Annotated in this window: 51 protein-coding genes, 1 tRNA gene and 1 riboswitch (2 of these 53 cut by a window edge); of the genes, 37 read left to right on the forward strand and 15 right to left on the reverse strand. The window is 43.3% G+C overall.

What is annotated here, in order from left to right; all coding sequences use genetic code 11:
* The 3 genes from AC1DFM_RS10755 to AC1DFM_RS10765 form a co-directional block, all read left to right on the forward strand.
* Positions 1-48: the end of a hypothetical protein gene (locus tag AC1DFM_RS10755; RefSeq protein ID WP_477076726.1), read on the forward strand. 342 nt of this gene lie to the left of the window's left edge; the window shows 48 of its 390 coding nt (coding positions 343-390); its start codon lies beyond the left edge, outside the window; its stop codon occupies positions 46-48.
* Between the two features lie 115 nt (positions 49-163).
* Positions 164-1,366, forward strand: a complete 1,203-nt coding sequence (locus AC1DFM_RS10760; protein ID WP_477076727.1) for a putative phage abortive infection protein — start codon at positions 164-166, stop codon at positions 1,364-1,366.
* 165 nt (positions 1,367-1,531) lie between these two features.
* Positions 1,532-2,218, forward strand: coding sequence for a hypothetical protein (locus tag AC1DFM_RS10765; protein ID WP_477076728.1), 687 nt, complete (start codon positions 1,532-1,534; stop codon positions 2,216-2,218).
* A 50-nt stretch (positions 2,219-2,268) separates the two neighbouring features.
* Here AC1DFM_RS10765 and AC1DFM_RS10770 read toward each other — a convergent pair whose 3' ends face one another.
* The 3 genes from AC1DFM_RS10770 to AC1DFM_RS10780 are packed head-to-tail and all read right to left on the reverse strand — an operon-like array spanning position 2,269 to position 4,475.
* Positions 2,269-2,793 (reverse strand): SHOCT domain-containing protein, encoded by a 525-nt coding sequence (locus AC1DFM_RS10770; protein WP_477076729.1) that lies wholly within the window; start codon positions 2,791-2,793, stop codon positions 2,269-2,271.
* A 33-nt stretch (positions 2,794-2,826) separates the two neighbouring features.
* Positions 2,827-4,233, reverse strand: coding sequence for a deoxyguanosinetriphosphate triphosphohydrolase family protein (locus AC1DFM_RS10775; RefSeq protein WP_477076730.1), 1,407 nt, complete (start codon positions 4,231-4,233; stop codon positions 2,827-2,829).
* A 53-nt stretch (positions 4,234-4,286) separates the two neighbouring features.
* On the reverse strand, positions 4,287-4,475 hold the full coding sequence (locus AC1DFM_RS10780; RefSeq protein WP_477076731.1) for a hypothetical protein: 189 nt from the start codon (positions 4,473-4,475) through the stop codon (positions 4,287-4,289).
* Between the two features lie 229 nt (positions 4,476-4,704).
* On the opposite strand from AC1DFM_RS10780, the gene AC1DFM_RS10785 reads away from it, so the two are divergent.
* The 17 genes from AC1DFM_RS10785 (at position 4,705) to AC1DFM_RS10865 (ending at position 18,244) form a co-directional block, all read left to right on the forward strand.
* The gene (locus AC1DFM_RS10785; RefSeq protein WP_477076732.1) at positions 4,705-5,289 is read left to right on the forward strand and encodes a hypothetical protein; all 585 of its coding nucleotides are present in this window, start codon (positions 4,705-4,707) and stop codon (positions 5,287-5,289) included.
* Positions 5,290-5,545: 256 nt separating this feature from the next.
* A complete protein-coding gene (locus tag AC1DFM_RS10790) occupies positions 5,546-5,911 on the forward strand; it encodes a hypothetical protein (protein WP_477076733.1) in 366 nt (121 codons plus the stop codon).
* 656 nt (positions 5,912-6,567) lie between these two features.
* Complete coding sequence (locus AC1DFM_RS10795; protein WP_477076734.1) at positions 6,568-7,113, forward strand: hypothetical protein; 546 nt, start codon at positions 6,568-6,570, stop codon at positions 7,111-7,113.
* A gap of 64 nt (positions 7,114-7,177) precedes the next feature.
* Positions 7,178-7,456 (forward strand): hypothetical protein, encoded by a 279-nt coding sequence (locus AC1DFM_RS10800; protein ID WP_477076735.1) that lies wholly within the window; start codon positions 7,178-7,180, stop codon positions 7,454-7,456.
* A gap of 114 nt (positions 7,457-7,570) precedes the next feature.
* Positions 7,571-8,044: a hypothetical protein gene (locus AC1DFM_RS10805; RefSeq protein ID WP_477076736.1), complete on the forward strand. Its 474-nt coding sequence runs from the start codon at positions 7,571-7,573 to the stop codon at positions 8,042-8,044.
* Positions 8,045-8,541: 497 nt separating this feature from the next.
* The gene (locus tag AC1DFM_RS10810) at positions 8,542-9,426 is read left to right on the forward strand and encodes a hypothetical protein (RefSeq protein WP_477076737.1); all 885 of its coding nucleotides are present in this window, start codon (positions 8,542-8,544) and stop codon (positions 9,424-9,426) included.
* A gap of 100 nt (positions 9,427-9,526) precedes the next feature.
* Positions 9,527-10,336: a DUF7873 family protein gene (locus AC1DFM_RS10815; RefSeq protein WP_477076738.1), complete on the forward strand. Its 810-nt coding sequence runs from the start codon at positions 9,527-9,529 to the stop codon at positions 10,334-10,336.
* Between the two features lie 503 nt (positions 10,337-10,839).
* Positions 10,840-11,505, forward strand: coding sequence for a hypothetical protein (locus tag AC1DFM_RS10820; RefSeq protein WP_477076739.1), 666 nt, complete (start codon positions 10,840-10,842; stop codon positions 11,503-11,505).
* Positions 11,502-11,792, forward strand: a complete 291-nt coding sequence (locus tag AC1DFM_RS10825) for a helix-turn-helix domain-containing protein (protein ID WP_477076740.1) — start codon at positions 11,502-11,504, stop codon at positions 11,790-11,792. Before AC1DFM_RS10820 ends, AC1DFM_RS10825 begins: the two co-directional genes overlap by 4 nt.
* A gap of 34 nt (positions 11,793-11,826) precedes the next feature.
* Positions 11,827-12,252 carry a hypothetical protein gene (locus AC1DFM_RS10830; protein ID WP_477076741.1) on the forward strand — a complete coding sequence of 142 codons (426 nt, stop codon included), beginning with the start codon at positions 11,827-11,829 and terminating at the stop codon, positions 12,250-12,252.
* A 408-nt stretch (positions 12,253-12,660) separates the two neighbouring features.
* A complete protein-coding gene (locus AC1DFM_RS10835) occupies positions 12,661-13,119 on the forward strand; it encodes a hypothetical protein (RefSeq protein ID WP_477076742.1) in 459 nt (152 codons plus the stop codon).
* Between the two features lie 124 nt (positions 13,120-13,243).
* Positions 13,244-13,975: a YkgJ family cysteine cluster protein gene (locus tag AC1DFM_RS10840; RefSeq protein ID WP_477076743.1), complete on the forward strand. Its 732-nt coding sequence runs from the start codon at positions 13,244-13,246 to the stop codon at positions 13,973-13,975.
* A 145-nt stretch (positions 13,976-14,120) separates the two neighbouring features.
* Positions 14,121-14,417 (forward strand): helix-turn-helix domain-containing protein, encoded by a 297-nt coding sequence (locus AC1DFM_RS10845; RefSeq protein ID WP_477076744.1) that lies wholly within the window; start codon positions 14,121-14,123, stop codon positions 14,415-14,417.
* Positions 14,418-14,449: 32 nt separating this feature from the next.
* Positions 14,450-14,869 (forward strand): hypothetical protein, encoded by a 420-nt coding sequence (locus AC1DFM_RS10850; RefSeq protein WP_477076745.1) that lies wholly within the window; start codon positions 14,450-14,452, stop codon positions 14,867-14,869.
* 149 nt (positions 14,870-15,018) lie between these two features.
* Positions 15,019-17,031, forward strand: a complete 2,013-nt coding sequence (locus AC1DFM_RS10855; RefSeq protein WP_477076746.1) for a DNA polymerase family B protein — start codon at positions 15,019-15,021, stop codon at positions 17,029-17,031.
* Positions 17,032-17,294: 263 nt separating this feature from the next.
* Entirely contained in the window at positions 17,295-17,927 is a 633-nt protein-coding gene (locus AC1DFM_RS10860; protein ID WP_477076747.1) for a hypothetical protein, read from the forward strand.
* An 80-nt stretch (positions 17,928-18,007) separates the two neighbouring features.
* A complete protein-coding gene (locus AC1DFM_RS10865; protein ID WP_477076748.1) occupies positions 18,008-18,244 on the forward strand; it encodes a hypothetical protein in 237 nt (78 codons plus the stop codon).
* A 252-nt stretch (positions 18,245-18,496) separates the two neighbouring features.
* Here the strand turns inward: AC1DFM_RS10865 and AC1DFM_RS10870 are convergent, their stop codons facing one another.
* From AC1DFM_RS10870 to AC1DFM_RS10880, 3 genes are all read right to left on the reverse strand, one after another.
* Positions 18,497-18,724 (reverse strand): DUF6965 family protein, encoded by a 228-nt coding sequence (locus tag AC1DFM_RS10870; RefSeq protein ID WP_477076749.1) that lies wholly within the window; start codon positions 18,722-18,724, stop codon positions 18,497-18,499.
* A gap of 95 nt (positions 18,725-18,819) precedes the next feature.
* Positions 18,820-20,067: a tyrosine-type recombinase/integrase gene (locus AC1DFM_RS10875; RefSeq protein WP_477076750.1), complete on the reverse strand. Its 1,248-nt coding sequence runs from the start codon at positions 20,065-20,067 to the stop codon at positions 18,820-18,822.
* 142 nt (positions 20,068-20,209) lie between these two features.
* A tRNA-Pro gene (locus tag AC1DFM_RS10880) sits at positions 20,210-20,283 on the reverse strand.
* Positions 20,284-20,649: 366 nt separating this feature from the next.
* Here AC1DFM_RS10880 and AC1DFM_RS10885 point away from each other — a divergent pair.
* The 4 genes from AC1DFM_RS10885 (at position 20,650) to AC1DFM_RS10900 (ending at position 27,819) form a co-directional block, all read left to right on the forward strand.
* Entirely contained in the window at positions 20,650-21,261 is a 612-nt protein-coding gene (locus AC1DFM_RS10885; RefSeq protein WP_477076751.1) for an RNA polymerase sigma factor, read from the forward strand.
* Between the two features lie 67 nt (positions 21,262-21,328).
* Entirely contained in the window at positions 21,329-22,372 is a 1,044-nt protein-coding gene (locus AC1DFM_RS10890) for a FecR family protein (protein ID WP_477076752.1), read from the forward strand.
* A 58-nt stretch (positions 22,373-22,430) separates the two neighbouring features.
* A complete protein-coding gene (locus AC1DFM_RS10895; RefSeq protein WP_477076753.1) occupies positions 22,431-25,982 on the forward strand; it encodes a SusC/RagA family TonB-linked outer membrane protein in 3,552 nt (1,183 codons plus the stop codon).
* Positions 25,983-26,010: 28 nt separating this feature from the next.
* The gene (locus AC1DFM_RS10900) at positions 26,011-27,819 is read left to right on the forward strand and encodes a RagB/SusD family nutrient uptake outer membrane protein (protein WP_477076754.1); all 1,809 of its coding nucleotides are present in this window, start codon (positions 26,011-26,013) and stop codon (positions 27,817-27,819) included.
* A gap of 141 nt (positions 27,820-27,960) precedes the next feature.
* Here the strand turns inward: AC1DFM_RS10900 and AC1DFM_RS10905 are convergent, their stop codons facing one another.
* The 4 genes from AC1DFM_RS10905 to AC1DFM_RS10920 all read right to left on the reverse strand — a co-directional run bounded on the left by AC1DFM_RS10905 (position 27,961) and on the right by AC1DFM_RS10920 (position 37,612).
* Entirely contained in the window at positions 27,961-28,674 is a 714-nt protein-coding gene (locus AC1DFM_RS10905; protein ID WP_477076755.1) for a phytanoyl-CoA dioxygenase family protein, read from the reverse strand.
* A gap of 1 nt (position 28,675) precedes the next feature.
* Positions 28,676-29,929, reverse strand: a complete 1,254-nt coding sequence (locus tag AC1DFM_RS10910; RefSeq protein WP_477076756.1) for a hypothetical protein — start codon at positions 29,927-29,929, stop codon at positions 28,676-28,678.
* A 190-nt stretch (positions 29,930-30,119) separates the two neighbouring features.
* Positions 30,120-32,498, reverse strand: a complete 2,379-nt coding sequence (locus AC1DFM_RS10915; protein WP_477076757.1) for an ABC transporter permease — start codon at positions 32,496-32,498, stop codon at positions 30,120-30,122.
* 221 nt (positions 32,499-32,719) lie between these two features.
* Positions 32,720-37,612, reverse strand: a complete 4,893-nt coding sequence (locus AC1DFM_RS10920; protein ID WP_477076758.1) for a PKD domain-containing protein — start codon at positions 37,610-37,612, stop codon at positions 32,720-32,722.
* Between the two features lie 131 nt (positions 37,613-37,743).
* On the opposite strand from AC1DFM_RS10920, the gene AC1DFM_RS10925 reads away from it, so the two are divergent.
* On the forward strand, positions 37,744-38,814 hold the full coding sequence (locus AC1DFM_RS10925) for an NADH:flavin oxidoreductase/NADH oxidase (protein WP_477076759.1): 1,071 nt from the start codon (positions 37,744-37,746) through the stop codon (positions 38,812-38,814).
* Positions 38,815-38,834: 20 nt separating this feature from the next.
* On the opposite strand, the gene mgrA is transcribed toward AC1DFM_RS10925, so the two are convergent.
* On the reverse strand, positions 38,835-39,827 hold the full coding sequence (mgrA, locus tag AC1DFM_RS10930) for an L-glyceraldehyde 3-phosphate reductase (protein WP_477076760.1): 993 nt from the start codon (positions 39,825-39,827) through the stop codon (positions 38,835-38,837).
* A gap of 151 nt (positions 39,828-39,978) precedes the next feature.
* On the reverse strand, positions 39,979-40,890 hold the full coding sequence (locus AC1DFM_RS10935; protein WP_477076761.1) for an acyl-CoA desaturase: 912 nt from the start codon (positions 40,888-40,890) through the stop codon (positions 39,979-39,981).
* Positions 40,891-41,058: 168 nt separating this feature from the next.
* Between AC1DFM_RS10935 and AC1DFM_RS10940 the strand changes: the two genes are divergently transcribed.
* The 9 genes from AC1DFM_RS10940 (at position 41,059) to AC1DFM_RS10980 (ending at position 50,148) form a co-directional block, all read left to right on the forward strand.
* Positions 41,059-41,628: an HdeD family acid-resistance protein gene (locus AC1DFM_RS10940; RefSeq protein ID WP_477076762.1), complete on the forward strand. Its 570-nt coding sequence runs from the start codon at positions 41,059-41,061 to the stop codon at positions 41,626-41,628.
* 99 nt (positions 41,629-41,727) lie between these two features.
* On the forward strand, positions 41,728-44,337 hold the full coding sequence (locus AC1DFM_RS10945) for a M1 family metallopeptidase (protein ID WP_477076763.1): 2,610 nt from the start codon (positions 41,728-41,730) through the stop codon (positions 44,335-44,337).
* A gap of 160 nt (positions 44,338-44,497) precedes the next feature.
* On the forward strand, positions 44,498-45,967 hold the full coding sequence (locus tag AC1DFM_RS10950) for a cobyric acid synthase (RefSeq protein WP_477076764.1): 1,470 nt from the start codon (positions 44,498-44,500) through the stop codon (positions 45,965-45,967).
* Positions 45,968-45,979: 12 nt separating this feature from the next.
* The gene (locus tag AC1DFM_RS10955; RefSeq protein ID WP_477076765.1) at positions 45,980-47,002 is read left to right on the forward strand and encodes a pyridoxal phosphate-dependent aminotransferase; all 1,023 of its coding nucleotides are present in this window, start codon (positions 45,980-45,982) and stop codon (positions 47,000-47,002) included.
* Positions 46,987-48,036, forward strand: coding sequence for an adenosylcobinamide-phosphate synthase CbiB (gene cbiB, locus AC1DFM_RS10960; protein ID WP_477076766.1), 1,050 nt, complete (start codon positions 46,987-46,989; stop codon positions 48,034-48,036). The genes AC1DFM_RS10955 and cbiB overlap by 16 nt, the downstream gene beginning before the upstream one ends.
* Positions 48,037-48,070: 34 nt before the next feature.
* On the forward strand, positions 48,071-48,901 hold the full coding sequence (locus tag AC1DFM_RS10965; RefSeq protein ID WP_477076767.1) for a Rossmann-fold NAD(P)-binding domain-containing protein: 831 nt from the start codon (positions 48,071-48,073) through the stop codon (positions 48,899-48,901).
* Between the two features lie 395 nt (positions 48,902-49,296).
* Positions 49,297-49,602, forward strand: coding sequence for a hypothetical protein (locus tag AC1DFM_RS10970; RefSeq protein ID WP_477076768.1), 306 nt, complete (start codon positions 49,297-49,299; stop codon positions 49,600-49,602).
* Positions 49,603-49,604: 2 nt separating this feature from the next.
* The gene (locus AC1DFM_RS10975; protein ID WP_477076769.1) at positions 49,605-49,889 is read left to right on the forward strand and encodes a DUF6881 domain-containing protein; all 285 of its coding nucleotides are present in this window, start codon (positions 49,605-49,607) and stop codon (positions 49,887-49,889) included.
* A gap of 43 nt (positions 49,890-49,932) precedes the next feature.
* Positions 49,933-50,148, forward strand: a complete 216-nt coding sequence (locus AC1DFM_RS10980) for a hypothetical protein (protein ID WP_477076770.1) — start codon at positions 49,933-49,935, stop codon at positions 50,146-50,148.
* A gap of 18 nt (positions 50,149-50,166) precedes the next feature.
* Here AC1DFM_RS10980 and AC1DFM_RS10985 read toward each other — a convergent pair whose 3' ends face one another.
* Together AC1DFM_RS10985 and AC1DFM_RS10990 are read right to left on the reverse strand one after the other, a co-directional pair.
* Complete coding sequence (locus tag AC1DFM_RS10985; protein ID WP_477076771.1) at positions 50,167-50,859, reverse strand: uracil-DNA glycosylase family protein; 693 nt, start codon at positions 50,857-50,859, stop codon at positions 50,167-50,169.
* Positions 50,860-50,867: 8 nt separating this feature from the next.
* Positions 50,868-52,904 carry an ATP-binding response regulator gene (locus AC1DFM_RS10990; protein ID WP_477076772.1) on the reverse strand — a complete coding sequence of 679 codons (2,037 nt, stop codon included), beginning with the start codon at positions 52,902-52,904 and terminating at the stop codon, positions 50,868-50,870.
* A 368-nt stretch (positions 52,905-53,272) separates the two neighbouring features.
* On the opposite strand from AC1DFM_RS10990, the gene AC1DFM_RS10995 reads away from it, so the two are divergent.
* Together AC1DFM_RS10995 and AC1DFM_RS11000 are read left to right on the forward strand one after the other, a co-directional pair.
* Positions 53,273-54,520 carry a YdcF family protein gene (locus tag AC1DFM_RS10995; protein ID WP_477076773.1) on the forward strand — a complete coding sequence of 416 codons (1,248 nt, stop codon included), beginning with the start codon at positions 53,273-53,275 and terminating at the stop codon, positions 54,518-54,520.
* A gap of 126 nt (positions 54,521-54,646) precedes the next feature.
* Positions 54,647-54,763, forward strand: a riboswitch (SAM riboswitch).
* Positions 54,764-54,913: 150 nt separating this feature from the next.
* Complete coding sequence (locus tag AC1DFM_RS11000; RefSeq protein ID WP_477076774.1) at positions 54,914-56,086, forward strand: trans-sulfuration enzyme family protein; 1,173 nt, start codon at positions 54,914-54,916, stop codon at positions 56,084-56,086.
* Here AC1DFM_RS11000 and AC1DFM_RS11005 read toward each other — a convergent pair.
* Entirely contained in the window at positions 56,043-57,227 is a 1,185-nt protein-coding gene (locus tag AC1DFM_RS11005) for a dicarboxylate/amino acid:cation symporter (protein ID WP_477076775.1), read from the reverse strand. The two genes, AC1DFM_RS11000 and AC1DFM_RS11005, sit on opposite strands and share 44 nt — an antisense overlap.
* 125 nt (positions 57,228-57,352) lie before the next feature.
* Between AC1DFM_RS11005 and AC1DFM_RS11010 the strand changes: the two genes are divergently transcribed.
* A protein-coding gene (locus tag AC1DFM_RS11010) for a NirD/YgiW/YdeI family stress tolerance protein (RefSeq protein ID WP_477076776.1) crosses the window boundary here: on the forward strand, positions 57,353-57,671 show its 5' portion. It continues 5 nt past the right edge of the window; the window shows 319 of its 324 coding nt (coding positions 1-319); its start codon is at positions 57,353-57,355; the stop codon falls past the right edge of the window.

Raw genomic sequence — 57,671 nt, forward strand, 5'->3', positions numbered from 1 at the left:
GGTGAGGTCGAAGGTCCTTTAACTGGAAGGTATTCGGCGCCTTATTAAACTTATAGTCAGTCTGTCGAATAAACTCCTTGTTGATAAAAAATTAAACCTTTTGAGCTAATATCCTAAATTGTAATATTTAAAGTTTCTATATCCCTATTTAATTTGAATGAGTATGACACGCCTGAATTCAGAATCAACCAATGGAATAAAAAATAAGATACTAAAACTGAAGATAATCCAATCTTTATTAAAATACTGGAAGTATTTAAAATACGGTGTAATTGCGTTATCCATATTCCTTTTAGCCTGGTCACTATCCTGCATTCCTCGTTATTTCATAAATTCAAGTAAACCCATTAAGGACGATTATGCTTTAACTGGCACCATTGGGGATACTTATGGCGGCCTACTTGGGCCACCAATTGCCTTTATCGCAGCAATACTAACCTTTGCTGCATTCTGGGTTCAATATAAGGCTAATCAACAACAACGGGCTGACATTGATTCACAATCTCATAATTGGCTGTACGAAAGATGTGAAAGTAGATTTTTTGAGTTATTGAAGTTACACAAGGAAAACGTAGCTGATATGCAAGTTGGAGATTTTATTGGGAGGAAATGTTTCGGTGTATTGTTTGAAGAGTTTCGATTAATTTTTGAAATCATATTAGACCTGCAGGTGGAAATTAGCAGAACAGAACCTGAATATGACGGTATTGATACACTTAACGTTGCCTACCATTGCTTTTTTCATGGTGTGAATAATCATGGAGCAAAAGCGTTTATGGATGATTTTAAAGGTATTTATAGAACTTTTTATGAACGCCCAGATGGTATCTTTGAAACCTTAGAACCGTCCAAAACTGGCCGCACCTGGGTGGTAGAAAAAAATAGAATTCAAACAATGATCAATGAGTGGCACGATAAATATCATCATTCACCATTTGGCGGTCATGCTGACATGCTTGGACATTATTATCGTCACATGTACCAAACTGTTAATTATGTTATTAATAATGATGAAATATTGAAACCACATGAAAAATTTGAATTTATTCGTACTTTTCGAGCACAGCTCACAAATAGCGAACAGTTAATGCTTTACTATAATGGCGCTACATGGTACCCAGATGAATGGAGGAAGATTTTCACCACTTACCGTTTTATAAAAAACATTCCCCTTGAACTTTGCGAATTAGGACTAAACCCATTTGTAATTTATGAAGAGGAGATGATTAAATTGTATGTATATGAAAATAATAAACGAATGTTTGAAGGCCAGGGAGATATTAATGGAATGGTAAATCAATGGAAAGACGAGAATCCAAACTGGAAGGATAAAACTAAAGAATACTTTGATTTAAAATGGATTTAAAAAATGGCATTGTTTCATATTTTTTAGATTTCAGGAGGCTTTCTAAAATCCATATCAAATTTAAAATTGAATAAACTGAATAGTTTCACTAATCAGATATGTCTCGTTACCTTCTCATCTCACATTTGAAAGTGCCCTTTAATTCTTTCTTTATTATTATAGATTATGCCGGATCATTTTGACATTAATATAAATATTACTTACAATCATATAGTTGTAATTCAATCTTTACCTTCCGGAGAAATACCTACTGGTAAAAGGCTTTATGATGACATTATAAGTAGGCGTTGCGAACAAAGGAAAATACAATCTCGGTATTTCGACGTTGATAATAAGGGGAAATTCTTTTCCTTAATAAGCAATATTGCAGATGGAGTTCTCAATAAAAATGTCCTTCCAATATTGCATTTCGAAATGCACGGAGATGACAAAGGATTTATGCTTGCAAATGGAGAAATAGCAGATTGGGAAGAGTTAACTCCTTTCTTGAGACAAATGAACGTTCACCTTAAGAATGGATTATTGGTTACATTAGGGGTGTGTGAGGGTATTTATTTATACCAAGTAATTAATCCACTACAACCTGCACCTTTCTGGGGTGTAATAGGGCCTAAAACTAAGATTTCAAATATTCACATTGAAGCTGATTTCACTGAATTCTATAATACCCTGCTAAGTTCATATGACTTTGGACAGGCGCTTAAAGATCTGAATTTATTTCATGGCCATTATAAGTATGCCATCATCACATGTGAGATGATTTGGCAAATGTTAATTGAAATGGCTAAAGAATTGCGACGACCTTTACCCAATGAAGAGGAGACAAGAAAGAAATTTCTACTGTTACCATAGAAAAATGAAAATAAATATAACTTAAGTAGCTAATTTATTGGGGGGAACATCTAATTTCCTATTACCTTCTTAACAGCAGCGTTATATTGTTCTTCAGTAAGTACCCCACTATCTTTCAGCTCCTTGAGCTTTTTAATCTGATCTGCCAGGTCTGGTGTAGTTGAGGGATTAGCAGATGTAAGAATAACTTTGGGAGCATCACTAGTTACTTCCTGCTGATTCAAAGCAGATACGATATCTATCCAGTATGGGGATAAGTTTCCACCTTTTGCAATCACATAGAATTTTTTACCCGTTCTTTTGGTACCGGATAGCTGAAAATCTTTTACAGTCATTTTCAAATTTGCCCAAGTTGCACCCAAATGAACTGGACCAGCAAGAGACCAGGGAGAAAGGGTAATGAACTCAAAACCTTTAGCGCCATTAGATCCATATCCTATTCTAACCTCTTTTCCTCTCCAGAACTTTTCGCCGGTACTTAGGTATAGGGTATCATTTTCTATTTTTCCGAATTCATTGGACTGTGCAACGGCGAAAGAAGGTAGCAATAGTACCGCAAATATTAAACTTTTCATATAAGGGGTTGAGGTTTGTTTATTGTTACCTTTTTATAATGGCTTAAATATTGTTTCTGCGTTTTCCGATTTTAGACGTGCATAGAATTCTATAGCATAACTATCTGTCATGCCGGCAACAAAATCGCAAATAATTCTTCTTTTGTCTGCGCTTGACTTTTCATATGAATCACGGTAGTCGTCTGGAAGTAGTTCGAAACCATTACCTTTTGATAAAACTCCGAAAATTTCATTTACAATTTCTTTACCTCGATATTCGGCAATTTTTAACCTAGAGGAAAGAACCTGGGATGTGTATGTGAATTTTTTTAAAACCTCTACTAGCACTAAAGTCCAATCATTTAGAAAGACTTTAGATTGAGCCGGGTATTCAACATTAGGTTCGAACTCAACTTTCTGGATAAAAGTGTTCACCAAACTAGATGTTAGATGATTTCTCAAATATCCATTGGACGAAAAGTTCATTGATAGTTCATGACTTTTCTGTAAAAATTGAACAGACTCATCACGAGTTAAATTCTGTTTGTCCGGAATTTCAAAAAATAAAAATTTACTGAATAATTCCTGCAAAATATATATTACTTCCTTTTCTGTAAAAGTGACTTTTATACCACTACTTAAGGTGAGCTTAATTTCTTTGGCAATAGCTTTACTAATCCTTTCTGTGGGAAAGACTACATTAAACAAAGTATAAAAGCCAGCCTTTAAGCCATCTTCCAAATCATAGGTTGAATAAGCAATATCATCAGCAACATCCATAATCTGGCATTCTATAGTTTTAAATTTCTTTCCTCTTGGATGCCCTCCACATTTCTCCTTAATAGATTTTACTAAATCCGCGTCAAATGAATAGTAACCTTTGTTTTTTGCATATTTACCCTCAGGGTCCTTCCTTCCAGAGACTTTATCATATTTAAGAATACTGGCAAGTGTCCTCGCGCAGAGGTTTAGCCCTTTTCGAGTATCATTCTTGTCTTTTAAATAATTAATGTTCCCGCTAAAGCCCTTCTTTTCAATTTTTGTTAATAACCTTAGAGTTTGAGCATTTCCTTCATAACCGCCTCTACGTTTCATCAATTCGTTAAGAGCATCCTCTCCTTGATGACCAAATGGAGGATGGCCAAGGTCATGGGCAAGTCCCGCAAACTCGACAACACTTAGATCGATTTTATCTTTTCTGAAAAAGGGGAGCTTATTGAGATTATTCGCAATTGACATTGCAATTTTTGATACCTCAATAGAATGTGTAAGCCTATTTCGAAAGAAATCGGATTCAATTCCAGGATACAATTGCGTTTTACCTTGCAATCTGCGAAAACATGTAGAATGGACTAGCCTATCAATATCTCTTGTAAAAGGTTGCCTTGCGTCTTTCGGAAAATCGTGGACATCTTCAACTGATAGGCGTCCTCTATCACGTACGGTATAGAGTTTTACCATTAAGGGGTTGTTGTGGAATTTGCTATGGAGTTACTTTACAGCTTTCAAGAAGATTATTTTGCTGCGACTTTCTTCTTAGGAGCACTTGTTCCCCACATCTGGCCACCACTCTTACCGAGTTTCTTGGCTAAATGGGCCCTTACTACGCTACGATCGATCACACGATCAGAGGCACTTTTAGCAAAGTGCTCTAATACCGTTGTATCGAAGTCTCTTTTATGTGATTGTTGTTTTACGGTCATGGGTTGAAGTTTAACAACCCAAATATAAACCCTTTTGTAAACATTAGCCAAAAATATTTGCAAAAATATTTGTTAAATAAGTTTGTAAGAAGTTGAAAATCAATTTGATATGTCAGAAATAGCTTAAACTACTCCGGCGAAAATCCCCCCCTAAAATCTGGGGAGTGGGTGTACCCCATGCCCAAGCAATTTATCACAATCAATTTCTTACACATTAATCCTAATTATTATGGAAAAGAAAATTATTGAAGGCTTAAGCAGGAGTGATTTTGGCGCAATGAGAAACGTGACCAAGAAAGCCGATAATGTCACTTTTTCGTATGCACTCATCCAGTATCTGGATGGCATGTGCATGATCCAATCTGAGCAATACTACAACTGGTTTATGGAAGGCAAGGTGATGCCGAAAACCATTAAGGTTCTTCAGGATGAGATCATGACTTATGAAAAGGACGAAAATGGTGCTCCGAAGATTGGTCCTGATGGCAAGAAGATCACTAAAGGAACCGGAAAAGTCGGCTATTCAATCATCGGAGCCATTGGACTGGAGATGGCGCAGAACGAATCCAGCATGAGAATCCTGTCTGAAACCATGGAATTCAAGGAGAAAACAGCTACGGTGCTGGCGCAAACTGAATTCCAGATGGCGATAAAAGCATTGACTGCGTATTCTCCAAGCGCTGCTCAAAAAGCGCTTATTGCAATGAGGATAGCTGATGACGAGGATGAAGAAAATGATGAGCCAACAGCCGGAGGAGATCAAAATAGTGGTGCAGTCGCAGGAGCCGGTGTAGAAGCCGGTGCTGCATCATGAAGCAAAGAGGGGAGCGTAATGCTCTCCTCTTCTTTATATATCCTGTAGGGCGGGTAACAGCGGTTACATTAAGGGTGGGATTTCAATGCAAAGCCGAATCCTGTGAAGCTGATGATCAGATAACCGAATATTTCAAACTTTCTTATATCTGATCCACATTTGAGGAGTTACAATAGCAGCAATATCAGCTCTAAAGCTTAAAAGAAATATCAGTTCATACACTATTTACATATAGCATTAACCTAACAATATACTTATGGAAACAAATTCATCTCAGGTTGAACAAGGGATTCATAACCTGGTGTCAAATTTACAACCGCTTAGTGATTTCAAGGAGGATATCGTGTCACTTACTGAGATTGCTGGCCATTGCAACAGAACACTTGACGATGCTCAGTATTCGCTCGCCGAACATATACTGTTGCAGCTATTAACGGAGTTATCTACTGCTGATATGGCAAATACTATTGAGAAGATTCAGCATACAGGTAATTTACTTGACGGCCTTTATAACAGACATAAGGGTGCAGCCTTGCAGTATATATCCTCGCAATTCAGAGATGCTATGGATGAGTATACTTTCAATTATCAAACTCAGAATGGCGATATGCCTTTTTCATGATGTAAAATAGCTAGAGTGGTAACTAGAGAATGGTACTTGCATGAAAGATGCAATTATCCAAGGAAAATTCCCTTTGGTTATTTCTATTCCCGAAGGTTTATTGTTATGCTATCACTCCTAAAAGAACATAGGGTTTTCATAGGGAAATGTACGGAGATTGGGTGTCTACTCATGGTCTCCTTCAATGAAAGAAATGGGGGTTTTATAAACCCTGTTTAGGCTGATAGAATGAAAAATTGTGAAAGACAGAATTGTGATTTGCCAATGCCGGTACTTACTTGATAAAAAGAGTAAGGCCGGCTAACAGGGTTTCTTTATAAAAATTGAGATAAGAACTAGTAATTCATAGTAGAAATATTTCTAAGAAGCAGTAGTTCTTTATTTGCAGGTATTTGATTTACAGTACAATTAACATAGTTTGACCAGCGAAAAAAATGCCTCTTTAACCCATGAGAACCATAGATTTTTATACTGAGTGCCTCGATACTAAAATTCTTCAAACTTTGAAAACATCAGTGCATGTGGATATTATTGATATCGCTGTTGTTGATAGTAGGCAATGTAATATCTCGTAAAAGGGATGAAAACATTTCAAATAGAAACAGAAAAAATAAAATTCACCGAAAAAATAAATTCTCACCTAAAAACAGAGTAATATGAATTCTATCAGAGCTTATGTCACAGACAGCATAGATGCTGAAAACCTGAATATTGAACTCCAGGGGGTAACTAAAGTACTTATCAGGAAAGATAATGTTAACGTGTGGTGTATGAATGCCTCCGTTAGTGCCAAAAGGTTTTTCATGGAGAACACTGATCTAGGTAATCTTAATATGCCGGTATACTCAATACCGTTTTCAGCAATTGCGGATTTGCATTTGGACTTGATGCAAATACCAATACAAATTGCCGCGCCATCAGAACCGCAAGGTGTAAATGTAATTACCAAGCTGCCAGGAAAAACAGCTACCTATACCGTAAAAAAGCTAATTGAAGATTATATACAAAACGGTTCAATCAATGTAAGGGCGGGCAACTTAATCATTGAAATCGCAAAGGATCAGAAGATAACTGATTTCCGGTCTTTTATTGAACAGAATAGTACTGTTACCCTTAAAGCATATAAGGGATGTGGCGCTGCAGTAATTGCTTCGATTAAGGATCTTGCGGATCACTTTGGTATTGATAACAGCCATATTTAATTTCCATTCAGTAACCTTGGATACCACCGTAGCAGCACTTCTAATATTATCTAATTATAGAAAAATGGTTACGAATTTCTTCGAGCTGGTTAGAACGCTAAAATATGAGCCAGGGGATTTACCAGAACATACTGACTATTGTAGGTTGAGTATATCTCCATCACAATTGCCGGACCATGCTGTAAATCTAAGCGTTCAATTAACATCAACACATACTGAAAAAAACGGATTTGCCCATATTATCCTGTCAAAGGAAGATTTGATAAAGCTAATAGGAGCCCTTGCCAACATTCTGGTAAAAGCTTCTCCTGATCAAAGCTTCGATGGCATTGCGCAGGGTTAATGGGTAGATGAGATCACCAAGGAATTTTTGCTTGAATCATAAACATAGACCTGGTTACTGCTTTTTAAGGGTAGTAAACCAGGTTTTTTCATTTAAACAATAAAACAAGTTCTAATGTTGGAGTTTCCAAAGGTAAAAGGCAAAGCTATAGTTATAAATATCAGAGCAACAGAGGCTCTTCAGGAATCAATAAGAATTGGTCCGGGAATCTGTTTAGGTTCAGTTCATGATACAAGTGTTGAAATATTGGATGCGAAAATGATTCTATCAGGGTTTGAATTTTTCATGACCGGTGTGAAACGCGGAATTGAACTAGATAGCAGCGTATTTAAATATGCCATTAGGATTATTCAAGAATTGCAGCCAACAAAGCTTTTATTCTTTCATCCGTTAGAAGTGAGTTTAGGAGATCAGATTCTAGTAAATAAAGAGATTCCGGGATTTATTCATTCCAAATATAATTTGGTTTACACAAAGGAAGGATCTCTGAATCTGGATGAATTCGCAAATGAGTTTATTGCACCTTACTTTTCAATTCATAGAAATGAAGCTGGAATAAGAGAGATAAAGCAAGTTAAATCCAAGTAAACAATTATAAAAATACCGTAGTAAAGCTGTCCACCAAGGACAGCTTTATAATTATAAACTTATCAGAACATGCAGAAGTTTGCATCGATTACGTACTATAATTTCGATTTAAAGGGCCAGATTGAAAAAACCAGAATTCGTTATATTCTAGTCTTTCGGGATGTTAATTGCACTGACCTTTTGGATATTTTTAATCCAGAAGGCTATTCTGTCTCTAAAAATTCAGAATGCTGGCAGATTATCCAGAATAGGATTGCTTTAAAAGTGTGAAAGAATAAGTATTTCTGAGCATTAAGAAGTAGTGATTCTGCGGTTTTTGTGGCGAAAAATGTGGAAAACAGGTTTGGAATGATATCCACTCATTATGTAGGAAATTGAAAAATCACTACTATTTTTGAGCCATACCATTTAAAGAAAAAAATCAGTCACTATTATAACCTGAAATTCTTTTCGAAATACGGGAAACCGTAATAAAGGCAATAAAAATTTAAGCATCTATGACACCCAGGTTGGCGGCAGCAATGGCGCTGGTGATAGTATTTTGTGTCCATTTGAAAGCAATGAACTACATGGTTACTTCAAAATTCCCAGCAGTCAATGCACTCGGTTTCGCAACCATGCTACTGATGCTTTACTACAAAAAATTGTATGTAAGCGTCAAAAATGGATTGAGAAATAATTCAGATTTCTGTAAACTCAAAAATGAATTTATGAAACTATTCTCCCTAATATCAAAATTTATAAGTAAGGTCAAAAATGAGTCTTTTACTTCCAGCGCAATTATTGATCTTCTGCATAAAGAGGTTTTAGACTACTATGAAAGTATCAACAAAGCTATGTGGGATAAGCATGCTGAAGATATAGCTATGTCCCGAAAGAATAATACTATTTGTTGCAGCAAGCCGTCCGGAGGATTGGCCAGAGCTATTAACCAGTTTGGCAATATTTCTCACTATAGACATACTTATTCCAACAACCTTTTTGTTCCATGGGATATACTGATTGATTTCTGTATGAAAAATGGCCTTATATGCATACCTATTAAGCTACTGGGATTCAAGCTACGGGCAAACTGCAAATCGGATATTGAATCATTCCGTCCGGAAGATGAAGATATCTGGTATAGTAATTTTCCAGATAATATTTTGGAGTTTGGTACTGATGAGTGTATCAAAACTAATCTATCCGCTTTAGTTGAGAAGGAACATGGTAAAGTGCCGGGCTTAACAGTGGGTAAATTAACTAAGATGCCTTACTATGTCTTGTTGAAAACCGTAACCGAAGTAAGTGACATAAGCATGACTACAATGCGGGGCACAGGAGAAGGAGTGATACTCCACCCTACGCCACATGGTTTTATTGTAGTCACCCATTGGGAATAAACTTACAGCCTCTTATTAGTAAGCTTCATATAATGGAATATAGGTCTCTACCTTAATTCCTCATTTTAAAAATCAACTCTTTCACAATAAAATTTAAGTTATGAAGTTATTTGTCCACCTTGCTAAAGCTGAGCATGCTGCCTCTTCATTTCGAAAAATGATAAAGGACTGTACGCAGTTTTTTAAAGGAAATCAGGGCGCCTTTCAGGGTTTACGTAGAACCTACGAGGCTGCAGAAGGTAAGATTGATGAACCATCCAAACGTGAATTTAAAAAGATCGTTACGACGGTTGATGAAAAATTATCGTGGATCTACCAAAATTCCAATGACTACATTGATAATTTATTCACTATTGAAGCTACAAATGCAAGCGGAAATCCAAAGGCTGCGCTAATGGTAGAAAATCTTCATTTTGGGAATTTGTCGTCATTGGAACTTCTTCGACTCAAATCACTTCTGGAAACCGGTGAACTTGAAGAATTTTATGGTTCAATCCCAGTAAGAGGAGAAGCTGAAATCTGGAAACCTACAGAAGAGGAAATGTATGCTGGCAGAAGTGTTTTTGAAAATAATATTATCCGGTCAAAAAACCATTCTACAGAGAAAGAAGACTATATACTGCTGGATCCCAACATAGGAAAAGATCCTAATTACAATCCAGCGCCAGTACGGGCAGTTCATACAACCAATATAGTTCTTGGTGATAGTAGCTATCAGAAGTTTTCCGGAGAATATTCCCACCGGCAGCGTGCAGAAATTCTCAGACGTAGATCTGTATTGCTAACAGAAGTCATTGCTGCACTAAAACAATGTAATGATGTGGAAGCAGTATCCTCTGAAGTAACATCGAACAAACTCTTTAATTATCTACATTATGGTAGCTTCAACAACCAGCATGAGGTAATATAACTATTTGACTATAGCATGAAGTATCGTTAGCTGCAGCTTTACCTCTTTTTTTCAAAGAGATTTAAGCATGACGCATCGAAGTCAAAGCTTTAGTCTTATACTCAACATGGGATATGGTCGGCAATCTTTTAATTCCAATAGTGTGCAGGTTCGAGTCCTGTCTGCGCCTCAAGGCAAGTAATTAAAAAGGTACCATTCAACAAAAGAGATCAACGGACATGATCTTTGGTACGTTTTAATAAAACAGTAGTGTTAAGGTACTTAAAAAGCTTCAGAAACTGTGCCTGATCCGCCACAGGTGTACTACCACTATTTTTTTATGGCGCGGTAGCTCAATCGGTAGAGCATATTGAAACTATAACTTAAGCATGAAGATTGTCGAAAACTGTATTTCCCAAATTAATCTGCGGGTACCGTAGATATAAATTCTGAAGGCCCCGATAGCAGGGTATAGCTTGGGGCCTTCTTTTTTCTGTCATACAAAGTTCCAAACTAATTATACTATGCACAACGATGTACCAGTAGGCAGAGATGTTTCTTATCTGGACCAGATTCTATTATCTCCAGAAGGATTCATCAAACCCGTCAAGGCACAAATTCTACATTCACTCGATTTAAATGACAGACAATTATGGGCAGTAAAAAATGCGGTTTACCAGTTCATAACCGAAGAAATGATCACCTTTTTAAAAGCGGTCATCGGAAAAAGAGCTGCAATAGAAATATGTGCCGGCAACGGCGCAATAGGAAGATCCCTTTCTATCCCCGCTACTGATGATTACCAGCAACAGCGGCCAGATATAAAAGCTTATTATGAGTTTATAATACGGCAAGCTCCTACAAGCCCTCCTTCAGATGTCACCAAAATGGAAGCGTGTGAAGCAGTACGTTACTATAAACCTCAGGTTGTTGTAGGTGGCTATGTAACGCAGTTATATAAGGAAGGTGATGAAGGGAAGATACCCAGTAGTGTTTATGGTGTTGATGAAGAATGGATATTGGATAACACCGAATGTTATGTGATTTTCGGAAATATTAATTCTCACAATCAAAAAAGGATTTTTGAAAGAAACCACGTTGAGCTTCATTTTCCATGGTTGGTAACACGATCTTTAGATCAGTCAGATAACAGGGTTTGGATTTGGGACGATAAAATAATAAGGCAATGAAACTAGGATATAAAATACGAGAAATACGCCTGGCTGCCGGTCTTACTCAGTATGATCTTGCACAACTTATGGGTGTGAGTCCCGGTACAGTTTCAAATATAGAACTGGAAAGAAGCAGATTTGCCTATCCAACAATTCTTAAGTTCTGTGCTGCAATGAAGCTTCCGTTTGTTCAGCTGGTAGCTGCCGCTACTGAATACAAAGACTTGCCCGGTTCCTATAGATCAAAATATTCAGGCAAGTTTTATAAAGTCAAGGTTGTAATTGAAAGCAAGTCTAAAAAATAATTATTGTAGTTCTAGTCCTATAATTTATACAAATATGGAATGCGAATATTGCGATAAGACGCCTGAGCAAAGGCAGGAGCTTGAAAATGAGCGCCGTTCAAAATATGGGTGGATTGTTGAATATGTTCCAGGAGATCCCGCGGCTCCTAATAACATCAACTGTCATACACATTTTCTTCCACAACAAATTGGTCACCCTGATCTGCAGATATGCCTACCAATGTATCCTCAGACTTGTGCAGGATGGTTTCATTTGGTGGTTGGGTATATTGAAAAAGGACAAGTTTTCCTACCAGGAATTAAGTATCCCGGTATATTGGAAACTGGCTTTGATCTGATGTTTATTGAAGCAAAAGAAAGCGGAAGAGATGTCCTGCGGCTAATATTTCCTGATGTAGAGAACTCCTATAATGATCCCGTATATGCGGCACAATTTACATTAACTGAAAATCATATTTAAAGTCTCTGCGCGAGTGGCGAAATGGTAAACGCGCTCGGTATCTATAATCCGAGTCAAAGCAAGAACAATACGGATATTTCAATGTCCGATGGTTTTTGAAGTAATTGGTCTGGAGGTTCAAATCCTTCCCCGCGCACGTGTTAAAAGGAGAGAGAGAGTTCCTGTAGCTCAAGTCAGAAGAGCGCTGTACAATAAGTACAGGTCACATGAAAGAAGTCATGGAGCCTATCAGAGCTGATCACCTGAAGGTTTTGACCAGTGCGAATCTGGCAGGAACATTTTTTACCCTATTTAGTAACATAAAACCTACTTCATATGATTTTTAAGGGCGTAGTTAGGAAAGTGTATCCGTATGAACTAGGCAGAAAGGCGCTGTCTAGTGGAGATTTTGTACTATTCGAAGGTGAAATGGCAATTGTTACAGAAACACTTAATACGATTAAACTCAAAGCCAGTGGAAATGAGGTACTCATTGATGAGAGTAATGTAGATTCATTACAGGAACTGGCAGTTGAGTTAAGTCAGGAAAGTATAATTAATGATCCTGTGCTATATTCACTGAAGTACGATCAATGGAAAGTTATCTTGTCAAGGGACATTTGTGATAAACCGGTACAAATACAATTTGTCCTTATTCTTGTAATTAATAATGAGGACCGTATTCATGTAGCACAGGTATTATCTAAGAAATATCATTATACCTATACTGAGGCCGAAACACAGCAATTAGTAGCCACTTTGTACAATGAAATGCTCTCTTCATTACCGGCTGATATTGCCGCCGGCAGGCCCACAGCTATGCAATGGTGGAACAACAATAAGAATATCTTCCCTAAAATCTCCCCTTTGACCTCCCGGAATAAGTAATCAACTCGAAAATTTATGAAAAAAGTTCCAGCTATTCCTCCCTCGGATTACCGTGGGAGCATAGCAGCATGGATTACAGCTCTCGTTCAAAGAGAGCTATGGGATGGAATAAAACCAATCTGGTATGGTCAAGTTAAAATTTCGTCGGATACATGGTGGGAAATACTGGAGGAATGCGAAAATGAATAATTCTTTTAGGACAAAAATTTTGCATATGAATAGGCTAATAGCAATCAGTTACCCATTGCAGCTTTTTTTAAAAGACAATCCCGATTACTTGAAAAACAAGGAGGTAATGAATGAACTTGAACAAGCTATTGGAAATAACGCTGATGTTTTTAAAAAAGCTTATCCCCTTGGAATTCAAGCAATGAAAGAGATAATGCAAAGTATAGATATTTTTCTTTCGATGGAGCTATCAAACGATGATACGGGTATCAGTTGCAAAAAAGGTTGTAGTTATTGCTGCCATCAGAACGTGGACATCTATCCTTTAGAGGCAAAACTTATTGTTGATCACTGCCGAAACAATAAAATAGATATTGATATCGGCTATCTTAAAGAACAAGCTAAAATTCCCGGTATCGAACTTGTTTTTTCAAAAGATTATGCAACATGTGTTTTCCTGAAGGATAATGTATGTAGCATTTACGAAAGTCGGCCAATTGCATGTAGAAAATATTACGTTGGCACTCCGGCTGAATTATGCGATACTAAAAAGTATCCTCCTCCTCAGAATAAAGTTGGTGTTGTTTTCTTTCCTGAAGTTGAAATACTCGTCTCTGCAGTTGAAACAGCAAGATTGGAGGAATCAGCACCAATGGCCCATCAGTTACTTAATGTTTTATTAGAATAGTGACTACTCAGACTGCCCTGAAGAGTATAACAAAAGGTGAGAACCAATATCTCTGATGAGATGAGGTTATAACTGGTTTACAGGGACGTTCCAGTGAATGGCCATTAAAAAACGTCCCCTTTGTTAAATATGTAAAATATTAAATATGAAATACGGACAGATAATTAAAATAATCAGGCAAAACAGATTAATAACCCTCAGACAAATGGAAGAAAGGACTGGCATTTCACATCATGACCTGTCAGACATTGAGTATGGTAAAAGACAGCCTGAAAAGGAGGAAAGTAGGAAACTTGCTGGGGCTTTGGATGTACCCATTCCTATCATTCTTTATTTGTCTATGGAGCTAAGCGATGTACAACCAGATAAGGTAGAGGCCTATAAAGACTTAGACAAAAAGGTTCGGGACTTTATTTGGAACAGTATACTGATTAAAGAGTAATCCGTTAATATTCATTTAAATCCAATGCCAGCATGAGTAAGGTAGCAAAGTTAGTTTCTGTTTCTTTAATGGTCCGAGTCATTGCCGATGAAGTCGAAACTGACGTAGAAATATGGAGAAAAGCAAAGCCAAAATTGAAAGCAGTCATTGATGAAAGCGGTATGGACAATCTGGAATTCATTGAGGATGACATTGAATGTCCTTATGAAGAAGGGGAGGAGTCTGCCCGTATTAATTTTGATAACAGAAACCGTCGAGCTATTGGCTATCAGATAACCAGCAATGATAATCGACACGAAATTCCACCAGGGCTTTATTCGTTTATCATACTTTCAGAATCCGCTGCTGATTTATGGCTTAAAAGAAATAGCACCACAGAACCAACCCGATGGAAAAAGATCCCAGTCTACGATGGGGACATCGAAGATCCTGTCTTTCAGAAATATCTTTGAGTTTCCCTATAAAACCACATCTTTGAATTACCTAAGCTATGCCTGTTCCTAGCTAAATCATCTTCCCCTTCCCCCAGCAATCACTATTAACTCCCTGATATTACTAAACATTCCCGTCCGGTTATAGGCGCTTTACCAACTATTTAATCATGGTATACGGCGTATACGACATCGAAACGCTAAATGGGCTTTTTCTGTATGTCTCACGAAATCTCACCACCGGTAAACTTTCCATTTTCAGAATTGATAAATACAAAAATGACCTATATGCCCTGGTAAAGCATCTCCGGGAAGAGGAGGTGGATTTTCTGGTTTCTTTTAACGGTCTTTCTTTTGACAGCCAGGTTGTGCAATACATTCTCAGCAATTTTGAGGATTGGTATTTATTATCACCCGGGCAAATTACTGCAAAGATCTATCAGTTCGCACAGGATGTAATTGATGATGCCAAATACCGGTTACCATCCCCCTATGAGATAAAAGCTCTTTGGCGTCGGCAAATCGATTTGTTTAAAATTCATCATTATGATAATGATAGCAGAAGGGTTTCGCTAAAGTGGCTTGAATTTTCAATGGATTTTCCAACGATCGAAGGAATTCCAGTAGATCACCGAAGGCCTGATTTCACTGAAAATGAAATTGACCAAATAATTCATTATTGTATTAATGATGTTGAGGCCACTACGAGACTGTATCTCGTCACGAGAGGGGAAACTGAAATTGAAGAATATTCCGGCAAGGACCGTATTCAGGAGCGTTTCGATATTATAACTGAGTTTGGGCTTCCAGCAGAGGCTATAAGTTGGTCTGATGTGAAAATAGGGGATGAACTCAATAAAATTGGATACTGTAAGGCTGCAGGCTTACCTGATACTCGCGCTGTCTACTGGTTAAAAGAAAAACGTAAATCAAATGCAGGCTTCACTTTTGGTTCCTGTATTCCGGAATATGTTAAATTTCAGACCCCGGAATTTAAGGCGCTTTATGACCAGGTAAAATCAGTACGAGTTAACCTGAATGAAGACCAGGAATTTCAGCTGCAGTATAACGGAACGACCTATGTAATCAAGAAGGGTGGTATACACAGTACGGAAAAAGGCAGATTAATAGTTGCCGGAGATGATCTGATTGAAGATGCGGATGTGGGATCTCAGTATCCTAATTCAATCGTTAAACGGAATCTGTATCCAAGCCATTTAGGTCCTAACTGGTTGATAAGCTATAGGAAGACTATCGGGCTCCGACTGCAATACAAACAGAAAAGCAATGATTCATCTCTTTCACAAAAAGAGCGGCAAAAGTATAAAGGGTTGGCTGAATTTTTAAAGCTTGCCCTCAATGGTGGCGGATTTGGAAAAACAAACGAAAGGAACAGCTGGCAATATGATCCCAAGGTGCATTTTTCCTGTACAATCGGCAATCAGTTTGAAATGCTTATGCTTATTGAAGCCCTAGAGGTGGAAGGAATTCATGTTATCTCTGCAAATACTGATGGTATTGTTTGTCACTATCCAAAACATAAAGAGAGCGACTATCGCAGAATATGCCGGTGGTGGGAAGAAATAGTAGGGAATACGGAGATGGGCAAACTTGAATTCTCCAATTACAGGATGCTCGTACAATCCTCCGTTAATGATTATATAGCTATTAAGAACTCTGGAGAAATCAAGAAAAAAGGAGACTTTGCTACCAGTCATGAACTCCATAAGAATAAGAGCCGGCGTATAATTCCTATCGCAATTGAAAAGTATTTTGTTAGTGGTATCCCTGTAGAGCAGACAATTAAAGGCCATTTAAATTTGTTTGATTTCTGTATCGGAGTAAAATCTTCTAAAAATTATCACTATAAAGCCATCGATCAAAAAACTGGCGCCGGTAATATTTACCAGGGAGTTGTCCGATATTATGTAAGCCAGGTTGGTTTCAAATTATTAAAGGTTAAAAATCCGGATGCCGATGGCAAAGGCGTGAAAATGCAACAGTGCGAAGCCGGCACCTGGTATAGTACTATTGCAAATGAAATTACAAATTTCGATACAGCCAATGTTAACCACGATTACTATGTCCAAAAAGCCAGGCAAATTATAAAAGGTATTGAAAATCCAGTATTTAAGAAACGTAAAATAATTGATACTGATCCCAATCAGCTCTCCCTGTTCTGATTTCCAAGTCTTTTTTATGTTGCATTTAAATTAATCATTAGAAGATTTACTATTATGTAAAATTTAGATTATGTGTAAGGGTTAGTTAATGAATAGCCTGAAGAAGATATGTCATTTTGGGGAAATAGCCACGCCATTTTAAGAAATACATATATATTATTCGTTGTGTATAATGATCACCCTTTTTGAAATTCGACTGTCTCAATGAAGGATTCAGTCCTTTGAGGAATTATAATATTATTTAAAAATCAAAGCCTAAAATTATGCGAAAAAACCAATTTGAAATTTCATACTTTTATTTTATCATCCTAACATTTATTTTTTATAGCTGCAGTAAGACCAATGAATCACCTAATTCTCTTTTAAACCAGGGGGTGATTAATATTCACGATCATTATAAAAATGACAGTATAATAATTGAATATCCAAACGGAAGGACTATCGCAGTCAAAAGAGACAGCTCCTTATATAAAACTAATACTTTTTCAAACCTAAGAACAGAATCAGGTTATGGACAAGATTATACTACAGGGGATGAAATGATAGATCCGATGGTATATGAAGATAACGTTGATCCAAAATATGTTAATGAGATTAATAATCGATCTTTTAAGTTCTTCTACAGTGCGGGAATGGAAACTTTTGATGGATTAATAATTTCATTTGTAAATGTATTTGTCCGTCTGGAAAATAATACTATTTATTATAATGATAATGGTAGAAACGTTCAGAGATCGGCTTCTGTTTATGATACGAAATGGTATTGCACCCCATTATTACCAGCGAGATCGACTGCTTTTACTTGGGATTATATAGTAAATGCAACATATTACTATGGTCGTGATAAACCATCTGTAACTAGACAGTATCACTATGATAAAACGGTTGTGTTTTAGGAAAAAGTAAGATTATGGTAAATAAATACGGTCATGGTCCTCGTCACTTGAGGGAATCGTTCAGATTAACGATAGACAACTTGAAAAAGAATGCACGAGTTGCCAATCTTGAATTAACTGACAATGATATTTCTGCAATTTTGGAAATAAGCTCTAATGATTTTTACGAATATTATGATAAAGACATTGCACCAGTTGAGACATTCTCACTACTTCGTAATCACTATGGTAGTTTAATGCCCTATACTTACACTAATATTGAATTGCACGATGAAGTTGAAGATCCTTTTAACGGTGAGGATGAAGAAGGTGCATAAAGAGCCATACAACAATATTTTTAGCATGTGCGTTATTCGAGTGACGTTTATAAGCTTTCGTGCACTTACGTTTAGAGGTATTGAATTAAGAAAAATATTCCGTGCTTTTACACTATAAGATTCTAATAATGTGATCAAAACAATAATTCAAAAACACCGAGCCTGTTTTTACAGAACCGGTTTTTATATCATGTATCCGGGAGCGCCTGATGCTTTTTTACCGGAAACTAATAGTTATTTCATGGGGTATTATCAAAGCGGCTCTTGTTTTTCAGATTCCATTATTTCACGCAATTTTTTAAGCCTTAGAAAAACTGGATCGTGAATAGGGCCACGGTATTGTCGTAAAATTACTAATGAAGTATTGATGAATTTGGGTATATCTGTTATAGTACTTCCTTTTTCAATTACGACTTTGTTTGGTAAACGTAGATTTTTAAAATAGCCTTCCATTTCATCTAATTCTTCTTTAGTTGGCATTTTTCACTTTTATTGCTAAGATAGATTAGAAATCACATCTATTTTACTTTATTCTATTAAATTTACCCCCCTCTCCGGGAGGGGGATAAGAACAATTATTGATTTAATTCAGGTAAGGTTTTGCCTTTTGATCCTACGTCTACATAGTTTCTTACCGCGGTTTCTATTGTACTATGGCCCATGAGATAGGCTATTTCAGTAAGAGGTATATTCTGTTGAACTGCTCTGGTCCCAAATGAATGCCTTGCTACATACAGATCCCGAATTTCAATTTTCAATTTAATGAAAACTGGTTTAATAACCCTTCTTTGTAACATCCTATCATCAATTGATAACCCTTTAGGCGATAAAAAGACCAGATCGTTAGGCTTTTTCCCCTCAACTAGGATAATTAATAAATTATAAAGTTCATTTGTTAGTGGTAAAATTCGGGAATTACCGGTTTTAGTTTCTTTTTCAATCCTCGCTGCATGGTGGGTCCCCTTAATTGTACGGGCTAATGCCTCTGAGATTTCAATTTGTCTTTTGGAAAAATCTATATGTTTAACTTTAAGGCCAATTGCTTCCGCATTTCTAACTCCGGTTAGAAAAATAAAACGCAAAAAGGCATAGTAATGGGAGTGTTTATAATGAGATGCAGTAGGGCAATAAGTATTGTTCTTTATGGCCTCAAGAAATTGTATTATTTCGCTTGAATTAAGAGGTATTCGGCGTGGATTTTTCTTTTTTCGTTTAATCTTTCTTCGAACAACACGCAATAAAGGGTTGTGTTGGATTTTCTTTGAATCTAATAACCACGTAAAAAACTTTTTTAAATATCCTAAACGTCTATTATAAGTAGATGCGGCCCACTCTTCGCTACTCAATTTTTGTGTAATCTGGATTATTGGTGTCTCCCTCCATTTTTCTAGCAGTTTACGTGTGTATAGATAGTCGAAGGAGTTATCAATATCAACATTTAGGATATTTTTAGTCCAATCATTAAATTCAGATATTAATTCTCCAAGATGGCTATAAATAGATAAATCTGTTATTTCTATCTGTGTTGTACAAGCAAGCTGCGAAAACGTATCTTGTTTAAGGGGCACAGTTCGATTAGCTGTATTTGATACTTTTACTGAAGAAGGATTGTATTTTTTGAGAGAGGTGTCGAAATCCCCCTTTAGCATATCAAGCTTTATCTCTGCCACCTTAATAGTGGCGTGAGGCAAATTCTCGTCAATATAGGCATATGGAAGGCTTAGAGAATATCTTTCACCATTGTAACTCCATCTTAGCCTAATTCTACCTTGAGCGTTGGAAATTCTTATTTCCCCTTTGAGTGCTTTTGTTTTCTGCTCCATTTTTCTGGCCAATTCCTGACCAGTTTCTGACCAAAAAGAGCTAAAAAGTGTAAATTTTAGAACAGAAAAATCTAAAGAAAATTAAATAAAAAATAAGCCTTAAACCCTTACTGATAAAGGATTTAAGGCTTATTTTTTAAAGTCGGGACGACAAGATTCGAACTTGCGACCTCTTGCACCCCATGCAAGCGCGCTACCGGGCTGCGCTACGTCCCGTTTTAACCGGTATTTTATTATTTGACGGGATGCAAAAGTAGCTAATTATTTTATTTTTCAAAATATTAAGTATACTTTTTTAAAAAATACTTCCCTAATCCCGCTTCCCACCACGACTAATCAAAAATATAATCAACCCTACCACCAGGGCAACAATTAGTATCCCCGTCCAGACGCCCGCTTTGAATATGCCACCAATTACCTTACAACTACTGAGAAAAAGAACAAGGCCTGTTAACATCCAATAAGAAATGCGTTTCATAGTCTTCAGTTTTAATGTGATGTATCCCAGACATATCCTGTACCAAAATATATTTGCAGTTGTCAGAATAATTCACAAGCTTTAAGACATCAACCAAAATAGGTATGTACACAGGGAAAGCCCATAAATCTGGCTTGCGCGTGGTGACTTCCCATTCCTCACTTTGGGGACGATTTCTACAGGGTGACCGCCACGCTTTCGCCGAAATATATGATACACATATTGATGACCTCTTTCATTATGGCATGCACTTTTGCCAGGATAAGGAAAGGGTGAAAGACTGTTTGCAAGACCTTTTCCAGGACCTCTGGACCAGCAGAACACACCTGTCGGCCGATATTCAGCACGTACGCTATTACCTGATCAGCAGCCTGAGAAGACGCCTGCTACGGGCACTCCGTAAGGACCGCCGCTGTCAGCACCGCGACTCCTGGGAGGCCTTCGAATTTGAATATACGCTCCCCCTCGAAAATCAGTTAATCCAACAGGAAACACTGGAAGCGCAAAAACGCCTCCTCCAGGAAGGACTGGCCAGCCTTACCCGTCGCCAACGCGAAGCCATCTACCTCCGTTTCTTCCAAAACCTCAATTACGAAGAAGTCGCCGATGTGATGTCCATGCAGGTAGACTCAGTCTATAATACCATCTCCAAAGCCATCAGCATCCTCCGGAAAAACATCTCTCTGCCCCTCCTGTTGCTGCTTTTAAGCAAATAAAAAAAAACTTTGAAAAAAGTGATGAGGTTTTTCTCACTACGGTCTCTTTAAAGAAAAGCATGTTCTTTTGGCAACCAGCAACTACTTATTATACACCGCCAGGGACTTTGCCATGGATGAAGGTTTCCAGGAATGGGTGCTGCACCCGGAACGGGGAAATGTATTTTGGGATACCTGGTTAGGCCAGCATCCCGAAAAAGCTACCATTATCCAGGACGCCCGGCAACTGGTGCATAGCATAAAATTCCGTTCATACACCCTCTCCAATACGGAGAAGGAACAACTGTGGGATGCCGTATGGAATGGGCTGGGAGAGGAGGAACAAAATACAACGAATAGTGTTGCGGCGGTACCCTGGTGGAAACAAACCGGAAAATATGCGGCGGCGTTACTATTAGGCGTGCTGCTGACTACCGCCTGGTGGTGGTGGCAATCCCGCAACCCTCAGCCGGTGATCGTGAGTGTATATACGCAGCTGGGCGAAACAAAAAAAATGATACTGCCGGATTCTTCGGAAGTAACACTGAACGCCAATTCACGATTACTCTATGCGGCGTCCCCCGGTAGCAAAAGAGAAGTATGGTTAGATGGTGAAGCCTTCTTCCATGTAAAACATACGGCTAATCACCAGAAGTTTATCGTGCATACTTATGATCACCTCAGCGTGGAAGTATTAGGTACGCAGTTTAACGTGAATAACAGCGGTAAGGAGATCGTAGTGGTACTGCAACAAGGAAGTATACTGCTCAATATAGGTGCGCCGGTCGACGGCAAAGCCGCGGCAGAATTATACCTGCATCCGGGTGAAATGGTCCGCTATAATAAACTCGATGGCGACTATACGAAAAAGAGCGTGATCGCGGATAAGTTCACCTCCTGGCATACCGGCAGGCTGGTAATGGACGACTTCACCCTCAGCGATGCCGCCGCCTTTATGCAACAAGTGTTTGGTAAAACACTCATCGTTCAGGACACGCAATTATTAAGCTATAAAGTATCCGGGTCAATGCCTGTTATTTATAACCCAGATACGATGATGACTCAGCTGAGTAAGGTTTTTCACATGCAATTCAACCAAAGAGGCGATGAAGTTTGGATCCGTAAAAAGTAACTGTCGCCGCTCATAATGATAAAATAGTCTATTCCTTAATCGTTAAAACCTGTTCAAAATGAAAAAAGGTTTACGTGTTTTGCTAATGCAAGCATTAGCCCTGTATTTCCTATCCCAAACGGTATCTGCACAGGACCTCGCTGCCGTAGCCAGTCCACAGACGCCCCCCGAAGCCAACAACAGCGAAGAGGAACAACCTGATGAATCTTCCCTGAAAAATGTACTACACCTCATTGAAGCCCACTTCAATGTATCTATTGCTTATAAAAGCAACCTCGTTAAAAATAAGAAGGTACAACTGTCTGTTGCTACGTGCCAGTCGCCCGAAGAAGCATTGGGTAAAGCCCTCACACCCTTCAATCTCCACTACGAGAAAGTAAGGGAACACTTTTACATGGTTTCCGAAAAAGCACCGGCATCTGCGCCCGCAGAATCTGGAGCGGTACAGCAACAACACCCGGTCAGGGGAGTGATAAAAGATGAGAAAGGTAACCCCTTTCCTGGTGTCACCGTGCGCATCAGCGGTACTAATGTCGGTACTGTTACCAGCGCGGATGGTACCTATTCTATTTCAGCACCGGGTAAAAGCAATGATGAACTGGAAATAAGTTTTATCGGATATGAAACGCAGCGTTTAGCCGTTGGCGGTAGACAGCTCATCAATGTCACCCTGAAAGAAGGCGCTAGTGCACTCAACGAAATAGTAGTAACCGGTTATACCACCCAAAAGAAGAAAGACCTCACAGGATCAGTAGCCGTGGTAAACATCGATAATTTAATCAAACAGCCGTCGGCGCAGGTAACGGAACAGCTGCAGGGACAAGCTTCCGGTGTCACCGTAATTGGCTCCGGTCAGCCAGGAGAGTCACCGCAGATTCGCATCCGCGGTGTCAACACTTTCGGCTCCAACTCCCCCCTGTATGTGGTGGATGGTGTACCCACCACTGATATAGCTGACCTCAACCCCAATGATGTGGCCAACCTGCAGGTATTGAAAGATGCCGGCGCCGCTTCTATTTATGGTTCCCGTGCCTCCAATGGGGTCATCATCATCACCACCCGCCGTGGCAGTGGTAAAGTGAAAGTAAGCTACGATGGCTACTATGGCCGTCAATACCCTAAAAAAGGGAATGTGTGGAATACCCTCAATCCAAAAGAACAGGCCGAACTCAGATGGCTCGCCTATAAGAATTCCGGCGCTGACCCGAAAACAACCCAATATGGGGATGGCGCTACGCCGGTGATCCCGGATTATATATTGCCATCCGGTGCTATGGAAGGCGATCCAAGGGTAAACCCCGCGCTGTATTACGTGAATCCAAATTATACGGACCAGGACGACTACAATAAATTCTACCAGATTGCCAGAGCGAATAAAGCAGGCACCGACTGGTACCACGAGATATTCCGGCCAGCGCCCATCACCAGCCACAACGTAGCGGTGAGTGGTGGCGGTGATAAAGGAAACTATCTCTTCTCCCTAAATTATTTTAATCAACAGGGAACTTTAATGAATACCTACCTGCGCCGCTACACGGTGCGTTCCAATACCCAATACAATATCAGTGATCATATCCGCGTAGGAGAAAACCTGGCGTTTGCGATGTCTGAAAACCCAACCGTGGAGATCAACTCCGCTGATGCGGCAATTGGTCACGCGATGCGTGAACAGAGCATTATCCCGGTATACGATATCAAAGGCAACTATGCCGGTTCTGCCGGAGACGCACTGGGAGACGCCAACAACCCGGTAGCCATTCAGGATCGTACCCGCAACAATAAAGGCTTTAACAGCCGTTTGTTTGGTAATGTGTATGGAGAAATAGATTTCCTGAAATACCTCACCTTCCGCACCAGCTTTGGCGGTGAAATATCGTCCGGATGGTCCCATAATTTTACCTATCCGCAATACGAGAATAAGGAAAACTCCAGCGTCAATTCTTATACAGAAGGCTCTACCAACGCGCATGCATGGACCTGGACCAACACACTCACCTGGCATCAAACCTTCAACAATGCACACGATGTGAAAGTGATTGCAGGTACAGAAGCCTTTGATAGCCGCAACAGAACAGTAGGAGGTACTACCAAGGATTATTTCACATTTGATCCTTACTTCCCTGATCTGACTACCGGTACCGGTGTACAAACGAATTACAGTACCCGGGAGTCAGAAGGACTGTTTTCTATATTAGGCCGGGTAGATTATGCTTACAAAGATAAATACCTGCTAAGTGCAACGATTCGCCGGGATGGCTCTTCTAAATTTGTAAATAATCCTTATGGTACTTTCCCCGCTATCTCTGCTGGCTGGCGTATTTCCCAGGAGGAATTTATGAAGAAGGTAACCTGGATATCTGAACTGAAACTACGTGGTGGTTGGGGAATCATGGGTAACCAATTAAACCTTGGCGTCAACAACGGTTACTTTCTTTATGGTGGTAAACGCAGCTCCACCTATTATGATCTGGCCGGCATCAACAACGGTCTTACCGCCGGATTTGCCAGCTTCCAGATCGGTAACCCCGACGCCAAATGGGAAAGTGATGTCAATGCTAACATTGGTGTGGATGCCAGCCTGTTCAACGGACAACTGGATTTCTCCGCCGATTACTACCGCAAAGATATCAAAGACCTGCTGTACAATCCCGAACTGCCGGGCCTTGCTGGTACTTCCAAACAGCCTTATGTGAATATTGCGCAAATGAAAAATGAAGGCTTCGACTTCTCCATAGGCTGGCATAAAAGTATTAACAAAGACCTTCAACTAAACGTAACGGGTACACTGACTACCTACAAAAACAAAATCATCAAAATTGCAGAAGCGGCAGCGTATTTCGATGCCGATAGCCGTCGTTTCGATGGTCAGAATATCATCCGCAATGCAGTAGGGCAGCCGGTATCTTCCTTCTTCGGGTATAAAGTTGTTGGCTTCTGGAATAGTGCAGAGGAAATAGCCGCCGCCGATAAACAGGCGCAAAAGTCCACCAACACACCGGATGCTACTTATCAGGAAGGAGAGGGACTGGGACGTTTCCGCTATCAGGATGTAAATGGGGATGGTATTATTACGCCAGACGACCGTACTTTCCTGGGTAATCCTAACCCTGACTTCTCTTATGGATTAAATATCGGCGTGACTTTCAAAGGATTTGACTTCAGCCTTTTCCTCTTTGGTACACACGGTAACCAGATCTGGAATAACGTACGCTGGTGGCGCGATTTCTACGGACCATTTATCAGCGCAAAAAGTAAAACCGCCCTCTATGATTCCTGGAGACCAGATCATCACAATGCCACAGCTCCTATTCAGGAAGTGGACGGCTCTACCAGTACCAACAACGTTCCTAACTCTTACATGGTGGAAAACGGGGCTTATTTACGCGCTAAAAACATGCAGCTGGGATATACCTTCAAAGGTGGTGCACTGACCCGTTTAAAGGTAGAAAAACTACGCTTGTATGTGCAGGCGGCCAACCTGTTCACCATCACTAAATATTCCGGTCTTGATCCGGAAATTGGCGGCTCCGATATCACTGACTTCGGGGTAGATGAAGGCGCTTATCCTAATCAACGTCAGTTCCTGATAGGCATTAACGTGGGTTTCTAACAATTGCTCATTTAAAAAAAGTATGATCATGAAATCATTTTATCATATACTACTGAGTGCGGCTATTGCAACTCCCTTGCTAACCGGTTGTGGTAAAAGCTTTCTCCAGCGTACGCCACAATCATCGCTGGAAGAGGCAGCCCTCACTAACAAAAAAGGCGTTAATACTTTATTAATAGGCGCCTATGGCGCATTGGACGGACAGGATTTTAAAGATGGAGATATGGTGAATCTGGCTGGCGGCAGTGGTTATACCGTATCGCCCGACAACTGGATTTATGGCAGCGTATGTGGCGGGGACGCCCATAAAGGTAGCGACCCCGGTGATGCCGCTACCATTTTGCAGATAGGTACTTTTTTCGGAAACGCCACCAACGGTTTCTTTAACGATAAGTGGAGGGTGGATTATGAAGGGGTACGTCGCTGTAACTTTGTCTTGCACATCCTGAAGAATGTAACGGATATGACGGACGATGAAAAGAAAGAACGGGCTGCGGAAGCACGTTTTCTGCGCGCGCACTTCTATTCAGACCTGAAGAAAATGTTTGATAACGTTCCCTGGGCAGATGAAAACTCGGAGAGCTATGCGAAGCTGAATGTAGATGATTATAAAATACCTAACGATAAGAGTATCTGGCCGATGATTGAAGCCGACTTCAAATATGCGGCGGAGAATCTGAACGAAGTACAGGACGTGATTGGTCGCGCCAATACCTGGGCAGCCAAAGCTTACCTGGCCAAAACATATCTCTACCAGAAAAAATACACAGATGCCCTTCCGATTTTTGAAGATATCATCGCCAACGGTAAAACCGCGAAAGGCGTATCTTTTCACCTAATGGAAAAATTCCATGATAACTTCGATGCGTTCACGGAAAATAACGCGGAAGCTGTTTTTTCGGTCCAATATAGCGCTAACGACGGTTCCGGTGGCACAGGTAACGCTAACCAGGGCGACATGCTGAATTACCCTTACAATGGCCCCTTTAGCTGTTGCGGTTTTTATCAGCCTTCACAGGACCTGGTGAACTCTTTCCGAACCGATGCCGACGGACTCCCTTATCTGGATGATTTTAATACGCACGCAGTTAAAAGCGATACCAACCTTCTCAGTACTGCGCCATTCACGCCGGATGCCGGTAATCTTGATCCACGGCTCGACTGGACCGTAGGGCGCCGTGGTATTCCTTTCCTCGATTGGGGGAATCATCCTGGTCAGGACTGGATTCGTGATCAGCACTCTGCCGGCCCTTACTCTGCTGTAAAGAACGTGTACATGCAGGCCACGCAAGATAAATATTATGATGGGAATGGATGGGCGCCCGGCAATGCCATCAACTATGTGCTGATCCGCTTTGCCGATGTACTGCTTATGGCTGCAGAATGCCAGGCCCAGGTAGGAGACCTGAATATTGCAGAAGAACATGTCAATGCGGTTCGTAACCGTGCTGCCAATCCTGTGGGCTGGGTGAAAACGTATCTCGATCCATCAGACCCTACAGGCGGATACACCGATACGCCAGCCGCCAATTATAAAATCAGCCCTTATGCATCAGGCTACTTTGCTGAAAAAGGTAAGGACTGGTCTATGAAAGCTATTCAGTTTGAACGTAAATTGGAACTGGCCATGGAAGGTCATCGTTACTTTGATCTCGTTCGCTGGGGCATTGCACAAACAGAAATCAATCGTTATTTCGCCTACGAAAAACAGATTACAACAGATATTGCCAACGGTAACTTCGCTGCCAGAAATGTACGATTCCCGATTCCTCAACGTCAGATAGATCTGAGCGTGAAGAACGGCGCATCAGTGCTGAAGCAGAACCTGGGATATTGAGGGAGCAGAAAGCATAAAGCTTAAAGCAAAAAGCTATTGTAGCGAATGATCAGAACGGAAATTTTTAATTTTACGCTTTAATCATTCGCTACAATAGCTTTTTGCTTTTTGCTTTAAGCTTTCTGCTTTATGCTTTCTGCTTTATGCTTTCTGCTCCGCCCAACGCAGTCCGCCCGCGAGGGTTTGATTACTAAACTCAATATGTATCACGCGGCGGTTATGCCCGTTGCTGCTGCGACCAGAGGCATGCATGAGGAGTGGACGCATGATCATAATGCCGCCTTTGCGTACGTTACAACTAACATCCGGTGTCATGTTTCTATCAATAGTGTCTGCCCGGTGAATACCTTTCCGGTGAGAGCCGGGTATGACTTTCAACGCGCCGTTATGCTCATCGGTATCATCCAGGTGAATGCGGATGGTAAAGTTGTTTTCGAGTAGTTCAACAGGAGGCTGCACTGCATATTGCGCTGGTTTTATGGTCCATGGACCATAGCCAGGTACGGCCAGCTTTTCTGCCACAGAAATAGTGAGATCCTGGTGCCAGGCTACAAACCAGTTCGATTGGCCGGGTTTATCGAAATAGATAGATTTTACAGGGAAGTATCCATCGCCAAAAATGCCTTCCAGTAAGGATTGTAGGGGAGAAGTGAAAATAAGTGGTCGTATATCCGGCACCGTTTGCAGAAAACGACGAATGGCAAAAAGGTCATTCGTTTTACGGAATAAAGGTCCGGAGGTGTCTGTATTATTGATCACGGCCAGCATGGCGTCAATGACGCCTTGTTCAAACAAGGTGTCTATCACTGTATAGCCATCCTCGTATATGCGTTGCCGGTGTGCTGCTATAGTCATATTACCGATTCAATGGGTACTCATTGATCCAATGAAAGCCTCTGCTAATCAGCAGATAGTCGTTCGGATCTTTTCTTTTCAATTGCATATGTATACTGTCTTTGCCGGCAGTACCATCGCACAAATATATATCTTTCTCTGTTTGCTGATAATGCAGATGTACAGTGTCACTGCTATTGTTATCCCAGAAAGAAAGCTGATGTTTTAAGGTATCTGTTTTTAGCTGGTAGTAAGAAAGATCCGTTTGATTTTTACGGACGGTGAATCCCCATTCCTGCTCAATATAAATTTTCTGAAAGCGCCGGATTTCCACTATCCAGGGGGCGCGTAACGAATCAGCGCGTATTTGCGAAACTTCATATATACCGTATAGCGGTACTTTTTTAGTATCCCGGTTTCCCCGCTTTACAGTGATAATACCCTGATATACCATTGATCCTAAAAAAGTACTGATAAGCAGGTATTTTAGGGAGATGAAGGTAATACGCTTCCATGTTGTGCGAAAAACAGGCACCCACTGTGCTGCCACTTCCACTGGCTTTTGTAAAAAGAAAAATTGAAACAACCTGGGTATATCAGGAGCGGCAATAAATAGCGCCATCAGGAATAAATGTGTGGAGAATAGTTTTACCGGAATATCATAGAAGAGATTCATGGCTACTACATTCAGCATCACCATCATAGACCATAAGGCGCCAAACAGGCGGGTCCTGCGGAAGAAAAGAAAGCAGCCACCCAGGAATTCCGCCATGCCGGTAAACAGGTTGTAGCCGGTGGAATATCCCATATAAGACCACGCTAACCCCATCGGAGAGGTGCTTCCAAAGGGATCATCCAGCTTGGAAAGACTCGGAAACGGAAACTGTGATTTCGTCAGCTTCGCCATACCATAGGTAATCATGGCGGAGGCCAGACAATAACATATTACCGCCCTCACCCAATACAGGAGCCGGTCATAACCTGCCCTTTTGCGATCCAATATGGACCATACCGCACAGATCAGCAATGATAAAATGAACGTGCATAAAGTAACGAGGTAGTTGTATGTCGTGTCCCCGCTACCGTTAGTCCATACCGTAATTTCAAAGTCCGGGCGAATCAATAACTTCCCTGTCCAAGTAGCCAATGGTGTCCAGAACCATTGCAAACCACCCAACATTCCGGCAGAATACAGCAGGAAATAAATGGTGACGAACCGGAAAACAAGTTTCCTGAATAAGGCCCAGGGTGGGGATGGTTCACTGAGATGCTGCATGCAAGGTTTTTTAGCAGTTACTAATTAACCATTTTTATAGAAAAGATGCAGCTGTTTATACTTTTTTTAACGAGGTAGACAAGAAGAATTACGAATTACGAATTACGGATTTGTGGGGAGCGATAAGCGATTGTTCTTCGCGTTTACTATCTTCCTATAAATCCGTAATTCGTAATTCTAACGCAGTGTCTTACTCCGCCCGCAAACTTTTCACCGGATTGGTCAGGGCTGCTTTGATCGACTGATAACTTACTGTCACCAATGCAATCAGCACGGCTAAGGCACCTGCGGCTGCAAACACCCACCAGGAAAGCCCCACACGGTATGTATAGTCTTCCAGCCATTTATGCATAATCCAACCTGCCAATGGGGCAGCAATAAAGAAGGCAATCACTACCAGTTTTACAAAGTCTTTCGATAATAAGGCCGTGATACTGGCAACGGAAGCCCCCATGATTTTGCGGACACCAATTTCTTTGATCCGGTTTTCTGCCATGTAAGTAGTTAAACCGAATAACCCGAGGCAGGAAATAAATATCGTCAGCCCGGCAAATAAGCCTGCCAGCGTGCCTTGCGTTTGTTCGTTCTCAAACTTCCTGGCATATTCGGCATCTACAAACTTAGGTTCGAAAGCAAATTGAGGATTGTATTTTTTGAAGATAGCCGCCGCTTTTTCTATATTCTTCGCCGTGGTTTGCTGGCCATTCAGCCGGATCTGCATCACATTGAAAGTCAAAAAGCGACTCTTCCCACCGGAAATCAATATCGGTCTGGTAGGCTCATAGGGACTGGAAAGAATGAAATCTTTGATCACCCCCACAATATGCCAGTCCGTTCCCAGATCTGATACCACTTTGCCTATCGGGTCTTTAAATTTCATCACTTTCAGGGAAGACTCGTTGATGATTAATCCCGTGGAATCGGTAGGGTATTTTTTTAAATCAAAATCACGCCCTTGTATAAATTGCAGCCCTGCTGTAGCTCCCAGGTTTTCATCTGCCATATATCTGTCGAAAAAAGTACGATCATTCGGATCTTTCCCTTCCCATTGCTGCCCCCAACCATTACTCCATCTTTCTGTTAATGGAGAATTGGTTTTGGTCACAGCCGTAGCCACGCCGGATGTTAGTAATTCCTCTTTAATAGACGCAAAGTTTTTACCAACGTCGCCTGAAAGCGAATGATAAATCAGATGATCCTTATTATAACCTGTTTCTCTGTTGCGGGCATAATCAATTTGTTGTTTCACTACAATTGTGCAGATGATCAGCAGAATGGCAAAAGAGAATTGTAATACCACCAGCACTTTTCTCGGTGTTACCAGCGCATTGCTTCTCTTAAACGTACCTTTTAATACTTTTACCGGCTGAAAAGAAGAGAGAAAGAACGCGGGATAACTGCCCGCCAGCAAGCCGGTGATCAGTATAAATCCGATGAATCCTATCCACGTATAGCCGTTACTGATGTCAATGGATAATTGCTTTTCTGTTAACACGTTATAGGCAGGCAGGCTCAACTGAATAATCGCAAATGCCACTATACCAGCCAGACACGCCAGGAAAATGGATTCTCCGATAAACTGGCCAATAAGGGAACGCTTCTGCGCACCCACTACCTTGCGGATGCCCACTTCCTTTGCCCGTTTTTCACTACGGGCGGTGCTGAGGTTCATGAAGTTGATACAGGCAATCAGCAGGATAAACAGGGCAATGATGGAAAACAGCTTTACAAACATATGGCGGCCATTATTGTCTTCTTTTCCATTAGTGAAGCTGGAATACAGCCGCCAGCGCTCCAATGGATAAATAAAGAGCTCCCATTTGATTGTTTTGGCTTCGTCACTATATCGTTGTTTCAGGTCCTTGATTTTGCTGGATACGGCCGCAAAACTCGTGTTCGGCTTCAATAACAGATAAGTGGGGGTGCTATTGTCGTTCCATCCGAAATCAACGCGGTCGCCTAATTTCATACAATCCCAGGGCAGCAGGCAGTCAAATTGAAACCTGGAATTGGTGGGCAAGTCTTTCAGCACACCAGTAACCGTGAAATCGTACTTGTTTTCCAGTTTTATAATCTTGCCCATGGCAGATTCATTGCCAAACAGGCTTTTAGCAGTTTTTTCTGTCAGCACCACATTGGTGGCGCCATTCAGGGCGGTTAATGGATTGCCTTCCAGCATAGGAAAGGTAAACATCTGCAGGAATCCGGTATCTACAATGCAGCCGGATTTCATCAATTTTTTATCCCCGATAGAGAAAAGATACTGCTCAGAGAAATTAACCCTGACAGCGCGTTCTACTTCAGGCAGATCTTTTTCTACGGCGGGCCCCAGCAAGGCAGAAGAAGTATTCAGGGATACTATTTTCCCATCAAGCGGTACCCGGTTCCATACTTCGTATATCCGGTCCTTATTTTTGTGAAACTGGTCGTAGCTCAGTTCATCCTGTATCCAGAGAAAAATAAGCATCGCAGCCGCCATGCCAATGGCTAACCCGGTGATATTGATAAAGGAAAAGCCTTTGTTACGGAGAAGACTCCGGTAAGCCACCTTGAGGAAATTTTTGAACATAAAATATGTTAAAGGGTCATCAGTAACTATTGGGGAAGTGGCGGGCCAAGATGGTGCCAGATACCCATAGCCCTGATTTACTGGGATATCCTGAAAAGTAAGACTTCAATGTGTCCGTTTTTGATACAAATTCTGTCCGCTTTCGATACAGCCAGGGGCGGACATAAAAATACAAAAGTGCTCTCAAAGTTTTTTTTGAGAGCGCTTTTGCACGAGGCGATTTATTTTATTAAAACGATATTTCCTTTAAACTCAAATTTTTCTCCACTTTCACACACCGTTTGCATAGAATAAATATAGGTGCCCAGCGGCGCTTCGCGGTTATTGCTGCGTCCATCCCATCCTGCTGATGGCACATTGATCTGGAAGTGGGTTCTTTCAAATACCAGGGTGCCCCAGCGGTCGTAGATGCGCAGCCATTCTACTTCTTTCACCCCTTTCCCCTTAGGGTAAATTCTTTCGTTTTTACCATCATGGTTGGGGGTAAAGGCATTGGGCATAAAGATGGCGCTCTGCTGGCAAACAACATGTACCATTACATTATCAGAAGCCTTACAGCCATACACATTTTCCACTTCTACATTGTAAAGTGTGCTGATGTTAGGCAGGGCCTGTACCCGCTGACAGTTGGGGCAATCCAGATACTCCGGTGGTGTCCAGCTCCAGCGGATTACATCATTACTGTTGCTGCTGGCCAGGAATACCGGAACACCGGCCATGGTTTGCCGGTCAATACCCGCATTGACAGTAGGCGTGGGGTTTACGGTTACTGTCAACGCTGTATGGTCAGAGAAGCAGTTGTCTTTATCATATCCGGTGACGTCATAGGTGTATTGCCCCGTACGTTTTAAAGTAGCCACCGGCGTAGGCGAGTAGGGCTTGTCAAGTCCAAACCCGCGCCACACATAGTAATCAGTGCCCCATACCCATAGTTTCAGCGGATCACCCAAACAAAGCAGGGTATCCGGTGTGGCGTGAATAGTGAAAGGCTGTACTACCCTGATTTTTACCTGATCGGTATTTATACAGCCTTCGTTGTCGGTCACTTTTACCTGGTAAGTAGTGGTAACAGATGGAGATGCCGTAGGATTCGGAATACCCGGATCGCTAAGGCCAGCGGCCGGTGTCCACTCATATTTAATACCGCCGCCGGCATGTAAGATGGTGGTGTTATTCAGACAAATAAATTCCGCCGGTGCACTGGCTTTAATATCCGGTAAAGGTAATACGGTGAGTGCATGGGTGGTTTTGTCGATACAGCCGTCTTTGCTGGTAACGGTGAGCTTTACCGTGGCATCGCCGGTGGTGGGATAGGTTTGCGCGGCCGGTGTTTGTTTCGTACTGGCTTTACCGTTGCCGAAGTCCCAGTCCCAGGTTACGTCGGACGTCTGTGTAACAAGGCCCTCAAAGTTGATAGGTACATCTTTACAAATCTTCGCAGGCCCACTGATAGATACTAACGGTTGCGCGTATACGTTATAAGGTAGTTCCACCGTTTGGGTACAGCCGTATTTGGTGGTGGCGGTAAGGCCAAACTTATAAGTGCCCGTTTTATTCATGTAAAATTCGGGTGTAGTAGTATTGGTATTTTTCGCTGTCAGACCCGGATCATACGTCCAGGTGAACGCGGGGGGTATTTTCAGTTCGTCTACTGAATAACTGTTGAAGGCAGGTGCAAACGTGAGCGTACCTTCTCCGCATATTTTTTCCGGGTTAGGGTTGAGTTTAATATCCAGTTGGTCTATCACAACCGGATGGTCCAGGAAGGCGCTGCCTTTACAGCCGGCATCATCTTTCAGCAACAGCCGTGGGTTATAAATACCCGGTTCACTGAAGCGGTGGGTGATGTCCAGTTTATCGGTTTCTTCCACGTCGCCATCTGTAAAATCCCAACTAAAGGAAGTGGCATTCTCTGGCTTCACTTTAAACAATATTTCCTTTTCGAGACATCCCCCTTCGGCGCTAGTGGTAATGGTGGCATAGGGACCTCTTACTATGATCACCTCGCTGTATTCATCTTCCGTATCAGCAATACCTTTTACCTTGAGGGTTACTTTGTAGTGCCCGGCTTCGGTGAAGGTGTGTACGGGATATGTTTGATCCGAAGAAGAGTTATCTCCAAAGTCCCATAAACAGGTGTTATAGTTGATAGAGGTATTGTTAAACCGGAAAATCATGGGCGCGCAGTTTCCTCCGTTTACAAAGGAGCTGGTATAGATGAAACCTGCGCCTACGGAGGCTACTTTAATGTTTTTGGTTTTAGAATCGGTGCAGCCGTTGTCATCTGAGATCTTCAGGGTTACCGGGTATATGCCTTTGTCGGGGTATTGATGCGGACCGGCATCCTGGCTGGTAGCACTGTTGCCATCTCCCAGATCCCATTTATAACCGGTAATAGTGCCACCAATTTCATCAGAAGCGTTCCAGAATTTTACCCAGCTGCCAGGTGCAACAACATAGGCATCGGGGTTGAAGTCTGCCACCGGTCCGTTTACCTGCAGATATTTTCCGCCAAATGTATTCACACAACCATCTTTATCGGTAACGGTCAGCGTGGGTGTATACCTTCCTGCGGTAGCGTAGGTATGTTTAAACGGCGGACTGGTAAAGGCCATTATAGACGTACTGCTGTTGTCGCCAAAATTCCAGCTCCATTTTCTAATGCTGCTGCTGTTTGTCAGATCGGTATTGTCAGTAAAAGTCAATTCGGCGCCTTTACATTCTATCTGCGAAGGCAGGTTATAGTCTGCCAGCGGACCACGTACCTTAAAATCTATCTGATTGCTGGTATTCGAACAACCCAACTGATCTATGATCCTTAAACTGAGTGTATGTTTGCCAGGGGTAAGATTGGTGTAGCTGACGGAGCTGTTATTATTGTCCCACCAGCTATCTCCGCCGTCCAGGGTCCAATGGTAAGGAAAATTAAAGCTGCGGATACTTGCATCTTCCTGTGTTACCCGCCCGATGATGGTTTCGTTACTGCACAGTACTGTTTTATCAGTAGCAATAATAACGGGAGATGGTGCTATAATCCTCACGCGGGAGCTAAGATAGGTAGTACAATGGCCATCAGAAGTAGTTAGTTGTATCGTATAAGTACCAGATTGGGCATAGGTATGCGTCACCACATCACTATGAACGGTAGAGCGGGTCTCTGTTCCGTCGCCCCAGTTCCATTTCCAGCTGGTAGCGCCAATAGAGCTTTCGGTAACGCTAACGGTCATACGATCATTACAGTCAACCGGGTTGATGCTGAATATTGGGAAAGGATTTACCGCAGTAATGTAGGCTTTTTTCGTAATTGTATTTGGGCAGGTACCATTGTATACCGTTAAGGTAACATCGTAGGAGCTTGGCTGTGGGTAGCTATGTATATTGGTTTTGCCAGATCCGTAGGTCCCATCACCGTAACTCCAAAACCAGTTTGTTCCTATATCTGATTGGCCGTTGAAAGTCGCGGCGGAATTGCCACATACCGTTGGTGCACTGGGAGAGCTGAAGTCTACGGAGGGCTTTTTATATACCTTCATAATGCTATACTGGTTGGCGGTACCGGTACAACCATTGGCAGTGGTATATTTCAGGGAAATGGTATAATCACCTGCTTTCGGATAAGTATGTTTGGGAGTGGCTTCTGTGGAGGTGCTGCCATCCCCAAAATTCCATGACCAGGTTTTTATCTGATCCGTACTAGTTGGCCAGGCACTGAACGAGGCGGTAAAACCTTCACAGCCATTATCCCTGGTGGAGCTAATATTTACGGTTGTTTTGCTGACATATAAATGGCTGTAGGTGTTGGCGCTGCAGCCATCCTGGCTTGTTCCCAGCAGTGTAACTTCAAACTGCCCTTCCCGGTTGTATACGTGCGAAGGACTTTGTTGGGTAGAAGTTTGTCCGTCTCCAAAGGTCCATTTCCAGCTGGTAGCGCCGGTAGTATTGCCAGTAAACGCAATGGTGGCGGGTATATCACAAATAGGTTTGTTATCCGTAACCATGGCTACGGTAGGTGTTTGTTTTACATCCATCGTTTTTTCCACTACCTCTTTGCAATTCCCAAACATGGCAGTTACTGTTACTTTCGCCGGCCCGGTGGTAGGGGCATAATAATCAAGGGTATTGTTGCCATTGGGCCAAAGGAATTGTCCGTTTACTTCCCAGGTGGTGCTTTGTGGCTGTACTGGTGAGAAGGCTGCCTGAAAGGTGGTGGCTTGATTGGTGCAGGCCAGGTTAGGCACGGTCAGCGTTGCGGAATAATTGGCGACGTTGATATCGTTGGCCGATTTTACAGCGGTACATCCCCGCTCATTACTCACGGTGAGTTTAATACTGTGGGTACCTTTGGTGGTAATGGTATGTTTCCCCGGATCTTTCGCAGTATTGCTGCTGCCATCATCAAACTCCCATTTATAGCTTAAGGTACCGGCGCCAGAGGAAGTATTGGTAAACAGTACATCTACCGGGGCTTTACATAACATTTTTTCTGCCACGGTAAAGTCGGCATTCAAAGCAGCTACCACATCAACGGCTTTATCCATTACTTTGAAACTCTTGCAGCCGTAACTGTTGGTAACGGCAAGGAGTACACTGTATACGCCTGGTACTGTATAGTTATGAGTAACGGTGCTGCCGGCATTTTCCGCTGCACTACCATCACCAAAATCCCAGCTGTAGTTCTGCAAAGTCCCATCGCCCGGCCTGGACTTATCTGTAAACGTAGGGGTGAAGGGTACGCAACCTTTGGTGGGAGATACGCTAAAATCAACGGTAGGATTGGCTCTTACGTGTATAAAGTCTGGTTTGGTAATGGTTTTCGTACTACCGTCGGCGTAAGTTACTTTTAACGTCACGGTGTAGCTGCCTACTTTCACATAAGTAGTGGCCGGTTTCTTTTTCGTACTGGTGATACCGTTACCGAAATCCCATAGCCAGGCCACCGGTGCGCCGGTAGATAAATCAGTGAAGGTAGTGTTCACTGATTCGCAATCACTTACCACGGAAGCAGAGAAATCTGCCTTTTGGTCCGCATAGGCGCCATGAATGTTGAAAAAGCTTACAAACAGAAATAGCAACAGGACTCCAACAATGTTGCGCTTGGCAGGGAACAGATACATCGTATGTATAGGTATAAGGCCCTAAAAATAAGCATTTCCGGATATTTTTTCCCGGGCAGATAATCACTTGATCATTATGTTTTCGCTATATGATTTATGCTTAATTTTAATGAACTTAAAAGCAAGGGATTATGTCGCATTTGTTTACACCTTTTTCGTTAAGAAAAGTTGAGTTCAGGAATCGTATTGCCGTATCTCCCATGTGTGAGTATTCATCGGAAGATGGTTTTGCGAACGACTGGCACCTGGTGCATCTGGGTACCAGGGCGGTAGGAGGGGCCGGACTGGTACTCACAGAGGCAGCCGCTGTATCGCCGGAAGGACGTATTTCTATCCACGACCTGGGCATCTGGAAAGATGAACATATTCCTATGTTACAGCGCATCACCTCCTTTATTGCCGCACAAGGGGCTGTACCCGGTATACAACTGGCACACGCAGGCCGTAAAGCCAGTACCCTCAGGCCATGGGAGGGAAGTGCCGCACTCCCGGCAGCCGCGGGGGGCTGGCAGGTAGTGGCGCCCAGCGCCATCCCGTTCAACGACGTATATCCATTACCGGAAGCACTGACGGAAACGGGCAGACGTAAAGTGGTGAAAGACTTCAAAGCCGCTACAATCCGCGCTTTGCAGGCCGGTTTTGAAGTGGTGGAGTTACATGCGGCCCATGGATACCTGTTGCATAGTTTTTTATCGCCGCTCAGCAACCACCGCACAGATGAATATGGCGGCAGTTTTGAAAACAGGATACGCCTGTTGCTGGAGATAGTGACCACCGTGCGTTCCGTATGGCCGGAACAGTATCCCTTATTGGTTAGAATTTCTGTCACCGACTGGGCGGAAGGCGGCTGGAACCCGGAAGAATCCGTACAACTGGCCAGCATCCTGAAAAGTAAAGGGGTAGATCTGATCGACTGCTCTTCCGGTGGCCTCGCCGCGCATCAGCAAATCAAAACCGGACCATTGTATCAAACCCCGTTTGCGGAAAAAGTGAAAAAAGAAGCAGGCATCGCCACGGGTGCGGTAGGGATGATTACAACAGCCGAAGAAGCGGAAAGTATTATTGCGGAAGGGCGGGCAGATATTGTACTCCTGGCCAGGGAGTTGTTGAGAAATCCATATTTCCCATTACATGCGGCGCATGCATTACATACGGAAATAAAATGGCCGATACAATATGAACGTGCAAAGATGCGCAGGTAGCACCTTTGCACGTCCGGGAATTATTTGAGGATGGCTTCGATGGCATCCAGTTCTTCTTTCGTAAAAACAGTATTTTTCAAACTATCCAGGTTGTTATCCAGCTGCGCTACGGAGCTGGCGCCAATCAATACCGTGGTAATACGCTTATCTTTCAGTATCCAGGCCAGCGCCATCTGGGCGAGCGATTGCCCGCGTTGTTGCGCCAGCTGGTTTAATTTTTTCACCTGTTCAATTTTAGCCGGCGTTACATCGCCTTCCTGTAAAAAGCCACTCGGCTTGCTGGCACGTGAACCAGCCGGAATGCCGTTCAGGTAACGATCCGTCAGTAAGCCCTGCGCCAGCGGAGAAAAAGGTATACAACCCACGCCATTTGCTTCCAGCACATCGAGTAAACCGTTTTCTACCCAACGTTCAAACATACTGTATTTGGGTTGGTGAATCAGGCACGGTGTTCCCAGCGATTTCAGTACGGCCACGGCGGTACTGGTTTGCTCGGCGGTATAATTGGAGAGCCCTACGTATAAAGCTTTCCCCTGTTGTACAATGCTGTGCAGCGCGCCCATAGTCTCCTCTATCGGCGTAGCAGGGTCCGGACGGTGAGAATAGAAGATGTCTACATAATCCAGCTGCATGCGGCGTAGGCTTTGGTCCAGGCTGGAAACAAGGTACTTGCGGGAACCCCAGTCGCCATAAGGGCCAGGCCACATCGTATACCCCGCTTTGGTGGAAATAATCAGCTCATCACGAAGATGCCCGGTAAAATCCTGTTTCAGTATCCGGCCGAAATTTTCTTCTGCACTACCCGGTACCGGACCATAGTTGTTGGCCAGGTCAAAATGGGTGATCCCTTTGTCGAATGCACTACGGATAATACTACGTCCATTCTCAAAATTGTCGATAGAACCGAAGTTGTGCCATAATCCCAGTGAAACGGCTGGTAGCTGAACGCCACTCTTACCGCAACGGTTATAGGTCATTTGACTGTATCTGTTGGCTGCTGGAGCGTATTGCATGGAATTTTATATTTTAGGAAAACAAGATAAAAAATAAAAGGGAAACAATTATGGAGGAGCTGAAAGCACAAAGCATAAAGCAAAAAGCTATTGCCGCGAGTGATATACGTGACAATAGCTTTTTGCTTTATGCTTTGTGCTTTTAGCTTTATTAATGTGCTTCTTCCACTGGTACGCGGTCAGCAGCCAGCTGTGTAAGCTTATTGCTATTCTTCAGTTTCGCAGGTACCGGACGTATTTCCCATACGATACCGAACAAACCTAATGTTTTGATAACATAGTAAGTGATATCAAACTCCCACCAGTAGAAGCCTTGTCTGGCCGCACTCTGATAATAGTGGTGGTTGTTATGCCAGCCTTCCCCGAGCGTAACCAAAGCCAGGATAGCACTGTTGCGGGATTCATCTCCCGTATAATATCTTTTATTACCAATTTTATGCATGAGCGAGTTAATGGTAAAAGTACCATGGTACAATATCACGGTGCTCAGGAAGAACCCGATCAGCAAGGTAGATAAACCTGCGTGCCAGTCGAACCAACCAGTACCATTTACTTTGTTACCCACAAAATATACGGCGATAGCCAGTACCACTGCAGGTATCATATGCCACTTGTTCAGCCATAATAATTCTTTGGCTTTGTGATCCTTGATCAGGTCAAAACGGGTTGGTTTATATTCTGGTCCCATGATCCAGCCAATATGTGCATACCAGAAGCCGTAAACATTCGCTGAATGCGGATCTTCAGGGGTGTCACTGTGTTTGTGATGGATACGGTGATTGGCTGACCACCATAAAGCGCCTTTCTGCAAGCTGCTTTGTGCACCACCAGCGAGAATAAACTGGAAGAATCTCGACGTTTTAAAAGCACGATGAGAGAAATAACGATGATAACCCGCCGTCACAAAGAACATGCGTACTACATACAACACGCCACATAAGATCCAGTCAAATGCTGTTGTGCCGGTAAAAAAAGCTAATAGAGGCACAGCGTGTATGCCCATGAAATCTGCCTGGTGCCACCAATTAGGTGGTTTTCTGTCTTGCTTAATCGCCTTATTCATGCCGCAAAGATAATTTCCGTCTTTTGTTTAAACTATGATTTTAATCATTTTGACAAAGTTATGTGCTTTCCTCCGTTTTTCCCTGAAGGAAATTCCACCGAACTTTTTACGATAGAAGGTGTTAGAGGAATTGTATTACTACCCATTATTAACATTAAAGTAACGATTATGTCACAAATTATCTCCGCTGTTCGTAATAATGTGAAGTATTGGTGGCTCTATCTACTCAACGGGATTATCTTTCTCATTGCCGGTTTCATTGTTTTCTCCAATCCATTCAGCAGCTACGTATTACTCAGTATTTTTTTTAGTATTAGTTTATTTATAACAGGAATTTCCGAAATCGCTTTTGCCCTCAGTAACAAGAACGCTCATACGGGCTGGGGATGGGCGCTCGCATCGGGAATTGTGGATGTGGTCATGGGTGGGATACTGATTGGCTACCCCGCTATCAGTATGGCGGTACTCCCGTTATTCCTGGCCTTCTGGTTTATGTTCCGGGGCATTAGCCTCATTGGATTTTCCATACAGCTGCAAGCCGATAGTATCCCCAATTGGGGCTGGCTGCTGGTGGGAGGCATCCTCTTAATTATCATCGCCATCGTAATACTCGATAACCCCGCCCTGGGTGTGGCCGCCATACTGGGACTCATGGCCGCAGCGTTTTGGGCAACCGGTATTCTCAGCATCCTGTTTGCCTTCCGCTTACGACATGTAAAGAAAGCACTCAGTATATAAAAGATGGGTTATATAAAAAAAAGTCAAAAGCAGCGGTACAAAACTCGCTGCTTTTGGCTTTTTTATTATATTCGGTTTATTATAATCTAATCTCTTCCGATGAAAGTCAACAAAATCTATGCTATTGCATCCATGTTACTATGTGGCGTGATACAGCAGGGAACAGCCCAAACCACGTCTAAATACGACCAACATGAGGCTTTTGCTCCGTTGTTTTACCCCACGCCGGGTAACGAGTACCGCAGTGCCGGCGGCCAACCTGGACCCAAATACTGGCAGAACGCTGCCGATTACAAATTAGACGTTACCCTGGATACTTTACAACATCGCATCAGTGGTACCGTTGTCATTACGTACAAGAACAATAGTCCGGACCACCTGCCCTTTTTGTGGCTGCAGCTGGATCAGAATATATACCGGGAAGACTCCCGCGGTTCTGCTACAGTAGCCGTTTCTGGCGACCGGTTCGCCAATAAAACATATACTCAGGGCTTTGAACTGAAAAACGTGAGCATCATCAGCAACGGCAAAACCATTGCTGCTAACTACCTGGTGAATGACACCCGTATGCAGATCAAATTGGCCGATGCCATGAAATCGGGCACCTCCCTGCAAATAAAAATCGAATATGCCTACACCGTTCCGGAATATGGCACCGATCGTACTTCCCGCCTGCGCACCGCTAACGGATGGATATACGAAATTGCACAGTGGTATCCCCGTATGGCCGTATATGATGATATTCTCGGATGGAATAATATTCCTTACATGGGTGCATCGGAGTTTTACCTGGAATATGGCAACTTCGATTACAACATCACGGCACCCGCTAACATGATCCTCAGTGGCTCCGGTCAGCTGGTCAACGAAGCACAGGTGCTGACACCGAAAGAAATCAGTCGCCTCGCGAAAGCCCGCAACAGCGACCAGGCCGTGTTTATCCGCGACAGCTCCGAAATTAATACCGGCACCGCCAAAGGCAACCGTACCTGGCATTTCGTATGCCAGAACTCCCGCGACGTAGCCTGGGGCGCCTCTGCTGCCTTTATCTGGGATGCTGCCCGTATCAATTTACCCGGTGGTAAAAAATCCCTCGCCATGTCACTCTATCCGGTAGAAGTGGCCGGCAACGCCGCCTGGGGCAGATCCACCGAATTTGTAAAAGGCTGTATTGAACATTACTCCAAACAATGGTACGTATATACGTATCCGGTAGCTACCAACATCGCTGGTACGGTAGGAGGAATGGAATATCCTGGTATCGTGTTCTGCTCCTGGAAGTCTACCAAAGGTGGCCTGTGGGGTGTAACCGATCACGAATTCGGACACAACTGGTTCCCGATGATTGTAGGCTCCAACGAACGTAAATATGCGTGGATGGATGAAGGCTTCAACACCTTCATCAACGGTATCTCTACCACCGAATTCAACAAAGGTGAATTCAAAGTACCGCAGCCGGTACAACGAATTGCTCCTATGCTGTTTTCAGCTAAAGCAGAACCTATTTTAACCACCCCCGATGTACTTGATATGGGGTACCTCGGCGTGGCCGCTTACTTTAAACCTGGCATGGGACTGGAATTGCTCCGCAACCAAATCCTCGGACCAGAACGTTTCGACTATGCCTTCCGGGAATATATTAAACGTTGGGCATTTAAACACCCTACACCATGGGACTTCTTCCGTACCATGGAAAATGCTTCCGGTGAAGACCTGGCCTGGTTCTGGCGCGGTTGGTTCTTCAATACCTGGAAACTGGATCAGAGTGTGAAAGGAGTACAATATGTGAAAAGCGATCCTGCACAAGGCGCTATGATCACCATTCAGAACCTGGAACAATTACCCATGCCGGTAGTGATCGCCATTAAAGATGTGAATGGTAAATCAGATACGGTACGCCTTCCGGTGGAAGTATGGGAACGCGGCTCCAGCTGGACTTTCCACTATCCGTCTACCGTGAAACTCGCCAGCGTAGCGATTGATCCGGCAGGTAATTTCCCCGATATCAATCCTTCCAATAACAGCTGGAAAGCCGATGCAGGACAACCAATACCTGCCGGTACTACGGCCACGGCTATACTAAACAAGTATATTGATGCTATTGGTGGCGCCGATAAACTGAAAGCAGTAAAAGACATGACAGTGCTGGAAGAAGGAGAAGTAGCCGGTACCAGCCTGGAGTTCACCATGAAACACAAACAACCGGATAAGGCGCTGGTACAGGTATTTATTCCTGTTGCCAATCTTACTGCCATGAAGATGGTGATGAATGGTAATAATATTACTATGTCAAATGCCGGAAAAGATTTGCCGTTGTCAGCCACAGATAAAATGATCATCAAAGATAAGTATCTGTTGTTCCCTGAACTCAACTTTGCATCACCAGACTATAATGCCAAGCTGGAAGTAGCGCCTGTAATGGAAGACGTAAATGGCTCGCCAGCTTATGTGGTGAACATTGCAGCCCCCAGCGGTGCGTTATTCCGGAACTACTATGATGCTAAAACCGGTCTGAAAGTACGTGGGGTATCCCTCGCCGGACAAGAAGGCGGTGGCGGAGAATCCAGCATTGACTACAGCGATTACCGCGAAGTAAATGGTATCAAATTGCCTTTCAAAATAGCGACCAACATGGGCGGATATAATTCCAACCTGCAGCTGAAAAAAGCTACTATGAATGATGGGTTAAGCGACGATATTTTTAAGTAAGCAGAAAGCATAAAGCTTAAAGCAAAAAGCTATTATAGCGGATGATGAAAGCGTAGGATTAAATATCCGCTCTGATCATCCGCTATAATAGCTTTTTGCTTTAAGCTTTATGCTTTCTGCTTCTTTATATATCTTCGTCCTACTTAACGACGAGATGCATATGAAACAACTTCGGCCGGTCATGTTTGTGGGTACCGCTTCTGATGTGGGGAAGAGCGTGATCACTGCCGGGTTTTGCCGTATTTTCCGGCAGGATGGATATACACCTGCTCCCTTCAAGGCGCAGAATATGTCGCTCAATAGCTATGCTACTCCCGACGGACTGGAAATAGGCCGTGCACAGGCGGTACAGGCAGAAGCAGCCGGTGTACCCGCTCAAACAGATATGAACCCAGTGTTGCTGAAACCTACCAGCGATCAGCGTGCACAACTGGTATTGCATGGTAAACCTGCCGGTAGCCAGTCGGCCTGGGAATATTTTATGGAGAAGGATAAGTACGCCTTATTTGAAGAAGTAAAACAGTCCTTTAACCGGCTTGCGGAACGTTATAGCCCTATCGTCATGGAAGGCGCCGGTAGCATCTCTGAACTGAATCTCCGGAGCCGCGATATCACCAATATGCGCATCGCTTTGCACGCCAATGCTGCCGTATATCTTATTGCAGATATTGATCGCGGTGGAATTTTCGGCAGCGTGTATGGCACCATCGCCCTGTTACCTCCGGAAGAAAAAGCGTTGATCAAAGGCATTATCATCAATAAATTCCGCGGCGATATCCGCCTGTTTGAAGACGGACGCAAACAACTGGAAAGCCTCACCGGCGTGCCGGTTACAGGGGTATTGCCGTATTATCACGATATCCATATTGAAGAGGAAGACGCCGTATCCGGCTCTCTCAAACATCGGCAGCGCATGGCCGGCCGCATCAATATTGCGGTGGTTTTGCTGCGGCACATGTCTAACTTCACCGACTTTAACGCGCTGGAAAAAGACGAACGCGTGCACATTTTTTATACCGATAATCCCGCGGAAATCACGGCCGCAGATATCATTATCATCCCCGGTAGTAAAAACACCATCAGCGATTTAGTCGCCATTAAAAATAACGGGACCGCTGCCGCTATAACGGAAGCGCATAAACGAAATAAAGTAGTCATCGGTATTTGCGGCGGTTACCAAATGATGGGGGAGGAGATTGCTGATCCCTTTGGAGTAGAAGGTCCGGAGGGAAGCATTCCCGGCCTGGGCATATTACCAGTAACGACCGTACTCACCCGCGAAAAAACCACACAACAACGTCAGTTCCGTTATCGTGGCCACGAAAAAATTTGTGAAGGATATGAAATCCATATGGGAGAAACCTCTGCCCGGCAGCCTGCTCCGCTCAATGAACTGACCAATGGCAACACAGATGGCTACTTCCTCCATTCACGGTGTTGGGGGACCTATCTGCATGGCATCCTCGACAATGATATTATCATCAGCGACCTGCTGTCGCAATGCGATAAATCCGCGGTAGTAAAGGAGTTTGATTATAAAAAATTTAAAGAAGAACAATATAATAAACTGGCCACACATATTCGTGAACATCTTGACATTTCAGCTGTTTATAAGGCACTGGAATTATAATATTATTATCTTATGATACAAGGACACGGCGACGATGGTTACTTGTTTGACCAGCCCGTTAAAGCGGACTTCAGCTCTAATGTGTGGTATGGCGGCCTGCAGGAGGGACTGAAAACCCATCTTAGTAGTAAGATAAGCGGCATAGACCACTATCCCGACGCCGGCGCGGAAAAACTACAGGGCATGCTGGAAAAACAGGCAGGCTTGTCTGCCGGCAGCATCCTCGTCACCAATGGCGGCACAGAGGCTATTTACCTGGTAGCACAAGCCTTTACCGGCGCTACCGTGACTATCGTGGCGCCCACTTTTGCCGAGTATGCAGATGCCTGTAAACTATACCGGCACCAGGTACAATACCTGTTGTGGGATAAGCTAACGCCCGATACCAGCTTCAACACTGACATGGTTTTTCTCTGTAATCCTAACAATCCTACCGGGCAGGCGTTGGACGATCATGCGTTGCAGCAGCTGATTCAGCGGAACAAGCACACTATATTTATTGTCGATGAAGCCTATATTGAATTTACGCTGGGTGCCGCCACCATGATACCACATCTGCACCGCTTACCAAATGTTTTGGTACTCCGGTCGCTCACCAAAACCTGCTGTATCCCCGGTTTGCGCCTGGGATATATTGCCGGTAGAAAACAATTGCTGGACCGTGTACGCGCCTATAGAATGCCCTGGTCGGTAAATAGCCTTGCGCTGGAAGCAGGTTATTATATCCTGGAACATCCCACGCAATTTGCGTTATCAAAAGAAACGCTCTTACAGGACACCTTTCATTTCTGGGAGGGCATCCGTAAGATGCCGGAGTACAGGGTATCGCCTACGCATACACATTTTTTTCTGTTCGAAACACTGACCGGAACCGCGGCTTCGCTGAAAGCATGGCTGATGGAAAACCATGGTATCCTTATCCGGGATGCCTCCAATTTTTACGGGCTGGAACAAGGACATTGCCGCGTGGCTTGTCAGAGTACCGCCAACAATACCTTACTGATTACCGCATTGCGCCAATGGAGCCTGTACTAAAATTCGTATTACCGTTACTGTTAGGATATGCCGCTGATTTATTACTGGGTGATCCGCGTAGCTGGCCACACCCGGTAAAGGGGTATGGTACTTTGATTCAGCGGGGAAACCAATGGCTGAACAAAGGAAGTGCGCGTTTTTGGAAAGGCGCGTTATTGACCATGATCCTATGTACCGCCGTTTATTGTTTTTTCTATTTTGTACAACAGGGCCTGGAACAATGGCCGCTGGCCTGGTATGCCTTCAGCAGCGTTTTTGTGTTTTTTGCGCTGGCCAATAAAAGCTTGCTGCAGGAAGGCAAAGCTGTATTTGATACGCTGGATAAAGAAGGGGTAGAGGCCGGAAGGGAGCGACTGGCATGGATTGTTGGCCGTGATACCGCGCAGCTGTCGCCACAGCAAATTCGTATAGCCGTGCTGGAATCAATGTCGGAAAACCTGAGCGACGGCGTGGTAGCACCCCTTTGCTTTTACGCCATACTCGGACTACCCGGCATGATGTTGTATAAAATGATCAATACACTCGACTCCATGATCGGCTACAAAAATGAGCAGTACCGGTACTTTGGCCGTTTCGCTGCCCGGCTCGATGACGTAGCGAATTACATACCTGCCCGCATTACCGCATTGCTGATGATTTTGTTATATGGTAGCAGTCGCGCCTGGCATTTTATGCTCCGCTATGGATCTGCACATGCCAGCCCTAATTCCGGTTACCCGGAAGCTGCATTGGCAGGCATTCTCGACTGCCGCTTTGGTGGACCAAATACCTATGGCGGCGAGTTGGTGAACAAGCCGTATATCGGGGAAAATGAACGCGACATTGAGCATGACGAATTCAAAAAGGTGATGTATATCAACCATGCGGTTACTTTCGTGATGGTGATTTGCATCGTCGCTGTAAAATATTACCTGATTTGGGTGGCCGGCAATAACCCGGATGTTATAACTTCGCGGCCAACAGTTTCAGCACCGTATGCGGTGGTAGAGAATATGCCCCGGCAAAATCCAAAGTGTATTTTATTACGGATATAGTAAGGAAGTTGTTAGGTCATGGTAAAGTTTTAATATGCACACGAAGCAAACGAAGATTAGCATTTTAAGTTGCGGATGGCTGGGAAAGCCATTGGCACTGCATCTGCAGGAAGCCGGCTATGCTGTAAAAGGAGCCAGAACCTCCGCCGCGGGTGTGGCGGAACTCACTGCCCTTGGCCTGGAAGCCTACGAAGTTATTTTATCAACAGAGGTACTTACCGGCCCGGATGCTTTCTGGGACGCTGATATACTCATCATCAATATTCCTCCCCGTAAGGAAAGAGGGGCAGAAGCACATGTGGAAGAAATTGCGCTGTTGAGCAGTTTCCTGGAAACAACGACTATCAGCAAAGTTATATTTATCAGCTCTACCTCTGTATATGCCGATATCAACGGACTGGTAACAGAAGAAAGCCAGGAGTTGCCTGAAACGCCTAATGGACTGGCATTACGCGCTGCAGAGAAACAATTGATTATGGCCACCCGCTTTGAAACCACCATCCTGCGTTTCGGCGGATTAATCGGCTACGACCGCCTGCCTGATGAGCGTCGCATACGCGAAGGCAAACGAAACAATGAGCAACCTATGAATGTGATCCACCGCGACGATTGCATCGGGGTGATCCGCACCATCATAGAAAAAGATATCTGGGGGGAAACCTTCAACGCCTGCGCTACCGGGCATCCGCTGCGATCCAACTATTATAAAGCAGCCGCACAAGCCATGGGTATATCAGTACCCCGCCGCTTATCGGTGGAAGACCAGCCTTATAAAATAGTCAGCTCCCGTAAACTTCGGTATGCATTGGAATATCCTTTCAAATACGATGACCCGTTAATGGTTTTTGGTGAGCTGAAAGCATAAAGCGGAAAGCAAAAAGCTATTTTAGCGGATGATCAGAGCGGATTTTGTCTTTTTCAGGATTAAACTGATTATACTGATTTCCCGATTTTTATTTTAAAGAATTTGAAAAATTGATAAGATTAGCGGAGATAGATGGGTATATTATTCATCCATCTCCGCTAATCTTTTTTAATCTCAAAAAACAAAATCAGTATAATCAGTTTAATCCTGAAAAAGACAAAATCCGCTCTGATCATCCGCTAAAATAGCTTTTTGCTTTCCGCTTTATGCTTTCTGCTCAAAAAAAATTTGTTTACATATATTAAAATCGCTATATTGTTATACTACCTCGCTATGCCAACGGGAGGTACGATTTAACCATTGAAAGATTATATCACCTAAACCTAATTAAAGCCGTGAATCTGCTGCTACTTAGCCTGTTTGCCCTGGCATTATGGCTGATGTTCTCCCTTTACCGGAGCCACAATCGCAAAAGGGCCGAATACCTGCTGCCGGTAAGATCTGCGAATATTGTAAAAATCCGCAGTTACAAATCCTTTGGTATCATCGCCACTATCCGGTTTAAAGATGACCTCACCCCACAGATAGGGGACCGGTTACACGAAGAAGGAAATATTTACCAGATAACGGGCGTTGTCACGCCGGATTCGGCCACAGAACAACCAAAGGATACCTGGGACTGCCGCCTGGTAAAAGTATAATGATGGAGTACCTGAAAATTTCATGGCTGCATCGTTTTGAAGATCAACCCATATTTCTCTACAGTGAAATAGACAATCAGCGTTTTGAAAACCGTAAGATCGAAATCTATGATGATGGAAGTTTCGGTATCGCCAATTGTAATTTTCATTTTGGAGGTACGGCGTTGTCAGACCTTGTTATGCCTGAAATAGCGGACATTAGCGGCGATAAGCTATTTTTCCCTGAGCTGATTACGCAGGCGGAATTTGAACTGATCTGGAATCAATATTATTATTTTTTGTCCTGACATTGCTGGTCCGTGATTTGCTGAAAGATCTGAAAAGGATCTTATGAACGCTTTCATGATTAAAACATCCGGAGGTCGCTTTTATGTAAAGCCCAGCTCCGCTGAACGCTTTTTAGTAGATGTAAATGGGGAGGAAATAATAATGGAGAAAGATGAAGACGGATATGTACGCGCACCAGGCGCTACAGACAACGGTCATCGTTTTGAAATGGGTTTACTCAACAGTATCGCCGATCAGATCGCCGTACAAACAGCGTAAAAAATCCACAAAGCGTGGTTATTGGTGATCCGCAAAAGCCGACAGGTACTTGTCAACGTACTGGTCCTTGGTTTTGCTTTTATATTGCATCACAAACCGCGGATGCTCCAATGGCACAATCGTTTTGAAGAAGCGCTCCTGCGCATTTAACGCCTGCAGAAATGCTGCGTTTTTCCCCGTACCCATACAATAACATACCTCCCGGTCAATATTCCATTCCAACTGTTCCTTTAGGCTACTCACAATAAAAGGATAAGCCGCTTTGGTGAGCGCAGCGCTGTCGTAATAATTATAATTCACTTCTTTCCCGCCTGCCTGTAAAGCGGTAAACCCAAGCGGACAAATACTGCTGATATAAAAGTGTTGGTAAAAAGGTTTTACACCCCCGTAGGCGTCTATCACATCATATACAAATACAGAGGAAGGTTCATGCGTTTTCAGGCCCTTAATTTCGATGCCACACTTCTCCAGCATTCGTTTGGTATCGGTAAAGGGAACGCCGGTAGAGCCAGAGCCTAATCGGCCGGGATTGATGCCGAGAATGAGTTGCCGCGGCTTTTTATCGTCATAAAATTTCTTATAAAACTGTGTCATGATATCCATGATGCCTTCCCCTTCTTTAAAAGGATTCATGACACGGATACCTGCTGGCAGTTTACCCGAAAAATGCAGGTGGCTGTTGAATGCAATAATCTGATCGGCGATAGTCATGCCGCAATTTACGCCATTTGATGATGGCGCGTAATTTTCTCCAGGATGTCCTCCTCGCGGTATGGCTTCATGATGTAATCATTTAATCCCGAGCGGAGATACAGCGCAATATCATCTTCCAAAACATTACCGGTAATGGCAATAATGGTGACGGCTGCCTTCTTTTTATCGGGCAGTTCCCGGATCATGGCAGTCAGCATCAGGCCATCTATGCCGGGTAAGTCGATGTCGGTCAGCACAAAATCAAACGATTCCCGCTGGTATACTTCCAGCGCCTCTTCTGCAGAGGAAACAATGAGGTAAGTGGCCTGCATCCGGTCGAGCATAAGGGCTAACAGCTTCTGATTCAGGATGCTGTCTTCTACTACTAACAATCTGATGCCCGCTGGAATAATGGGGCCTGGGGATGTATTGCTCACGGGGACAATAATTTTTTTGGTAGCAGGAGAGGGTGTTATCAACTGGTACCTGATTTCAAAATAAAACGTAGTGCCTTTCCCAGGAAGGCTCTCCACATGGATTTTACCGTTGTGAAGATCTATTATCTTCCTGGAAATATGTAATCCTAATCCACTGCCTTTATGATAATGATTATTTCCCTGGGAGAAAGCGTCGAAGACCAAAGGTAATTCTTTATGGGAAATACCGGGCCCGGTATCTTTTACACTAACCTGCAACAGATTATTTTCCCGCACATGTGCCGTAACGGTTACGCTGCCCTGCTCCGTAAATTTAATGGCATTGGCCACCAGGTTAATCAGCACCTGCTTCAACCGGAAAGCATCGCCCATCACCAGCAGGGTACTGGGGAAATAGATGTTGACGATCAATGAAAGCGATTTCATTTCTGCCTGTACTGCCAGGGAATTGCAAACTTCCTCAATGGCGGTGCGGGGCGCAAACTTTTCCTGTCGCAGTACCGGTTCCGCTGTCTCCATCCGCGTATAGTCCAGCACGTTATTCACTACCTGTAACAACATATCTGCTGAATGACGTATAGCCGACACCGTTTCCGGCGTTCTATCCTGTTCCAGTAAATAGGTAAAGCCCAGGATCGACTGCACCGGGGTACGCAGTTCATGGCTGATAGTTGCGGCAAAATCACTTTTCTGCTGCGCAAATTTTTCTGCATCCTGCTTGGCTCTTAACAGCGCCAGATCATAGCGGTACAGGCGAATCAGGCCATAAATAATAATACCGGCCATTAACAGGATCAATGGGATTTCCCAGTAATTGTGTTTATCCAGTTTATACAGGGAATGGTCAATATCTTGTCCTAATTGCAGGCGTCTTTTATCCGTTTCATCCAGCATATGTTGCTTTAGTGCGGCCATCTGATGCAGCAATTCTGTAAACAACCGCTCGTTGGCCACTACCAGCGCATATTCTTTCTGCTTCAGGTTATTATGGCTTTCGGTAGCCTCTTTTATAAACTTCGTATAGGCATCCTGTATTCTTTGCAGCTGCTCTCTGGTAAATGCTTTATTACTGGCAGGGGCATCATGCTGTACAATCCTGACTTCCTTATTCGTTTGCTGAATATTAGGCTTGTTGCTGATAGCGTCTTTAAGACGGCCAAACAACTTTTTACGGCCTTTGCTGTGGGCGGTTTCCGTGGTAACTACCGTATCTGCCTGTTGCTTTGGTTGCGCGATCTGAATACTGCTCAATTGCTGTACAGGGGAGGGCTTGTCCGTAGTATCCCATACCTGCGATAATTGCAATAACGAATCTACGTATAGCCGTGTCTGTAAGAACAGCTGTGATTTCCGGGCTTTATCCGCCAGGAGGGCTTCCATTTGCCGCTCTCCCTGTTTGGAGTCGACCGCACTGTCCAGATGCGCGGCGATCAACTTCAGCTGGCCCGCATAAGTATTCAGATAATGTTTGTCGTACGTAAGTGTATAGATACGGAAATTGTTATCAGCAGCATATAACAGCTGCATGGCCTGGTCAATATGACCGGCATCTGTTTTAGTGGCAACAAGGTCTTTTACAACAATACCTAACTGCTGAGATTCCCGTTTCCGTAAAAAGATGATCATAAAGAATGTCATCAATACCAAAACCATTATCGTTAGCACTGTATAGCGTACAAAGGTTTTTTTCTCGTGGGTCTTATACATCGTGATTTTAAAATTGGGTGTTGGCTTTAGGTTCCGTTGGACCGCCCACGAAAATAAATGAATTAATTGGCCATAACTAATGGATAATCAATGTAAATCAATGATATAGGTATTTGTACACTTCTGAATTAAATATGTATTGTGTTAATTTATACATTATATTTTTTTATTTATTGAAAGATGGGTATGCCGCCATTACCCCTCTATTCCTCTTATATGTGATAACTTTTAGTGGAACAACAACCCTTAATATTTTTTTAGTATTGTTGTGATATAATTTTTCCCTGATGCAGTATCTGAAAAGTTGTCTTACCTGTTTGCTGTTCCTTACATTATCATCATTTGTTTACAGTCAATCAGTCTACCCGGACCCGCAGTATAAATTTATAACCGGGCCTAATGTGTTGCAGGACCGGAATTTTTACCTGTTTACCCTGTTGGAAAAATTACCCGACTTGCCTTTGTTGCTGAATAACGACAGCGCCCTGAAAGCCCTGGGGGAAACATACAAACAACGTATAACCCATCCCGTGAGTAAAGCAGAAAGCCCGGCTACGCTGTTGTTTTCAGCTGCCACCATACAGCAAACTACTGACGCCCTTACCCGTTTAATGCAACAACATCCGGCGCCATTTGCCCGTTTGACACAGGAAATGCGCGCCAGCGGACTGTTTGAACTGCACGCCGGAGAAAGCGACGCGGGGCTGCTTTCCGCTGCCTGGAAAGATGCAGCCGATGGAATCAACTATATCATTAACGCCTATACGAATGGCACTGGCATGCGCTACGCCATGATTGACTCTGGCCGGTTTTATGTGCTGTCGCCTTCCTATAAAACCGCCGTGCAACGCAGTATTACCCGGATCGGAAAGCAAAGTAAATCCGCTGATTTGTTCTTCCAGCCTTCCTTAGCGCTGGCACTGGACCTGCTGGAACTCAATCACCGGGATGAAGCGGGACGCTATGAGCCTATGTCGGCCACTAACGGTGAAGTATATCCGCAAATAAAGAAAACCGATTGGACAAAATATACCTATTCCGCCATGCTGATACTCGGCGCCAGCCCCTCCGGTAAAGAAGCCCTGAGCGATGCTGGTAAAGGCCGTTGCCGCGCCGGCGCAGAGTTATTTAATAAAGGTATGGCGCCGTTTATCATTGTATCCGGCGGTCATGTAAGACCAGTAGGTACCTCGTATTCAGAAGGAGTGGAGATGAAAAAGTACCTGGTCAACGAACTGAAAATCCCCGCTAATGCTGTAATGGTGGACCCTTATGCCAGACACACCACCACCAATGTACGCAACGCCGTCCGCATTGCCTGGAGAAGTGGCATCCCCGTTAACAAACGGATGTTGTGTGTGTCTGATGCCATGCACCTGGTATATGTCAACAGCCCAGTGTTTAAACAGCGTTGTACTACAGAGCTGGGATATTTGCCTGCGGCAGATATCCAACAAGCGGATCTTTACTTTTTGTCGTTCTTACCAGACCTTCGCTCCCTGCAGGCCAATCCCCTCGATCCATTAGATCCTTGATACAGCGGCTTCCCGGAGGTATTCATCTCTCATAAAAAAATAAAAAAACAGAAGTCTACTGATTTTGTAGGAAAATAAATTTGGTGGTTTGTTTTTCTGTATTATCTTTGCACCAGTTCTTTAGATAGCTTATCAAGAAAGGAGGAGGGAAATGGCCCAACGATACCTTAGCAACCATCCCCCGCTGTTAGCGGGGAGAAAGGTGCTGCATCCATCCTGGCGTTTAGCTGGGAAAGATAAGTCAGATACAAGTTTTGCAATACATTATTATATCTATATAATGATCAAACTCATCTGGCTACAGGTGAGTTTTTTTATGCCCCTACCTTCCCCGATATGCTCATTTAACGGACCTGTTTAATCAATTTTCATCAAACTAAAAATCAAAAACAGATGAGCACAATTACTGAATTAATCCATTCAATTCCCGTAGATCCCCGTACTGGCGCTATTGCAGTACCTATTTATCAAACGTCTACTTTCGTGCAGGACGCACCCGGTGTAAATAAAGGATACGACTATGCGCGTTCCAATAACCCCACCCGCGAAACGGCAGAAAAAATTATCGCACAACTGGAAGGCGGAGCCGCGGCATCCCTCTTTGGTAGTGGATTGGCAGCGATTGATGCCGTGATTAAACTCTTGAAATCCGGTGACGAAATCGTTGCCGTGGATGATATCTATGGCGGCGCTTTCCGGCTCTTTCATAAAGTATATGAGAAGTTTGGCATTCGCGTGACCTATGTAGATACCTCCGATACACAGGCGGTATTCAATGCCATCACACCCGCTACCCGTTTAATATGGCTGGAAACGCCTACCAATCCTACGCTTAAGATCTCCGATATTGCTGCCATTGGCCGTATTGCCAAAGCGCATAACATTTTGTTTTGCGTGGATAATACCTTTGCATCTCCTATTCTGCAAAAGCCCCTGGAGCTGGGCGCAGACCTGGTGGTACACAGCGCCACCAAATATCTCGGCGGACATAGTGACCTCATTGCCGGTGTAGTGATTGCTAAAACAATACCGCTGGCAGAAGAAATTAAATTCTATCAAAACGCCACTGGCGCCATCCTCGGGCCCTTCGATAGTTTCTTACTGATACGCGGTATTGAAACGTTGCACCTGCGTATTAAACAGCATGGAATCAACGCACAGGCGTTGGCGGAATACCTGGAAAACCATCCGGCGGTAGATAAAGTATACTATCCCGGTCTGCCATCCCATAAAGGTCATGAGCTGGCAAAGCGCCAGAGCAAAGGATTTGGCGGCATCATTTCTTTTACATTGAAGAATGATAGCACCGAAGCAGCTACTGCTTTTGTAACGTCTACCCAATATTTCAAACTGGCAGAAAGCCTGGGAGGGATCAAGAGTTTGTTATGTCATCCGGCAGCCATGACACATAAATCTATCCCCGCTGAAAAGAGAAGAGCCGCAGGGGTAAGTGATAGCCTGATCCGCCTCTCGGTAGGCCTCGAAGAAACCGCCGACCTCCTGGCTGATCTGGAGCAGGCCTTTACGAAGCTGCCGGCGAGCGTCCACGCAGAAAGCGTGTTGTAAGCATGGCGGCAACATTGTCGCCCGTAGCATTCAGGATAGTGGCCAACGGATCTACCAGCGTGCCAATGATCATCAGCGGCGGCAATGCTTCCACGGGGAAGCCATAGATGCTCATCACCAGCAGTTCGCCGATGTAGCCGCCATTGGGAATACCGCCTTCCACAATACTGGCAATAACGGTAACGCCCATGGCCATGGCTACTACAGTAACGCTGTCGAAGCTTCTGCCAAACATACTGAATACCACCGCCATTTTTATAATAGAGGAAATGCTGGAGCCATCTTTATGCAGGGTGGCGCCCAGCGGTACCACCACATTACCAATATCTGCCGGTACCCCCATTTTGCTCACCGCTTCCAGATTAGCGGGTATAGTGGCGATACTGCTGCCTGTGCCCACAGCGGTGAGCGTAGGAATGATATTATTTTTCCAGAAGATTTTAATGCCCGGAAGTCCCCCGGCGATAAACGCATAAAACGTGAAACCGAAAATGAAATAAACAATACCGAAGCCATAATAAATGCCCAGCGACTGCGCGTAGGTGCCAAACAGCTGTGGCCCTACGGTGCCCACCTGGTAAGCGAAATAAGCACCCAATCCCACCGGGCCTATTTTCATAATCACGCCCAGTACTTCCTTCATCACTTCATTGCCGGAATGCAAAAATTGCCGGAAGGCTTTACCAGCCTCGCCTACACGCATGGCCGCAAATCCGATGAGCCCGGAAAAAATAATGAAAGGCAGCATATTTTTGCGCGACAACAACTCATAAAATTCATTCACTGTTACTAACCGGCTCAGTTGATCGCCCCAGTTGCCCGGCTGCTCCAGGTGCAGGGTTTTAGATAATACTACCGACTGATGAATCGGGAAAATCCATACGGCTACAATGGTCAGAAAAGCAGATATCAGAATGGTACTGAGGAATACCAATGACATGGTGCCTAATATTTTCCCCAACTTATGCCCCGCCTCTATATGGGCCATGGCATTGGAAATACTGAAAAATACCAGCGGTATAATGACCGTAAATAACAGGTTTAAAAAAATATCGCCGATAGGCTTAATAATAACGACTTTTCCCCCGAAAATCAGTCCCGCTATACTGCCGGCTATAATGCCACCCAGCAGCCAAAACATACTACTGTAATTTTTAAGAAATCCCATGAATGAAATTTATAAGATACAAGATAGCCAAATGTGCCCGATCAGTGAACAATCAGACATGATTATTGTTTATGCTGTTAGCAAAACCATCTGTCACCATGAAAAGCTTGCTGCTCTGTTTGTTGCTGCCCTTTTTCGTCCAGGATCGCACCTATACCATAGGAGAGGTGATGCGCAATGCCAGACAACTGCATAATGACAGCACCGCGGTACAGGTGACCGGCTATGTGACCAAAAAGTTGCGTGATAACAATTACCTTTTTGAAGATAAAACCGCAGAAATCCAGGTAGATATTGATCCCCGCTATCTTCCCCGCAAACCCTTCAGTGATAAGGATGCGGTCACCATCAAAGCACTGGTACAGTACGAAATCAACAAACCCATTACCCTGAAGGTAAACCAGGTAGTTAACAACG

Source organism: Chitinophaga sp. 05T412, from assembly GCF_056396465.1.

Bases quoted from the DNA above. Each gene is read 5' to 3' on its own strand.
- AC1DFM_RS10830 (WP_477076741.1), top strand. From the start codon at position 11,827: ATGGAATGCGAATATTGCGATAAGACGCCTGAGCAAAGGCAGGAGCTT.
- AC1DFM_RS10935 (WP_477076761.1), bottom strand. From the start codon at position 40,890: ATGAATAAGGCGATTAAGCAAGACAGAAAACCACCTAATTGGTGGCAC.
- AC1DFM_RS10995 (WP_477076773.1), top strand. From the start codon at position 53,273: ATGCAGTATCTGAAAAGTTGTCTTACCTGTTTGCTGTTCCTTACATTA.
- AC1DFM_RS10810 (WP_477076737.1), top strand. From the start codon at position 8,542: ATGACACCCAGGTTGGCGGCAGCAATGGCGCTGGTGATAGTATTTTGT.
- AC1DFM_RS10805 (WP_477076736.1), top strand. From the start codon at position 7,571: ATGTTGGAGTTTCCAAAGGTAAAAGGCAAAGCTATAGTTATAAATATC.
- AC1DFM_RS10770 (WP_477076729.1), bottom strand. From the start codon at position 2,793: ATGAAAAGTTTAATATTTGCGGTACTATTGCTACCTTCTTTCGCCGTT.
- AC1DFM_RS10980 (WP_477076770.1), top strand. From the start codon at position 49,933: ATGAACGCTTTCATGATTAAAACATCCGGAGGTCGCTTTTATGTAAAG.
- AC1DFM_RS10795 (WP_477076734.1), top strand. From the start codon at position 6,568: ATGAATTCTATCAGAGCTTATGTCACAGACAGCATAGATGCTGAAAAC.
- AC1DFM_RS10850 (WP_477076745.1), top strand. From the start codon at position 14,450: ATGAGTAAGGTAGCAAAGTTAGTTTCTGTTTCTTTAATGGTCCGAGTC.
- AC1DFM_RS11000 (WP_477076774.1), top strand. From the start codon at position 54,914: ATGAGCACAATTACTGAATTAATCCATTCAATTCCCGTAGATCCCCGT.
- cbiB (WP_477076766.1), top strand. From the start codon at position 46,987: ATGGAGCCTGTACTAAAATTCGTATTACCGTTACTGTTAGGATATGCC.
- AC1DFM_RS10925 (WP_477076759.1), top strand. From the start codon at position 37,744: ATGTCGCATTTGTTTACACCTTTTTCGTTAAGAAAAGTTGAGTTCAGG.
- AC1DFM_RS10955 (WP_477076765.1), top strand. From the start codon at position 45,980: ATGATACAAGGACACGGCGACGATGGTTACTTGTTTGACCAGCCCGTT.
- AC1DFM_RS10845 (WP_477076744.1), top strand. From the start codon at position 14,121: ATGAAATACGGACAGATAATTAAAATAATCAGGCAAAACAGATTAATA.
- AC1DFM_RS10870 (WP_477076749.1), bottom strand. From the start codon at position 18,724: ATGCCAACTAAAGAAGAATTAGATGAAATGGAAGGCTATTTTAAAAAT.
- AC1DFM_RS10780 (WP_477076731.1), bottom strand. From the start codon at position 4,475: ATGACCGTAAAACAACAATCACATAAAAGAGACTTCGATACAACGGTA.
- AC1DFM_RS10820 (WP_477076739.1), top strand. From the start codon at position 10,840: ATGCACAACGATGTACCAGTAGGCAGAGATGTTTCTTATCTGGACCAG.
- AC1DFM_RS10855 (WP_477076746.1), top strand. From the start codon at position 15,019: ATGGTATACGGCGTATACGACATCGAAACGCTAAATGGGCTTTTTCTG.
- AC1DFM_RS10790 (WP_477076733.1), top strand. From the start codon at position 5,546: ATGGAAACAAATTCATCTCAGGTTGAACAAGGGATTCATAACCTGGTG.
- AC1DFM_RS10940 (WP_477076762.1), top strand. From the start codon at position 41,059: ATGTCACAAATTATCTCCGCTGTTCGTAATAATGTGAAGTATTGGTGG.
- AC1DFM_RS10835 (WP_477076742.1), top strand. From the start codon at position 12,661: ATGGCAATTGTTACAGAAACACTTAATACGATTAAACTCAAAGCCAGT.
- AC1DFM_RS10985 (WP_477076771.1), bottom strand. From the start codon at position 50,859: ATGACTATCGCCGATCAGATTATTGCATTCAACAGCCACCTGCATTTT.
- AC1DFM_RS10950 (WP_477076764.1), top strand. From the start codon at position 44,498: ATGAAACAACTTCGGCCGGTCATGTTTGTGGGTACCGCTTCTGATGTG.
- AC1DFM_RS10910 (WP_477076756.1), bottom strand. From the start codon at position 29,929: ATGCAGCATCTCAGTGAACCATCCCCACCCTGGGCCTTATTCAGGAAA.
- AC1DFM_RS10975 (WP_477076769.1), top strand. From the start codon at position 49,605: ATGGAGTACCTGAAAATTTCATGGCTGCATCGTTTTGAAGATCAACCC.
- AC1DFM_RS11005 (WP_477076775.1), bottom strand. From the start codon at position 57,227: ATGTTTTGGCTGCTGGGTGGCATTATAGCCGGCAGTATAGCGGGACTG.
- AC1DFM_RS10815 (WP_477076738.1), top strand. From the start codon at position 9,527: ATGAAGTTATTTGTCCACCTTGCTAAAGCTGAGCATGCTGCCTCTTCA.
- AC1DFM_RS10800 (WP_477076735.1), top strand. From the start codon at position 7,178: ATGGTTACGAATTTCTTCGAGCTGGTTAGAACGCTAAAATATGAGCCA.
- AC1DFM_RS10875 (WP_477076750.1), bottom strand. From the start codon at position 20,067: ATGGAGCAGAAAACAAAAGCACTCAAAGGGGAAATAAGAATTTCCAAC.
- AC1DFM_RS10900 (WP_477076754.1), top strand. From the start codon at position 26,011: ATGAAATCATTTTATCATATACTACTGAGTGCGGCTATTGCAACTCCC.
- AC1DFM_RS10785 (WP_477076732.1), top strand. From the start codon at position 4,705: ATGGAAAAGAAAATTATTGAAGGCTTAAGCAGGAGTGATTTTGGCGCA.
- AC1DFM_RS10860 (WP_477076747.1), top strand. From the start codon at position 17,295: ATGCGAAAAAACCAATTTGAAATTTCATACTTTTATTTTATCATCCTA.
- AC1DFM_RS10905 (WP_477076755.1), bottom strand. From the start codon at position 28,674: ATGACTATAGCAGCACACCGGCAACGCATATACGAGGATGGCTATACA.
- AC1DFM_RS10775 (WP_477076730.1), bottom strand. From the start codon at position 4,233: ATGGTAAAACTCTATACCGTACGTGATAGAGGACGCCTATCAGTTGAA.
- AC1DFM_RS10965 (WP_477076767.1), top strand. From the start codon at position 48,071: ATGCACACGAAGCAAACGAAGATTAGCATTTTAAGTTGCGGATGGCTG.
- AC1DFM_RS10920 (WP_477076758.1), bottom strand. From the start codon at position 37,612: ATGTATCTGTTCCCTGCCAAGCGCAACATTGTTGGAGTCCTGTTGCTA.
- AC1DFM_RS10915 (WP_477076757.1), bottom strand. From the start codon at position 32,498: ATGTTCAAAAATTTCCTCAAGGTGGCTTACCGGAGTCTTCTCCGTAAC.
- AC1DFM_RS10825 (WP_477076740.1), top strand. From the start codon at position 11,502: ATGAAACTAGGATATAAAATACGAGAAATACGCCTGGCTGCCGGTCTT.
- AC1DFM_RS10840 (WP_477076743.1), top strand. From the start codon at position 13,244: ATGGTCAAGTTAAAATTTCGTCGGATACATGGTGGGAAATACTGGAGG.
- AC1DFM_RS10885 (WP_477076751.1), top strand. From the start codon at position 20,650: ATGTACACAGGGAAAGCCCATAAATCTGGCTTGCGCGTGGTGACTTCC.
- AC1DFM_RS10990 (WP_477076772.1), bottom strand. From the start codon at position 52,904: ATGATCATCTTTTTACGGAAACGGGAATCTCAGCAGTTAGGTATTGTT.
- AC1DFM_RS10760 (WP_477076727.1), top strand. From the start codon at position 164: ATGACACGCCTGAATTCAGAATCAACCAATGGAATAAAAAATAAGATA.
- mgrA (WP_477076760.1), bottom strand. From the start codon at position 39,827: ATGCAATACGCTCCAGCAGCCAACAGATACAGTCAAATGACCTATAAC.
- AC1DFM_RS10945 (WP_477076763.1), top strand. From the start codon at position 41,728: ATGAAAGTCAACAAAATCTATGCTATTGCATCCATGTTACTATGTGGC.
- AC1DFM_RS10895 (WP_477076753.1), top strand. From the start codon at position 22,431: ATGAAAAAAGGTTTACGTGTTTTGCTAATGCAAGCATTAGCCCTGTAT.
- AC1DFM_RS10765 (WP_477076728.1), top strand. From the start codon at position 1,532: ATGCCGGATCATTTTGACATTAATATAAATATTACTTACAATCATATA.